Source organism: Enterobacter sp. 22466 (assembly GCF_052044775.1).
Taxonomy (GTDB): domain Bacteria; phylum Pseudomonadota; class Gammaproteobacteria; order Enterobacterales; family Enterobacteriaceae; genus Enterobacter; species Enterobacter dissolvens.
This window is the reverse complement of record NZ_JBQENX010000002.1, coordinates 574,774-631,725: the sequence shown is the minus strand read 5'-3', so window position 1 is coordinate 631,725 and position 56,952 is coordinate 574,774. Positions and strand designations below refer to the sequence as shown.

At 56.3% G+C, this 56,952-nt stretch carries 57 protein-coding genes and 1 pseudogene (1 of these 58 only partly in view); 26 read left to right on the top strand and 32 right to left on the bottom strand.

Annotated elements, in window-relative coordinates; genetic code table 11:
- Nucleotides 1-241, top strand: the 3' end of a protein-coding gene (locus ACTJJI_RS09610) for a tyrosine-type recombinase/integrase (RefSeq protein ID WP_440653803.1). It extends 1,055 nt beyond the left edge of the window; 241 of the gene's 1,296 nt are visible here — the last part of the coding sequence; the start codon falls outside the window, past its left edge; it ends in the stop codon at nt 239-241.
- A 26-nt stretch (nt 242-267) separates the two neighbouring features.
- Here ACTJJI_RS09610 and fliE read toward each other — a convergent pair whose 3' ends face one another.
- The gene (fliE, locus tag ACTJJI_RS09605; RefSeq protein ID WP_014832474.1) at nt 268-582 is read right to left on the bottom strand and encodes a flagellar hook-basal body complex protein FliE; all 315 of its coding nucleotides are present in this window, start codon (nt 580-582) and stop codon (nt 268-270) included.
- Nucleotides 583-810: 228 nt separating this feature from the next.
- On the opposite strand from fliE, the gene fliF reads away from it, so the two are divergent.
- The 14 genes and pseudogenes from fliF to rcsA all read left to right on the top strand — a co-directional run bounded on the left by fliF (nt 811) and on the right by rcsA (nt 12,353).
- Nucleotides 811-2,490 (top strand): flagellar basal-body MS-ring/collar protein FliF, encoded by a 1,680-nt coding sequence (fliF, locus tag ACTJJI_RS09600; RefSeq protein ID WP_046888997.1) that lies wholly within the window; start codon nt 811-813, stop codon nt 2,488-2,490.
- A complete protein-coding gene (fliG, locus tag ACTJJI_RS09595) occupies nt 2,483-3,481 on the top strand; it encodes a flagellar motor switch protein FliG (protein ID WP_014832476.1) in 999 nt (332 codons plus the stop codon). The genes fliF and fliG overlap by 8 nt, the downstream gene beginning before the upstream one ends.
- Complete coding sequence (gene fliH, locus ACTJJI_RS09590; protein ID WP_440653800.1) at nt 3,474-4,184, top strand: flagellar assembly protein FliH; 711 nt, start codon at nt 3,474-3,476, stop codon at nt 4,182-4,184. The genes fliG and fliH overlap by 8 nt, the downstream gene beginning before the upstream one ends.
- On the top strand, nt 4,184-5,554 hold the full coding sequence (fliI, locus tag ACTJJI_RS09585; protein ID WP_014832478.1) for a flagellar protein export ATPase FliI: 1,371 nt from the start codon (nt 4,184-4,186) through the stop codon (nt 5,552-5,554). Before fliH ends, fliI begins: the two co-directional genes overlap by 1 nt.
- Nucleotides 5,555-5,575: 21 nt before the next feature.
- Nucleotides 5,576-6,019: a flagellar export protein FliJ gene (fliJ, locus tag ACTJJI_RS09580; RefSeq protein WP_013097733.1), complete on the top strand. Its 444-nt coding sequence runs from the start codon at nt 5,576-5,578 to the stop codon at nt 6,017-6,019.
- Nucleotides 6,016-7,251, top strand: coding sequence for a flagellar hook length control protein FliK (fliK, locus tag ACTJJI_RS09575; RefSeq protein WP_348566783.1), 1,236 nt, complete (start codon nt 6,016-6,018; stop codon nt 7,249-7,251). Before fliJ ends, fliK begins: the two co-directional genes overlap by 4 nt.
- Nucleotides 7,252-7,357: 106 nt before the next feature.
- The gene (fliL, locus tag ACTJJI_RS09570) at nt 7,358-7,828 is read left to right on the top strand and encodes a flagellar basal body-associated protein FliL (protein WP_014832480.1); all 471 of its coding nucleotides are present in this window, start codon (nt 7,358-7,360) and stop codon (nt 7,826-7,828) included.
- A 4-nt stretch (nt 7,829-7,832) separates the two neighbouring features.
- Nucleotides 7,833-8,837, top strand: a complete 1,005-nt coding sequence (gene fliM / locus ACTJJI_RS09565; protein ID WP_014832481.1) for a flagellar motor switch protein FliM — start codon at nt 7,833-7,835, stop codon at nt 8,835-8,837.
- Entirely contained in the window at nt 8,834-9,247 is a 414-nt protein-coding gene (fliN, locus tag ACTJJI_RS09560) for a flagellar motor switch protein FliN (RefSeq protein WP_008500318.1), read from the top strand. The genes fliM and fliN overlap by 4 nt, the downstream gene beginning before the upstream one ends.
- A gap of 2 nt (nt 9,248-9,249) precedes the next feature.
- Nucleotides 9,250-9,624: a flagellar biosynthetic protein FliO gene (gene fliO, locus ACTJJI_RS09555; protein WP_013097737.1), complete on the top strand. Its 375-nt coding sequence runs from the start codon at nt 9,250-9,252 to the stop codon at nt 9,622-9,624.
- Nucleotides 9,624-10,361, top strand: a complete 738-nt coding sequence (fliP, locus tag ACTJJI_RS09550) for a flagellar type III secretion system pore protein FliP (RefSeq protein WP_013097738.1) — start codon at nt 9,624-9,626, stop codon at nt 10,359-10,361. Before fliO ends, fliP begins: the two co-directional genes overlap by 1 nt.
- A 10-nt stretch (nt 10,362-10,371) precedes the next feature.
- A complete protein-coding gene (fliQ, locus tag ACTJJI_RS09545) occupies nt 10,372-10,641 on the top strand; it encodes a flagellar biosynthesis protein FliQ (protein ID WP_008500315.1) in 270 nt (89 codons plus the stop codon).
- Nucleotides 10,642-10,648: 7 nt separating this feature from the next.
- Nucleotides 10,649-11,450: pseudogene (fliR, locus tag ACTJJI_RS09540) on the top strand (flagellar biosynthetic protein FliR).
- Nucleotides 11,451-11,729: 279 nt separating this feature from the next.
- Nucleotides 11,730-12,353, top strand: coding sequence for a transcriptional regulator RcsA (rcsA, locus tag ACTJJI_RS09535; protein ID WP_013097740.1), 624 nt, complete (start codon nt 11,730-11,732; stop codon nt 12,351-12,353).
- A gap of 100 nt (nt 12,354-12,453) precedes the next feature.
- On the opposite strand, the gene dsrB is transcribed toward rcsA, so the two are convergent.
- Nucleotides 12,454-12,642 carry a protein DsrB gene (dsrB, locus tag ACTJJI_RS09530; protein WP_013097741.1) on the bottom strand — a complete coding sequence of 63 codons (189 nt, stop codon included), beginning with the start codon at nt 12,640-12,642 and terminating at the stop codon, nt 12,454-12,456.
- Nucleotides 12,643-12,893: 251 nt separating this feature from the next.
- Here dsrB and yodD point away from each other — a divergent pair, with 251 nt between their 5' ends.
- Together yodD and ACTJJI_RS09520 are read left to right on the top strand one after the other, a co-directional pair.
- A complete protein-coding gene (gene yodD / locus ACTJJI_RS09525; RefSeq protein ID WP_013097742.1) occupies nt 12,894-13,121 on the top strand; it encodes a YodD family peroxide/acid resistance protein in 228 nt (75 codons plus the stop codon).
- Between the two features lie 300 nt (nt 13,122-13,421).
- Nucleotides 13,422-14,222, top strand: coding sequence for a mannosyl-3-phosphoglycerate phosphatase-related protein (locus tag ACTJJI_RS09520; RefSeq protein WP_440653793.1), 801 nt, complete (start codon nt 13,422-13,424; stop codon nt 14,220-14,222).
- Here ACTJJI_RS09520 and dgcQ read toward each other — a convergent pair.
- The 3 genes from dgcQ to ACTJJI_RS09505 form a co-directional block, all read right to left on the bottom strand.
- Nucleotides 14,210-15,907, bottom strand: a complete 1,698-nt coding sequence (dgcQ, locus tag ACTJJI_RS09515; RefSeq protein ID WP_440653791.1) for a cellulose biosynthesis regulator diguanylate cyclase DgcQ — start codon at nt 15,905-15,907, stop codon at nt 14,210-14,212. The genes ACTJJI_RS09520 and dgcQ overlap by 13 nt on opposite strands.
- Before the next feature lie 73 nt (nt 15,908-15,980).
- Nucleotides 15,981-16,163, bottom strand: coding sequence for a YodC family protein (locus ACTJJI_RS09510; protein WP_014832486.1), 183 nt, complete (start codon nt 16,161-16,163; stop codon nt 15,981-15,983).
- A 78-nt stretch (nt 16,164-16,241) separates the two neighbouring features.
- Nucleotides 16,242-17,159, bottom strand: a complete 918-nt coding sequence (locus tag ACTJJI_RS09505) for a DUF808 domain-containing protein (protein WP_014832487.1) — start codon at nt 17,157-17,159, stop codon at nt 16,242-16,244.
- Nucleotides 17,160-17,331: 172 nt separating this feature from the next.
- Here ACTJJI_RS09505 and yedA point away from each other — a divergent pair, with 172 nt between their 5' ends.
- Nucleotides 17,332-18,246: a drug/metabolite exporter YedA gene (gene yedA / locus ACTJJI_RS09500; protein ID WP_014832488.1), complete on the top strand. Its 915-nt coding sequence runs from the start codon at nt 17,332-17,334 to the stop codon at nt 18,244-18,246.
- Here the strand turns inward: yedA and ACTJJI_RS09495 are convergent.
- From ACTJJI_RS09495 to drpB, 4 genes are all read right to left on the bottom strand, one after another.
- Nucleotides 18,206-18,709, bottom strand: coding sequence for a very short patch repair endonuclease (locus tag ACTJJI_RS09495; RefSeq protein WP_440653788.1), 504 nt, complete (start codon nt 18,707-18,709; stop codon nt 18,206-18,208). The two genes, yedA and ACTJJI_RS09495, sit on opposite strands and share 41 nt — an antisense overlap.
- A complete protein-coding gene (locus ACTJJI_RS09490; RefSeq protein ID WP_063425890.1) occupies nt 18,690-20,105 on the bottom strand; it encodes a DNA cytosine methyltransferase in 1,416 nt (471 codons plus the stop codon). The genes ACTJJI_RS09495 and ACTJJI_RS09490 overlap by 20 nt, the downstream gene beginning before the upstream one ends.
- Before the next feature lie 61 nt (nt 20,106-20,166).
- The gene (locus tag ACTJJI_RS09485; RefSeq protein WP_046888990.1) at nt 20,167-20,868 is read right to left on the bottom strand and encodes a phosphohydrolase; all 702 of its coding nucleotides are present in this window, start codon (nt 20,866-20,868) and stop codon (nt 20,167-20,169) included.
- Between the two features lie 51 nt (nt 20,869-20,919).
- The gene (gene drpB, locus ACTJJI_RS09480) at nt 20,920-21,189 is read right to left on the bottom strand and encodes a cell division protein DrpB (protein ID WP_014832492.1); all 270 of its coding nucleotides are present in this window, start codon (nt 21,187-21,189) and stop codon (nt 20,920-20,922) included.
- 432 nt (nt 21,190-21,621) lie between these two features.
- Between drpB and ACTJJI_RS09475 the strand changes: the two genes are divergently transcribed.
- Nucleotides 21,622-22,698 (top strand): porin, encoded by a 1,077-nt coding sequence (locus ACTJJI_RS09475; RefSeq protein ID WP_440653786.1) that lies wholly within the window; start codon nt 21,622-21,624, stop codon nt 22,696-22,698.
- Nucleotides 22,699-22,754: 56 nt separating this feature from the next.
- On the opposite strand, the gene ACTJJI_RS09470 is transcribed toward ACTJJI_RS09475, so the two are convergent.
- The gene (locus ACTJJI_RS09470; RefSeq protein ID WP_248062334.1) at nt 22,755-23,618 is read right to left on the bottom strand and encodes an N-acetylmuramic acid 6-phosphate etherase; all 864 of its coding nucleotides are present in this window, start codon (nt 23,616-23,618) and stop codon (nt 22,755-22,757) included.
- Between the two features lie 163 nt (nt 23,619-23,781).
- Here ACTJJI_RS09470 and ACTJJI_RS09465 point away from each other — a divergent pair, with 163 nt between their 5' ends.
- Complete coding sequence (locus ACTJJI_RS09465) at nt 23,782-25,398, top strand: sensor histidine kinase (RefSeq protein ID WP_046888988.1); 1,617 nt, start codon at nt 23,782-23,784, stop codon at nt 25,396-25,398.
- On the top strand, nt 25,395-26,114 hold the full coding sequence (gene dcuR / locus ACTJJI_RS09460) for a two-component system response regulator DcuR (protein ID WP_046888987.1): 720 nt from the start codon (nt 25,395-25,397) through the stop codon (nt 26,112-26,114). The genes ACTJJI_RS09465 and dcuR overlap by 4 nt, the downstream gene beginning before the upstream one ends.
- On the opposite strand, the gene ACTJJI_RS09455 is transcribed toward dcuR, so the two are convergent.
- Nucleotides 26,095-27,057 (bottom strand): FAD:protein FMN transferase, encoded by a 963-nt coding sequence (locus ACTJJI_RS09455; protein ID WP_248059777.1) that lies wholly within the window; start codon nt 27,055-27,057, stop codon nt 26,095-26,097. The genes dcuR and ACTJJI_RS09455 overlap by 20 nt on opposite strands.
- Nucleotides 27,058-27,151: 94 nt before the next feature.
- A complete protein-coding gene (locus ACTJJI_RS09450) occupies nt 27,152-29,932 on the bottom strand; it encodes a flavocytochrome c (protein WP_440653782.1) in 2,781 nt (926 codons plus the stop codon).
- Nucleotides 29,933-30,540: 608 nt separating this feature from the next.
- Between ACTJJI_RS09450 and ACTJJI_RS09445 the strand changes: the two genes are divergently transcribed.
- Both ACTJJI_RS09445 and fumA read left to right on the top strand, forming a co-directional pair.
- On the top strand, nt 30,541-32,049 hold the full coding sequence (locus ACTJJI_RS09445; protein WP_440653780.1) for an anion permease: 1,509 nt from the start codon (nt 30,541-30,543) through the stop codon (nt 32,047-32,049).
- Between the two features lie 55 nt (nt 32,050-32,104).
- Nucleotides 32,105-33,754 (top strand): class I fumarate hydratase FumA, encoded by a 1,650-nt coding sequence (gene fumA / locus ACTJJI_RS09440; RefSeq protein WP_014832500.1) that lies wholly within the window; start codon nt 32,105-32,107, stop codon nt 33,752-33,754.
- Here the strand turns inward: fumA and ACTJJI_RS09435 are convergent.
- The gene (locus ACTJJI_RS09435) at nt 33,743-34,651 is read right to left on the bottom strand and encodes a LysR family transcriptional regulator (protein ID WP_440653778.1); all 909 of its coding nucleotides are present in this window, start codon (nt 34,649-34,651) and stop codon (nt 33,743-33,745) included. The two genes, fumA and ACTJJI_RS09435, sit on opposite strands and share 12 nt — an antisense overlap.
- A gap of 88 nt (nt 34,652-34,739) precedes the next feature.
- On the opposite strand from ACTJJI_RS09435, the gene ACTJJI_RS09430 reads away from it, so the two are divergent.
- The 3 genes from ACTJJI_RS09430 (at nt 34,740) to ACTJJI_RS09420 (ending at nt 38,470) form a co-directional block, all read left to right on the top strand.
- Nucleotides 34,740-36,038: a serine hydrolase domain-containing protein gene (locus tag ACTJJI_RS09430; RefSeq protein WP_440653776.1), complete on the top strand. Its 1,299-nt coding sequence runs from the start codon at nt 34,740-34,742 to the stop codon at nt 36,036-36,038.
- Nucleotides 36,039-36,378: 340 nt separating this feature from the next.
- Complete coding sequence (locus tag ACTJJI_RS09425; protein ID WP_440653774.1) at nt 36,379-37,677, top strand: MFS transporter; 1,299 nt, start codon at nt 36,379-36,381, stop codon at nt 37,675-37,677.
- A gap of 1 nt (nt 37,678) precedes the next feature.
- Nucleotides 37,679-38,470 (top strand): substrate-binding domain-containing protein, encoded by a 792-nt coding sequence (locus ACTJJI_RS09420; protein WP_440653772.1) that lies wholly within the window; start codon nt 37,679-37,681, stop codon nt 38,468-38,470.
- Here ACTJJI_RS09420 and ACTJJI_RS09415 read toward each other — a convergent pair.
- The 19 genes from ACTJJI_RS09415 to flgC form a co-directional block, all read right to left on the bottom strand.
- Entirely contained in the window at nt 38,442-39,344 is a 903-nt protein-coding gene (locus tag ACTJJI_RS09415; protein ID WP_014832505.1) for a LysR family transcriptional regulator, read from the bottom strand. The genes ACTJJI_RS09420 and ACTJJI_RS09415 overlap by 29 nt on opposite strands.
- 101 nt (nt 39,345-39,445) lie before the next feature.
- Nucleotides 39,446-39,967: a chemotaxis protein CheW gene (locus ACTJJI_RS09410; RefSeq protein ID WP_014832506.1), complete on the bottom strand. Its 522-nt coding sequence runs from the start codon at nt 39,965-39,967 to the stop codon at nt 39,446-39,448.
- A complete protein-coding gene (gene cheA, locus ACTJJI_RS09405) occupies nt 39,964-41,901 on the bottom strand; it encodes a chemotaxis protein CheA (RefSeq protein ID WP_440653769.1) in 1,938 nt (645 codons plus the stop codon). Before cheA ends, ACTJJI_RS09410 begins: the two co-directional genes overlap by 4 nt.
- Nucleotides 41,888-42,793 carry a flagellar motor protein MotB gene (gene motB / locus ACTJJI_RS09400; protein ID WP_440653767.1) on the bottom strand — a complete coding sequence of 302 codons (906 nt, stop codon included), beginning with the start codon at nt 42,791-42,793 and terminating at the stop codon, nt 41,888-41,890. Before motB ends, cheA begins: the two co-directional genes overlap by 14 nt.
- Nucleotides 42,790-43,686 (bottom strand): flagellar motor stator protein MotA, encoded by an 897-nt coding sequence (gene motA / locus ACTJJI_RS09395; RefSeq protein WP_262782598.1) that lies wholly within the window; start codon nt 43,684-43,686, stop codon nt 42,790-42,792. The genes motB and motA overlap by 4 nt, the downstream gene beginning before the upstream one ends.
- 80 nt (nt 43,687-43,766) lie before the next feature.
- Entirely contained in the window at nt 43,767-44,342 is a 576-nt protein-coding gene (gene flhC, locus ACTJJI_RS09390; protein ID WP_050860204.1) for a flagellar transcriptional regulator FlhC, read from the bottom strand.
- A gap of 2 nt (nt 44,343-44,344) precedes the next feature.
- Nucleotides 44,345-44,695 carry a flagellar transcriptional regulator FlhD gene (gene flhD / locus ACTJJI_RS09385; protein ID WP_050860205.1) on the bottom strand — a complete coding sequence of 117 codons (351 nt, stop codon included), beginning with the start codon at nt 44,693-44,695 and terminating at the stop codon, nt 44,345-44,347.
- Nucleotides 44,696-45,051: 356 nt separating this feature from the next.
- Complete coding sequence (fliA, locus tag ACTJJI_RS09380; RefSeq protein WP_029882543.1) at nt 45,052-45,771, bottom strand: RNA polymerase sigma factor FliA; 720 nt, start codon at nt 45,769-45,771, stop codon at nt 45,052-45,054.
- A gap of 158 nt (nt 45,772-45,929) precedes the next feature.
- Nucleotides 45,930-47,555 (bottom strand): methyl-accepting chemotaxis protein, encoded by a 1,626-nt coding sequence (locus tag ACTJJI_RS09375; RefSeq protein WP_440653764.1) that lies wholly within the window; start codon nt 47,553-47,555, stop codon nt 45,930-45,932.
- Between the two features lie 75 nt (nt 47,556-47,630).
- A complete protein-coding gene (gene flgL / locus ACTJJI_RS09370) occupies nt 47,631-48,524 on the bottom strand; it encodes a flagellar hook-associated protein FlgL (RefSeq protein WP_440653879.1) in 894 nt (297 codons plus the stop codon).
- Nucleotides 48,525-48,534: 10 nt separating this feature from the next.
- The gene (gene flgK / locus ACTJJI_RS09365) at nt 48,535-50,178 is read right to left on the bottom strand and encodes a flagellar hook-associated protein FlgK (protein WP_440653762.1); all 1,644 of its coding nucleotides are present in this window, start codon (nt 50,176-50,178) and stop codon (nt 48,535-48,537) included.
- Nucleotides 50,179-50,272: 94 nt separating this feature from the next.
- A complete protein-coding gene (flgJ, locus tag ACTJJI_RS09360; RefSeq protein WP_440653760.1) occupies nt 50,273-51,193 on the bottom strand; it encodes a flagellar assembly peptidoglycan hydrolase FlgJ in 921 nt (306 codons plus the stop codon).
- Nucleotides 51,193-52,320, bottom strand: a complete 1,128-nt coding sequence (locus tag ACTJJI_RS09355; protein ID WP_440653758.1) for a flagellar basal body P-ring protein FlgI — start codon at nt 52,318-52,320, stop codon at nt 51,193-51,195. The genes flgJ and ACTJJI_RS09355 overlap by 1 nt, the downstream gene beginning before the upstream one ends.
- Before the next feature lies 1 nt (nt 52,321).
- Nucleotides 52,322-53,008, bottom strand: a complete 687-nt coding sequence (locus tag ACTJJI_RS09350; protein ID WP_440653877.1) for a flagellar basal body L-ring protein FlgH — start codon at nt 53,006-53,008, stop codon at nt 52,322-52,324.
- A gap of 60 nt (nt 53,009-53,068) precedes the next feature.
- Entirely contained in the window at nt 53,069-53,851 is a 783-nt protein-coding gene (flgG, locus tag ACTJJI_RS09345) for a flagellar basal-body rod protein FlgG (RefSeq protein ID WP_013097778.1), read from the bottom strand.
- 19 nt (nt 53,852-53,870) lie between these two features.
- Complete coding sequence (locus tag ACTJJI_RS09340; RefSeq protein WP_029882536.1) at nt 53,871-54,608, bottom strand: flagellar basal body rod protein FlgF; 738 nt, start codon at nt 54,606-54,608, stop codon at nt 53,871-53,873.
- A 9-nt stretch (nt 54,609-54,617) separates the two neighbouring features.
- Complete coding sequence (gene flgE, locus ACTJJI_RS09335) at nt 54,618-55,820, bottom strand: flagellar hook protein FlgE (protein ID WP_440653755.1); 1,203 nt, start codon at nt 55,818-55,820, stop codon at nt 54,618-54,620.
- A gap of 14 nt (nt 55,821-55,834) precedes the next feature.
- Entirely contained in the window at nt 55,835-56,539 is a 705-nt protein-coding gene (locus ACTJJI_RS09330) for a flagellar hook assembly protein FlgD (protein ID WP_440653753.1), read from the bottom strand.
- A gap of 8 nt (nt 56,540-56,547) precedes the next feature.
- Nucleotides 56,548-56,952 carry a flagellar basal body rod protein FlgC gene (flgC, locus tag ACTJJI_RS09325; RefSeq protein WP_029882533.1) on the bottom strand — a complete coding sequence of 135 codons (405 nt, stop codon included), beginning with the start codon at nt 56,950-56,952 and terminating at the stop codon, nt 56,548-56,550.

Here is a 56,952-nt window from a genome sequence, read left to right as displayed (position 1 = left end):
CGGGATTCGCTATCGCAGAGCATACCAGTCCCGACATACGTATGCATGCTGGTCGTTAGCTGCAGGTGCTAACCCGAACTTCATCGCGAAGCAAATGGGCCACACCGACGCGCAAATGGTTTACCGGGTGTACGGATCCTGGATGGCTGAAAATAACCAGGACCAGGTACTCATCCTCAATCAGAAATTGAGTGAGTTTGCCCCATCCATGCCCCACGCTGTGGGATCGGATGATTATTAATAATAAATATCATTAGGTTAGATAACCTAAACCTGCATGCCCATCACTTCCTGATACGCAGACACCAACTTATTACGCACCTGGATCCCCATCTGCAGAGACACTGAAGCTTTTTGCAAATCGGTCATCACATCGTTCAGCGCCACACCCGGTTCACCAAGGGTGAACTTCTCGGCCTGGGTACGCGCGGCGGTCTGGGTATCGCTGATACGGTCAAGCGCGGCATGCAATTGCCCGGCAAAACTGATGGTCGGCTGTTGATCTGCCACATTCTGATTACGGGCCGTCATTGCCGTTGCCTGCAACTGACTGATAACCCCTTCAATGCCCTGTATAGCCATGACTCTCCCCTGGATGGTTTTTTACGCGGTCAAGACTAACAGCTTGTCAATAAGATAATGGCGGTAAATAGCGATAAAAAACCAGGTTATTTGACCCATAGAAAATCACGAATCATCAAATAATGGCTGGGCCATCAATATGGAACTTTTGTCGTGTTTGCCGACCCGGGAGTCAGTTTTGTTTCTCTACACGAATAACGTAAACCACCAGGATTTAAGAGGTGCGCAATGACTGCAACAGCATCGACAGCGCCACAAAATAAATCACTCGAGTGGATGAACCGCCTTCGCGCGAATCCTAAAATCCCGTTGATCGTGGCAGGCGCTGCCGCAATTGCGATCCTTGTAGCGATGGTCTTGTGGGCGAAAAGCCCTGATTACCGCACGCTTTACAGTAACCTTTCCGATCAGGATGGCGGTGCCATCGTCACCCAGCTTACCCAGATGAACATCCCTTATCGCTTTGCCGATAACGGGGGGGCGCTTGAGGTTCCGGCGGATAAGGTCCATGAACTCCGTCTGCGCCTGGCGCAGCAGGGTCTGCCGAAAGGCGGCGCGGTGGGTTTTGAACTGCTGGATCAGGAAAAATTCGGTATCAGCCAGTTCAGCGAGCAGGTGAACTACCAGCGTGCGCTGGAAGGTGAACTGGCCCGTACCATTGAAACATTAGGTCCGGTGAAGAGCGCCCGCGTGCATCTGGCCATGCCTAAGCCGTCGCTGTTTGTGCGCGAACAGAAATCCCCGTCTGCCTCCGTCACCGTCAACCTTGAGCCAGGCCGTGCGCTGGACGAAGGGCAGATCAGCGCGGTCACACATTTAGTCTCCAGCGCCGTCGCCGGTTTACCGCCGGGTAATGTGACGCTGGTGGATCAGAGTGGTCATCTGCTGACCCAAAGCAATACCGCCGGTCGCGATCTGAATGACGCGCAGCTGAAATACGCCGCCGATGTGGAAGCGCGCCTCCAGCGCCGTATCGAAGCGATCCTCGGCCCGGTCGTGGGTAACAGCAACGTGCATGCGCAGGTCACCGCGCAGATCGACTTCTCTAATAAAGAACAGACCGAAGAGCAGTACAGCCCGAACGGCGATCCGGCTCAGGCGGTGATGCGTTCACGTCAGGTTAACGAAAACGAACAGGTTGGCGGTGCATACCCAGGCGGCGTGCCGGGCGCACTCTCTAACCAGCCTGCCCCGGCTAACGCGGCGCCTATTTCTACGCCGCCAGCCAACCAGCAGAACGGTCAGCAAAATCAGCAGACCACCACCTCGACGGCCAGCAATGCCGGTCCACGTACCAGCAGCCGTAACGAAACCACCAACTACGAAGTTGATCGGACTATCCGCCACACGAAACTGAACGTGGGTGATATTCAGCGTCTGTCGGTGGCCGTGGTGGTGAACTACAAAACGCTGCCCAATGGCAAACCGCTGCCGCTGACAGCTGAGCAGATGAAGCAGATCGAAGACCTGACCCGTGAAGCCATGGGTTACTCCGAGAAGCGTGGCGATAGCCTCAATGTGGTGAATTCACCGTTCAACGCGGTGGATGAGACCGGCGGTGAGCTGCCGTTCTGGCAACAGCAGGCGTTTATCGATCAGCTGATGTCCGCAGGTCGCTGGCTGCTGGTGCTGATTGTCGCCTGGCTGCTGTGGCGTAAGGGCGTCCGTCCTCAGCTGCAGCGTCGTGCAGAAGCCGAGAAAGCGGCTCGCGAACAGATTAACGCGCGTCAGGAAGTGGAAGAAGCGGTTGAAGTTCGCCTCAGTAAAGACGAACAGATGCAGCAGCGTCGTGCTAACCAGCGCATGGGCGCTGAGGTCATGAGCCAGCGCATTCGCGAAATGTCAGATAACGATCCGCGCGTCGTGGCGCTGGTCATCCGCCAGTGGATGGGTAACGAACATGAGTAATACGCTTACGGGCACCGATAAAAGCGTCATCCTGCTGATGACCATTGGCGAAGATCGTGCGGCAGAGGTGTTTAAACACCTCTCCCAGCGAGAAGTACAAATTCTGAGTGCGGCCATGGCCAACGTGCGTCAGATCTCCAACAAACAGCTGACCGAAGTGTTGTCGGAGTTTGAGCAGGAAGCCGAACAGTTTGCAGCGCTCAACGTCAACGCCAACGACTACCTGCGCTCCGTGCTGGTCAAGGCACTGGGCGAAGAGCGTGCCGCCAGCCTGCTGGAAGATATTCTCGAAACGCGCGATACCGCCAGCGGGATCGAAACGCTCAACTTTATGGAGCCGCAGAGTGCCGCCGACCTTATTCGCGACGAGCACCCGCAGATTATCGCCACCATTCTTGTCCACCTCAAACGGGGTCAGGCGGCCGATATTCTGGCCCTGTTCGAAGAGCGCCTGCGTCACGATGTGATGCTGCGTATCGCCACCTTCGGCGGTGTTCAGCCAGCGGCGCTGGCGGAGCTGACCGAGGTGCTGAACAACCTGCTCGACGGTCAGAACCTCAAGCGCAGCAAAATGGGCGGCGTGAGAACGGCGGCGGAAATCATCAACCTGATGAAAACCCAGCAGGAAGAGGCGGTTATTTCGGCGGTTCGCGAATTCGACGGCGAACTGGCGCAGAAAATTATCGACGAGATGTTCCTGTTCGAAAACCTGGTCGAAGTGGACGATCGCAGTATCCAGCGCCTGCTCCAGGAAGTGGACTCCGAGTCGCTGCTTATCGCCCTCAAGGGTGCCGAACAGCCGCTGCGCGAGAAGTTCCTGCGCAACATGTCGCAGCGTGCGGCAGATATCCTGCGCGACGACCTTGCCAACCGTGGCCCGGTGCGTCTGTCTCAGGTGGAAAACGAACAGAAAGCGATCCTGCTCATCGTTCGTCGTCTGGCAGAAACCGGCGAGATGGTAATTGGCAGCGGAGACGACACCTATGTCTAATGAGCTGCCGTGGAAGCGCTGGACGCCTGACGATCTGGCCCCTGCCCTCTCTGAATTCACCCCGGCTGTCGTCGTGTCGCCCGAGGAGGGCGACACCGACATCGAGGTGCCTGAACTGAGCGAAGAAGAACAGCGCACGCAGATGCTGGCGCAGTTACAAATGCAGGCGCATGAGCAGGGTTTTAATGCAGGTCTGAACGAAGGCCGACAGAAAGGCCATGACCAGGGTTATCAGGAAGGTCTGGCGAAAGGGTTAGAACAGGGTATTGAGCAGGCGCGCCAGCAACAGGCGCCTCTCCATGCCCGTATGCAGCAGCTGGTCAGCGAGTTCCAGCACACCCTGGATGCGCTGGACAGCGTGATTGCTTCCCGGTTGATGCAGATGGCGCTGGAAGCAGCCCGTCAGGTGATCGGTCAGACGCCGGTGGTCGATAATTCGGCGCTGATCAAACAAATTCAGGGCCTGTTGCAGCAAGAGCCGTTGTTCAGCGGGAAACCGCAGCTGCGGGTTCACCCGGACGATCTTCAGCGCGTGGAAGAGAGCCTGGGTGCCACCCTGAGCCTGCACGGCTGGCGTCTGCGCGGTGACCCGTCGCTACATCACGGTGGATGCAAAGTCTCCGCCGATGAAGGCGATCTGGATGCCAGCGTCGCCACCCGCTGGCAGGAACTGTGCCGCCTGGCGGCACCGGGAGTCGTCTGATGACCGCACGCCTCACTCGCTGGCTCAACACGCTCGATAACTTTGAAACGAAGATGGCGCAACTGCCATCTGTTCGTCGTTATGGGCGCCTGACCCGTGCCACCGGTCTGGTGCTGGAAGCCACCGGCCTGCAGCTGCCTCTGGGGGCCACCTGCGTAATCGAGCGCCAGGATGGGCAGGAAACGCGGGAAGTGGAAAGCGAAGTGGTGGGCTTTAACGGCCAGCGTCTTTTCCTGATGCCGCTTGAAGAGGTGGAAGGCATTCTGCCCGGCGCGCGCGTCTATGCGAAAAACATCATCGGCGATGGTCTGCAAAGCGGTAAGCAGCTCCCGCTCGGCCCCGCCCTGCTGGGCCGCGTGCTGGACGGCAGCGGTAAACCGCTCGACGGCCTGCCCGCTCCGGACACCACCGAAACCGGCGCACTGATCACTCAGCCGTTTAACCCCCTGCAGCGTACCCCGATCGAGCATGTTCTTGATACCGGCGTGCGCCCGATCAACGCCCTGCTGACCGTCGGTCGCGGCCAGCGTATGGGGCTGTTCGCCGGCTCAGGGGTCGGTAAATCGGTCCTGCTCGGCATGATGGCCCGTTACACCCAGGCCGATGTGATCGTCGTGGGGCTGATCGGTGAACGTGGTCGTGAAGTTAAAGACTTCATTGAAAACATTCTGGGTGCGGAAGGCCGCGCCCGCTCGGTGGTCATCGCCGCCCCGGCGGATGTCTCGCCGTTGCTGCGTATGCAGGGGGCAGCCTATGCCACCCGTATCGCCGAAGATTTCCGTGACCGTGGTCAGCACGTGCTGCTGATCATGGACTCCCTGACCCGTTACGCGATGGCGCAGCGTGAAATTGCCCTCGCCATCGGTGAGCCACCGGCCACCAAAGGCTATCCGCCGTCGGTCTTTGCCAAACTCCCGGCGCTGGTTGAACGCGCAGGAAACGGCATCAGCGGCGGTGGCTCCATCACCGCGTTTTATACGGTGCTGACCGAAGGCGACGACCAGCAGGACCCGATTGCCGACTCCGCGCGTGCGATCCTCGACGGTCATATCGTGTTATCCCGCCGGCTGGCGGAAGCCGGACACTATCCGGCGATTGATATTGAAGCATCCATCAGCCGCGCAATGACGGCGCTGATAACCGAGAAGCACTACGCCCGCGTGCGTAACTTCAAACAACTGCTCTCCAGCTTCCAGCGCAACCGCGATCTGGTGAGCGTGGGGGCGTATGCCAAAGGCAGCGATCCCATGCTCGACAAAGCGATTACCCTGTGGCCGCAGCTGGAGGCATTTTTGCAACAAGGCATTTTTGAACGCGCCGACTGGGAAGATTCAATTCAGGCTCTGGAGCTGATTTTCCCGCAGGTGTAACACAGGTGGAGGGCGAAGGTCATGGCGCAAAACAGCGCGTTATCAACGCTGAAAGATCTGGCTGAAAAAGAAGTTGATGATGCCGCATTGCAGCTTGGCGCAATGCGACGCGGGTGCCAGCAGGCTGAAGAACAGTTGAAGATGTTAATCGACTATCAGCATGAGTATCGCACCAACCTCAATACTGACATGACACAGGGCATTGGAAGCCAGCGCTGGATTAACTATCAGCAGTTTATTCAGACGCTGGAGAAGGCGATTGAACAGCATCGCCAGCAGCTTCAGCAATGGACCCAAAAAGTCGACACCGCGCTGAATTTCTGGCGCGAGAAGAAGCAGCGACTGCAGGCCTGGCAGACCTTACAGGACCGGCAGATTGCCGCAGCGACGCTGGCGGAAAACCGCCAGGATCAGAAAAAAATGGATGAGTTTGCCCAGCGCGCATCAATGAGGAAACCGGAATGATCACACTGCAACAACTGCTGATGACCGACAGCGACCTGTCAGGCGGCATGCAAACGGGGAAAGGCACCGACGGTGCGCAAGACTTTCTTTCTCTGCTGGCGGGCGCCTTAACGGACGCCAGCGGTCAGGGCAAAGATGCGCCGCTGACATTGGCCGACCTGAAGGCGGCGGGCAGCAAGCTGTCAAAGGTCGCGAAGGACGCCGGGGAAGAGTCTACCCTGCAGGCGAAAATTGCCGATCTGCTTGCGCGTCAATCCACGCTGACGGGCGATGAAACAGCGCAGACGACGCCGCTACAGACGCTGGTCTCCGGGCTGATGCCTGCGTCAAAGGGCGATGCCCTGAAGACGTTGACCACGGCAAATAGCGGGGATGACAGCAAAACCGAGCTGAGCGAAGAAGAGCTGGCGGGCTTAAGTGCGCTGATGGCCATGCTGCCACACCAGCAAACGCCAACGGCAGTGACCGCACCGGCGACCGGCAGTGTGGGGATCACGGCGAAATCTGCCCTGACCTCCGCAACGCTTTCGCAAAATGGTGCACACGCGTTGAGCAGCGCGCTGACGGGCCAGGAAAAAGCACAGCCCGCTTCCGCGTATCAGGCTCAGGCGGCAAACGTCGATCCTTCCCTGCCAGCCAGCGCACCGGCCACGCCAGCCCTCGCCGTCGCGGCCGAGAAACAGGATCTCGCCAGCGTGTCGTCATCCTCAACGCCGACCGCCACCCTGGCCCCGATCGTTACCAGCCATGCGTCCGCGCAGCCTGCCGCAACCGTTGCCACCGCTCCGGTGCTGAGTCAGCCGCTCGGCACCCACGAATGGCAACAGAACCTGAGCCAGCACATCACGCTGTTTGCGAAGCAAGGACAGCAAACCGCAGAGTTGCGCCTGAACCCGGAAGATCTGGGCCAGGTGCACATTTCGCTGAAGCTGGATAATGACCAGGCGCAGCTGCAGATGGTGTCTGCGCACAGCCACGTGCGTGCCGCACTGGAAGCCGCCCTGCCGGTACTGCGTACCTCACTGGCGGAAAACGGCATTCAGCTTACGCAGAGTAGCGTCAGCAGCGAGAGCTTTGCCGGGCAGCAGCAGTCTTCGTCCCAGCAGCAACAGCAGGCGTCGCGTTCCGGCCAACATGGCGGATTTACTGAAGAGAGCGAGGAGTTACTGCCGACCCCGGCAGCCCTGCAATCCGCTGCGAGCGGCAACCGCGCCGTAGACATCTTCGCCTAAACGCCAGAGGTAGCGTGATTATCCCCGTCTTTTCCACGCTTTGACGTCAGCCGGACACGGGATAATCACCATATTAAGCTGTACCGAAACAGGAAGCTCGTATCAGATGACTGACTCCGCGATCACCAAAAAAAGTAAGCGTTCCATCTGGATCCCGCTGCTGGTGTTAATCACGCTCGCCGCCTGCGCTACCGCGGGCTATAGTTACTGGCGCATGCAGCAGAAACCTTCTACTGCTGCGGCCAAAGCCGAACTGCCACCTCCGCCGGCACCGGTGTTCTTCCCGCTGGATACCTTCACCGTCAACCTCGGTGATGCGGATCGTGTGCTGTATGTCGGCATCACGCTGCGCCTGAAAGATGAAGCCACCCGTTCCCGACTGAACGATTACCTTCCGGAAGTGCGCAGCCGTCTGCTGCTGCTGTTCTCTCGTCAGGACGCTTCGACGCTTGCCACCGATGAAGGTAAGCAAAAGCTGGTCGACGCTATTAAGCAAACGCTGGCAACCCCGCTGGTGAACGGCCAACCTAAGCAGGAAGTCACTGACGTTCTGTATACAGCCTTTATTCTGCGGTAACGACATGGGCGACAGTATTCTTTCTCAGGCAGAAATCGATGCGCTGCTCAACGGCGACAGCGATAAGAGTGATGATCCACAACCGGGTATTGGCGGCGATAACGATATTCGTCCCTATGACCCGAATACCCAGCGTCGCGTGGTACGTGAACGTCTGCAGGCGCTGGAGATCATTAACGAACGTTTTGCACGTCAGTTCCGTATGGGGCTGTTTAACCTGCTGCGTCGTAGCCCGGATATCACCGTGGGTGCGATCCGCATTCAGCCGTATCATGAGTTTGCCCGCAACCTGCCGGTGCCAACCAACCTTAACCTGATCCATCTGAAACCGCTGCGCGGCACAGGGCTGGTGGTATTTTCCCCAAGCCTGGTGTTCATTGCGGTGGATAACCTGTTCGGCGGCGACGGGCGTTTCCCGACCAAAGTAGAAGGTCGTGAATTCACCCACACCGAACAGCGCGTCATTAACCGCATGCTGAAGCTGGCGCTGGAGTCTTACAGCGACGCGTGGAAGGCGATTAACCCGCTGGAAGTGGAGTACGTACGTTCTGAGATGCAGGTGAAATTTACCAACATCACCACCTCTCCGAACGACATCGTCGTCAACACCCCGTTCCACGTGGAGATCGGTAACCTGACCGGCGAGTTTAATATTTGCCTGCCGTTCAGCATGATCGAACCGCTGCGCGAGCTGCTGGTCAACCCGCCGCTGGAGAACTCACGTCATGAAGATCAGAACTGGCGTGAAAACCTGGTGCGCCAGGTTCAGCACTCTCAGCTTGAGCTGGTGGCGAGCTTCGCCGATATCCCGCTGCGGTTATCCCAGATCCTGAAATTACAACCCGGCGACGTTTTGCCGATAGAAAAACCCGACCGCATTATTGCCCATGTGGATGGTGTCCCCGTGCTGACAAGTCAGTACGGCACAATTAACGGCCAGTATGCGTTACGCGTTGAGCACTTGATCAACCCGATTTTGAATTCGCTGAATGAGGAACAGCCCAAATGAGTGACATGAACAATCCGTCCGATGAAAACAGCGGAGCACTGGACGATCTGTGGGCTGACGCGTTAAACGAGCAAAAAGCGACCCCGGCCAAAAGTGCAGCGGATGCCGTCTTCCAGCAGTTAGGCGGCGGCGATGTCAGCGGTACGCTGCAGGATATCGACCTGATTATGGATATCCCGGTTAAATTGACCGTTGAACTGGGCCGCACCCGCATGACCATTAAAGAGCTGCTGCGTCTGACGCAGGGTTCCGTCGTGGCCCTCGACGGTCTGGCCGGTGAGCCGCTGGATATCCTGATCAACGGGTATCTGATTGCTCAGGGTGAAGTGGTGGTCGTGGCCGATAAATACGGTGTGCGTATCACCGACATCATTACCCCGTCTGAGCGCATGCGTCGTCTGAGCCGTTAAGAATGAAAACCCAGGCAACAGTATCACAACCTTCTGCCGTTCCCGGCTCACCGCTGCTCCAGGTGAGCGGCGCGTTGCTCGGTATTATTGCCTTTATTCTTATCGCCGCCTGGCTGGCGAAGCGTTTTGGCCTGGCGGGTAAAACCGCCGGGACGCGCGGTCTGAAGGTGAGCGCCAGTACAACACTGGGGCCACGCGAGCGCGTGGTCATCGTAGATGTTGAGGACGCGCGGCTGGTGCTGGGCGTCACCGCGTCTAACGTCAACGTTTTACATAAACTGCCGCCCGCCCCTGCTATCAGTGACGAGCGCGCAGAAGCCCCTGCGGATTTCCAGTCCGTCATGAAGAGTTTGCTTAAGCGTTCCGGGAGATCCTGATGCGCCGTTTGTTATCCCTGACGCTCGCGGGCGTTGGCCTGTTTGCTCCTGCGGTTTATGCGCAACTGCCCGGTCTGGTTTCAACCCCTCTGGCGGGCGGCGGACAAAGCTGGTCGCTCCCGGTTCAGACGCTGGTCTTCATCACCTCGCTGACCTTTATTCCGGCGATCCTGCTGATGATGACCAGCTTTACCCGCATCATCATTGTCTTTGGCCTGCTGCGAAATGCGCTGGGTACCCCTTCCGCCCCGCCGAACCAGGTGCTGCTGGGCCTGGCCCTGTTTTTGACCTTTTTTATCATGTCGCCGGTCATCGATAAGATTTATACCGACGCCTACCAGCCGTTCAGTGAAGATAAAATCTCCATGCAGGAGGCGCTGGAGAAAGGCGCGCAGCCGCTGCGTGAATTCATGCTGCGCCAGACGCGCGAAGCGGATCTGGCTCTCTTTGCCCGCCTTTCCAATACCGGGGAATTGCAGGGTCCGGAGGCCGTTCCTATGCGCATACTGCTGCCTGCCTACGTCACCAGCGAGCTGAAAACCGCGTTTCAGATTGGCTTTACCATCTTTATCCCGTTCCTGATTATCGACCTGGTGATCGCCAGCGTGCTGATGGCGCTCGGTATGATGATGGTACCGCCGGCCACCATTGCCCTGCCCTTTAAGATCATGCTCTTTGTGCTGGTCGACGGCTGGCAGCTGCTGGTCAGTTCGCTGGCGCAGAGTTTCTACAGTTGAGGAGCGCGCAATGACGCCAGAATCGGTCATGATGATGGGCACGGAAGCGATGAAAATCGCGATTGCCGTTGCCGCGCCGCTGCTGCTTGTTGCCCTGGTGACCGGTCTGATTATCAGTATCCTGCAGGCCGCCACGCAGATTAACGAAATGACGCTCTCGTTCATCCCGAAAATCATCGCCGTTTTCGTGGCAATCATTGTTGCCGGGCCGTGGATGCTGAATCTGCTGCTGGACTACATGCGCAACCTGTTTACCAATCTGCCGTACATCATCGGCTGACGCGACGATGCTCCATTTTACCAGCGACCAGTGGGTTCAGTGGCTTGGGGTCTATTTCTGGCCCATGCTGCGCATTCTGGCACTGATCACCACCGCCCCGATTCTGAGCGAAAAAGCGATTCCCAAGCGGGTCAAGGTGGGGCTGGGCATCATTATCACCATCATCGTTGCGCCTTCCCTGCCGCCGGTGAATATTCCAATCTTCTCAGCCAATGCGGTATGGGTGGCGTTGCAACAGGTGATGATTGGCGTCGCGGTTGGCTTTACCATGCAGCTGGCCTTCGCCGCCGTGCGCACCGCCGGGGAACTGATCGGCCTGCAGATGGGGTTATCGTTCGCCACGTTTGTCGACCCCGGTAGCCACCTCAACATGCCGGTGCTGGCGCGCATTATCGATATGCTGGCGATGCTGCTTTTCCTGTCGTTCAACGGCCATCTGTGGCTTATCTCCCTGCTGGTGGATACCTTCCACACGCTGCCGATTGGCGAAAATCCGGTGAACAGCAACGCGTTTCTGGCGCTGACCCGTGCCGCCGGGCTGGTGTTCCTTAACGGGCTGATGCTGGCGCTGCCGATCATCACCCTGCTCCTGACCGTTAACCTGGCGTTGGGGTTACTCAACCGTATGGCACCGCAGCTGTCGGTGTTCGTCATTGGTTTTCCGCTGACGCTAACGGTCGGAATTTTATTAATGTCATTGCTGATGCCCCTTATCGCTCCCTTCTGTGAACATTTATTCGGCGAGATATTCAACCTGTTAGCGGATATTGTCAGCGAGCTACCGCGTAAATAATAGCCCCCACAGTTGATATTGTCTTTCTGAGGATATTCCTAAAATAAAACATGAAAAACATCTTCCAGGATATATCTGACGCGGTTTAATTGTTTCTAACCACCTCACAATACTTAATATTTACTTTACTTTAAGATGATTCCTGGCAAATTATACGTAACTTTACGGGATAGTGAGTCCGCCTGAAAGTCTTTGTCATGCTCACAGGTTTATTAATTTTTTCCATCCCGTATGGCTGTTTATGAGCTCTCAGGCAGATGGTGAATTATCGTTACGCATTGAGTGAGGGTATGCCATGTCAACGATCATTATGGATTTATGCAGCTACACCCGGCTAGGGTTAACCGGGTACCTGGCAAGCAGAGGGGTAAGAAAAAGAGACATCAACGACGCACACACCGTTGAGGAGCTCGCAGCCGCTTGTGATGAACTCAAACCAGGCGTGGTGTTTATTAATGAGGACTGTTTCATACACGATCCAGCCAACAGTCAGCACATTAAGCAAATCATTAATCAGCATCCTAAGACCCTGTTTATTGTCTTTATGGCGATCGCAAATATCCATTTCGATGAGTATTTGTTGGTTCGTAAAAATTTATTGATCAGTTCTAAATCGATAAAACCAGAGTCGCTGGATGACATCCTGGGGGATTATTTGAATAAGGAAGTTAAGAATGTAGGCGCGGTTAACTTACCCACCCTATCATTAAGCAGAACTGAATCAAGTATGCTGCGAATGTGGATGGCAGGGCAAGGAACTATTCAAATCTCAGACCAGATGAATATTAAAGCTAAAACCGTTTCGTCACATAAAGGAAATATTAAAAGGAAAATTAAAACCCATAATAAGCAAGTGATCTACCACGTTGTTCGCCTGACCGATAATGTGACGAACGGGATTTTCGTCAATATGCGTTAGTTGCATGAGACCTTGAGTACCCTACACGATCTCTGGCCTGGCCAGAGATTTTTGCTTTTACGGGCGCTGTCGGGCACGCAAGCGGCCACCCGACGCCTTGTTACTCTGCTTTTTCCACAAAGATGCCATCCGGATGTCCCAGTTCATTAAAGAACCAGATGCCGAGCGGGTAGTCTTCCAGTGATACCAGGTACATTGTGCCTTCACTAAACTCTTCAATTGCCAGCACCACCCCCGGGCGGCGTGGCCCACCATCCGTTTTGACAGTGACCCGATCGTTGACCTTCATACGTTCCTCCTGTGGTTTTGAGCCAGTGTAGAACAAAACGTAAAAACACACATCGCCACCGGATGCGAATGGCGTTTTTATACACTAAATCATTCAAGTTGCATCAAGGCGGCAAGTCTGAGAATCCCCAGGAGCTTACTCAAGTAAGTGACTGGGGTGAGCAGACGCAGCCAACGCAGAAGCAGCTTGAAGGATGACGTGTATGTACAGTCTATACTTACCGTTGGACACGGTTGAATGAGGACCCCGTAATGAAGACCGACAAAGAGTACAGCGACACCATCAAACGCGAGGTCGAGGTGGATGTTGATGCCCTGCTGGCCGCCATCAATGAGATCAGTGAGTCAGAAGTTCGTCGTACGGATGATAATTCTGACCGGGTCATTGTTAACGGCAGGGATTATCACACCTACCGTGAACTGGCCGAGGCCTTCGAGCTTGATATCCATGACTTTAGCGTGTCTGAAGCGAATCGTTAGGGCGAAAAAAATCCCGGTCATGGGGATGGCCGGGATGAAACTTGCTTATGCAAGAAGCACTTGAAAATTCGTTACACCAGGAAATCTGATGTATTCAACACACTATCCCCAACGATTTTCGCTGACAAGCATATATTCTCATGGCGAATATACTGTTTTTTAAACCTGAATTTTTGTTATGAGCAGCGAGGTGCGCTGAATGCGGGTTTGGCGGGATCGGTTCCGACTTCGTCCCTTCCGGAAATCCTAATTTTTTAGGAATATTCTTAGAAAATGAGTTATCTGCGATAAGGAGCCGTTATGCCTTCACTGCAGGAGACGCTGCTGGTTTTTTCCGACCTTGATGGCTCGTTGCTGGATATTCATACCTACGCGTGGCAACCGGCGATGCCCTGGCTGGATAAACTGGTGGATTTTCAGGTACCGCTCATCCTGTGCAGCAGCAAAACCGCGGCGGAGATGCTGGATCTCCAGCAGGAGCTGGGGCTGGAAGGTTTACCTTTCATTGCCGAGAACGGCGCGGTTATCCAACCCGATGTGCGATGGGAAAAGACTCAGCGCCAGATCAGGGGAATGACCCACCGTGACATTCGCCCGTTCATCGAACAGATCCGCCTGCAGGCAGGGTATAAATTCACTACTTTTGACGATGTGGATGACCGGGTTATCAGCGAGTGGACGGGGCTGAGCCGCTATCGTTCGACGCTTGCGCGTAAACATGAAGCCTCGGTCACGCTCATCTGGCGCGACACCGATGAGAAAATGGCGCAGTTTGAAGAGGAGCTGGCGCAGCGCGGTCTGAAATGCCTGCAGGGTGCCCGCTTCTGGCACATTCTGGACGCCCGCTGCGGTAAGGACGTGGCGGTGAACTGGCTGATTGCACAGTATCGCGAACAGGAAGGCATGATGCCCACAACGCTTGGGCTGGGCGATGGCCCGAATGATGCGCCCCTGCTCGACAGCGTCGACTTCGCGGTGGTGATCAAAGGCATTAACCGCCAGGGCATCACGCTGCGCGACGATAACCCTGCCCGGGTGTATCACACGCAGCAAGCAGGACCGGCGGGCTGGCATGAAGGGCTGGATCACTACCTGTCCTGATCGTCCCACACCACCTGGTTGCGGCCGCGCTGTTTGGCCAGATACAGCCGGGCATCCGCAATCGACTGCAGTTGTTCGAAGTCGTAATTTCCCTTCTCCTGCGCGCAGCTGACCCCCATCGACGCGCTGATACGCAACGTCGTGCTCTTTTTCACCAGGATCTCTTTGCTGTCGATGCGTGAGCGAATGCGTTCCGCCACCGCTCTCGCCTCCGCCAGCCCGATACCCGGCAGGACCACGCAAAACTCTTCCCCGCCCACGCGCCCGGCAACGTCGTTCTTACGCAGGGCGCTGGCAATCAGCCCCGCCGCATGGGACAGCACCTTATCTCCGGCCTGATGGCCGAAACGGTCGTTGATGCTTTTAAAATAATCGAGATCGATCTGGATAACCGATAACGGCAGCGACTGTGCCTGACATTGCTTCGCCAGCACTTTTGCCCGCTCAAACAGCGCCCCACGGTTATTCAGACGGGTGAGCGGATCGTGCCAGGCCTGCCACTGCAACGAATGCTGGAGCGTGTACATGTTGCTGACCATCCGGCGAATCACCAGCCAGGAGATCAGCAGCATGGCGGTGAAGAGCGCCCACAGGAGCGCCAGCACGATACTGATGCTGCCGAAGTCGCCTTTTACGCCTTCATGCAGGGTATGGACCCGCAGGACAACCCCGTCAAAATGATCGAGCCGCTCCCAGCTGACAAAACGGCTGCCAAGCCGGATCCCGCCGCCGGTATCGCTCTCAATGGCATGGGCAATCTGCGCCGTTTCACGCTCATCAAAATGGTTGGCCTCGCTCGTGGATGCTTCAGAAGAGGCGATCATATTGAGCCGGGTATCGTACAGCTGATACTCCCCTTCCGCGTGGTCATCCGTCGCATCGGCCAGCAGACGTTTCATGGTATTGAGAGAAAAATCCATCGCCACCACGCCGTACCAGTAATGGTCAAAATAGATGGGTACGCTGGCGGTGATCATGCGTTCGTTGCCGGTCCAGGTTGACGGCGTGGAGATAAACCACAGCACCGCGCGCGCACGGTTGTTACGTTCCGTTTGCTGCGTAAACCAGGGCTGGGTCACCAGATGGTAATAGCGCGGGATGATATCGGCGCTCTGTGCAGGCGTATCCGTGGAGAGGTAAAACCCGGCCCGGGAGACATAGACTACCCGCTCTTCGCTGCGCATGACCGGCGAGGCCAGCCTGAGCAAATACCCCACTTCAAGCGCAGCAGACACTTCATTATCGAGAAGTTCATTGTCGCGATTGAGGAGCGTGGTTTTTTCAACAAAAGCATCCGAAACGCCGTTGATGGGCAGCGTGCGTTTTGTATCCACGGCAAGCTGCCAGAAAGGACGCGTCCGATCTGCATTGAAGCGTGTCACCGCAGCACGCAGAACATCAAACGCCAGCGGTGTCTGGAGCGCATCGCGCATGCTCTGGCGGAAAAACAGCAGCTTATCCACGCTGAACTGGAGCTGTCTGTCCAGCGACGTGGCCACCGTCTCCAGATGGTTGCGCTGGCTTGAGATATAGGCATCTTCCAGCACCACCACTTCTCGCCAGGTGAGGAGAGTCGAAAAAACCAGTACCACCAGAAAACAGAGATTAACAATCGCACCCGGATTGCTACGCTTATGCAGCCATTGCAGAAAAGACCGTCTTACAACAAAGGTATCACGCTGCACACATACTCCCTGATCGCTTCCTTACACCTGATACTTGATATAAAAACGCCCGGCAAGGCCGGGCGTTAAGTGATTAAGCCTTATCACGCTGTTGCCGCCCGTCACCTGGTTGAAGCTCATCTTCACGAAACGCTTCCCGCTTGATGCTGTAACCGTCATGCCACCGGCATTCCACCATTCCGCTGGAATACCCGGTGACAATCATACGTGGGCCGCCCTTCTTAGGCTTAACTTCATCACTGACCAAAAAGACCATACCTGCCTCCTGTATCAGGGTGAAACTGTTTCAATTTAGACGAGGAATGACCTTTTTGCATCCTGGCGCAGGTAACAATTAGTGCGCCGTTCCGCGCATTTTTTCAACCAGCTTCACGGCAGCTACCACAATAGCCCCCACAATAAAGCCCAGCACCAGATTAAGCAGCGTGGGCAGAATGGCCGCCACCACGGCACCCTGCTCTGCCGCAAAATGTTCTATCGCATGGTGCAGCGGCGCAATACCGTGTACCACAATCCCACCGCCGACAAGGAACATCGCCAGCGTCCCCACGACAGACAGACTCTTCATCAACCATGGCGCAAGCACCAGCAGGCTTTTACCGATACCTTTAGCTATCGCGCTCGATTTCGCCTCCAGCCAGAAGCCGATATCATCCAGTTTGACGATAAGCCCTACCAGACCGTAAACCCCTACCGTCACCAGAATGGCGATCCCGGAGAGGATCAGCACCTGATTCAGCAGCGGCGAGTCAGACACGATCCCCAGGGTAATGGCCACGATCTCCGCCGACAGAATAAAGTCGGTACGAATGGCGCCCTTGATTTTATCGCGTTCGAAGGTTTTTGGATCCTGTGCAGCCAGCGCTTCCAGACGCTGCTGACGCACTTCTGGCGTGTCATTCTTCTTACTCGCCGCGAAGGAGTGCAGCACTTTCTCTACCCCTTCGAAGCATAAAAATGCGCCACCAATCATCAGCAACGGCGTAATCGCCCAGGGAATAAAGGCGCTGATCAACAGCGCCAGCGGTACCAGAATCACCTTGTTGAGGAATGAGCCTTTCGCCACGCCCCATACCACCGGTAACTCGCGGTTAGCCCGTACGCCACTCACCTGCTGGGCATTCAGCGATAAATCATCCCCCAGAACCCCTGCTGTTTTCTTCGCCGCCAGTTTTCCCATTACGGAAATGTCGTCCAGCAACGTGGCAATATCATCCAGCAATGTTAATAAGCTACTTCCCGCCAAAATCACTATCCTTCTTTTTTTGCTAATTAAGTGAATAGTATGGAACAAAACCGAACACCCGGAAACAGGTACATCACGTCAACAAAAATTTCACAGCAACTACACAATTAAAGGGCTCGCCAGCCTGGTAGTTTTGGCGTTTACTATGAGCGAACTTTTTATTTCGTCGTGAGGGACTATGCGTTTTCGGCAACTACTACCGCTCATCGGAGCGCTCTTTTCGCTGTATATCATCTGGGGATCAACTTACTTTGTCATTCGCATCGGGGTGGAAAGCTGGCCCCCGCTGATGATGGCGGGGGTTCGTTTTCTCTCGGCAGGCATCCTGCTGATGGCCTTCCTGCTGTTACGCGGGCATAAGCTCCCTCCGCTGCGCCCGCTGCTTAATGCCGCCCTGATTGGCCTGCTGCTGCTGGCCGTCGGCAACGGCTTTGTCACCGTCGCAGAGCACCAGAACGTGCCCTCCGGGATCGCCGCAGTGGTGGTTGCCACCGTCCCACTGTTTACGCTCTGCTTTAGTCGTCTTTTCGGCATCCGCACCCGCAAGCTGGAATGGCTGGGGATTGGGATTGGACTTGCCGGCATCATTCTGCTCAACAGCGGCGGCAACCTGAGCGGTAACCCGTGGGGCGCCGTGATTATTCTCATCGGCTCCATCAGTTGGGCGTTTGGCTCGGTGTACGGGTCACGTATTGAGCTGCCGTCCGGCATGATGGCGGGTGCCATTGAGATGCTTGCCGCAGGCATTGTGCTGCTGATTGCCTCCACGCTGACGGGGGAAACACTGACGGCCATGCCGGATCTGTCCGGCTTCCTGGCCGTGGGTTACCTGGCGCTGTTTGGCTCCATCATCGCGATTAATGCGTACATGTTCCTGATCCGCAACGTCTCTCCGGCGGTCGCCACCAGCTATGCCTACGTTAACCCGGTTGTGGCGGTACTGCTTGGCACGGGTCTGGGCGGTGAAGTGCTTTCGCCGGTTGAATGGCTGGCGTTGGGCGTGATTGTGTTTGCCGTGGTGCTGGTAACGCTGGGGAAATACCTGCTGCCCGCTAAGCCTGAGGGGGTGCCGTGTCAGGTGGAGAAACCGTAAACGGATGAATGCCCTGAGTGTCGATCTGCGCGGTCTGACCGCCGCCGCAGATCCACTCTTCCAGCCGGTCGCTCAGATCCCGATCGTTCAGTTTCAGTCTGCCGCGTAGCGCACATTCCCACACCACCAGCACCCGCCATCCCTGTTCGACCAGCGTGGTGATATCGCGCTGGTCACGCAGGACGTTCTTGCCAATCTTCTCCAGCCAGAAATCGGTGCGCGTGGCCGGGACTTTGAACAGGTAACAATTGTGCCGGTGCCAGAAGCAGCCGTGGGTAAAGATAATGCACCCATAGGCGTCGATAACGAAATCAGGACGCCCGGCAAGTGAGGCATCCTGCACCCGAAAGTCAAAACCCGCTTCGGTCAGTAACGCGGCCAGGCGTTTCTCAATCACCGTATCACGCGTGCCGATGGCACGCATGTTTTTACTGCGCGTCGCCCTATTGTGCACATCCGTCATTGACGGCCTCACTCTGGCGCAGGGCAACCGCCTGTTGAATGCGTGAAGCCAACAGTTTTGCCACTGCCGCAAAGGCGGGAACCACCACGGAGTTGCCAAACTGTCGGTACGCCTGGGTATCAGAGACCGGAATGCGGAAGCTGTAACCCTGCGGCGTCTCAAACCCCATTAACCGCGCGCATTCGCGTGGGGTTAAGCGACGTGGACGATGGCGCTGGTTTTCAGGGTTGTCGAAATCTTTCTCACCTAACGCCTTATCCCAGCCCCGGTCGATCAGGATCTCTGCACCGTCTTTGTAATAGCGCGCGGACAGGGTGCGGGTCACACAGTGCGGATCGTTCGGGTTGACCATGCCAAAACCAAAACCGTTGCCTTTTGCCTGATGTTTTTTGGCATAGCGATAGAGGTACTTCCAGAGCACTGGCGTCAGGATAAATTTCGCGTCCACCGCGGGCTCAAGAAGATCGGCCACGGACGGACGGCGCGCCGGATACAACGACGGAATATCGCGCAGGGTAAAATCGCCTTTCAGATTGAGATCGCGGCGGAACCCGACCAGCACAATACGTTCCCGGTGCTGGGGCAGGAAGTGTTTACCATCAATGATTTTCGGATCATCGGCGCCCGTGTCCTCTGAATCCGCCACGTCGTAGCCCAGCTCATCCAGTGTCTGCATGATAATGCGGAAGGTTTTGCCGCCGTCATGGCTCTTTAAATTTTTGACGTTTTCCAGCACAAAAATGGCCGGACGGCGGGCATCGATAATGCGGACCACATCAAAAAACAGCGTTCCCTGGGTATCGCAGGCAAAACCGTGCGCGCGTCCGAGGGCATTTTTCTTCGATACGCCAGCGAGGGAAAATGGCTGACACGGAAAGCCCGCCAGCAGCACGTCATGTGCCGGAATGTTCTGGCGAATATGTTCTGCGGCCTCTTCATCGCTCACGCCGCTTTTGTGGCTCAGCGTAACATCGCGGATATCGGCGTTGAACCGATGCGCATCGGGGTCACAATACCAGTTGGCTTTATAGGTGCGGACCGCATGTTTGTTCCACTCGCTGGTAAACACGCACTGACCGCCGATGGCTTCAAACCCGTGTCGAATCCCTCCGATACCGGCAAACAGATCGATAAAGCGGAAGGCATAATGGGGATGCGCGGCGGAAGGACGCGGAAGCAACGTTTGCAGATAACGAAACTCGCCGTCGCTCAGGCGATGCCCTGCCCGCTCGCTGGTGATAAGTCTCTTAATGATTGCCGGACTCCAGTGGCCCTCACCGTGCGCCACCAGCTGGTTTGCCAGGGTTTTAGCATCGTAGATATCCAGCAACTGGCGCAGCAGCGCCTGCACCGAAGCCGTTGATTTCACAGCCTGCTCTGGCGCGGGCTCACTCACAGATCGATTTTCCTGCATTCTTTTAACCGGACAATAAAGACTGGAAACAGATTACCACAGTTCATTCGTGCAAACTGCGACGGAAGCGGCTCAGTACCTGGCTATCCAGCCCCAGGCAGTCACCCTGTAGTTCGGCACTCAGTTTTGCCATAAACTGGATGAGAAAATCGGCGTTGTGGCGTGCCAGCTCGCGCCCCATCTCTGTTTGCATTGTATCAGGCAAGCGCAGCAGCTTGGTCTGAAAATGGTCGAGGGCAAACGCCCGGTCATCAAGGGTTCGCGTGTCGGCAAAGGGATCAACTGCGTCAAAAAGCGGCACGCCCAGCGCCCCCGAAACGGCAAACACCCGCGCCAGGCCAATCGCCCCTAACGCTTCAAGCCGGTCAGCGTCCTGCACAATTTTGGCTTCCAGACTCTGCGGCGCAATACTGGCGCTGAAGCTGTGCGCCTCAATGGCATGCGCCACGGCGGCATAATGCGCTGCGGGGAAGTCCGGGAAATCGCGGTGCAAAATGTCACGCGTTTTACGCGCCGCCAGCTGCGATGACTGGCTGCGCTCAGGATGGTTTTTCGGCAGGCTGACAATATCGTGGAAATAGCATGCGGCCAGGATCACCAGTGGCTCCACCGCCTGGTTGGCCATGATTTTTTGTGCCGTCATCCAGACACGACGAAAGTGCGAAATATCATGCGCGGTGTCGTCGGTTGTGTGGTTTTCCCCGAGCCAGCGCTCAAATCGATGCTGCCACTGCGTAAGTTCCATCATCACGTCCTGTCGTCAAAATGGCTACGATAGCAACTTTCCCCGCCGCTATCACGGGTTGTCCTGACGGGGACGGGTGTACCACGCAATCGCGCCCAGGATCAGGCCGACCGTGCCCAGCACCAGAAACCCCAGCAATGCCCCAAGCCATTTGCCGCTGGTTGACCCCAAATCCCCTTCCACTGCCGTATTCGGCAGCGACGGTATCTTACTGATAACCCAAACGTACCGCGCCATCGCCCAGACAAAGTAACCGCAAAAAGCGTAGAACACCCACAGGGCCAGTTTGCCTCCCAGGCTGCGTTCGATTTTTCGTTCCATCTTTGACTCCACGGTCACCGCAGTACCGTTTGCACATGCTTACACTGATTTTGTGATAATTGTCACATTTTGGCATTAAACCCTGTGCTGTGTGAAGGTTTCTGACACGCAGTTTGCGTTAAGTTGATCTTGTGCAAGTTTGCAGAAGAAGATAACTGGCGAGTGTTTAGTACGCAGAAATATAATTAAGGTTAATAATAGAACTTATAAAATAATCACGAAAAATACTTAACAATAATTAACCAATATATATTTCAAATTATAATTCACAAGAAAAATAAAGCGACATTTAGAAATATTTGGTAATATTTTTACCTATTTAATTACATTTATTATTGAACTTAAATCCCCTCTCTTGGAATAGTATCGACGCTGTAGTTACGGAGCGTGATTACATATATTCATATAAATTATCTCTAAAGGGAATATATAATGAAAAGAAAAGTATTGGCTATTCTTGTACCCGCGTTATTAATGGCTGGCGTAGCAAATGCCGCTGAGATTTACAATAAAGGCGGTAATAAAGTCGATTTCTACGGAAAGATGGTTGGCGAACGCATCTGGTCCAACACTGATGAAAGCAACAGTGAAAATGAAGATACGTCATATGCCCGTTTTGGCGTAAAAGGCGAAACGCAAATTAATAGCCAACTGACCGGTTATGGCCAGTTTGAATACAATATTGATGCAAGCCAGCCTGAAGGTAAACAGGATGAGAGCACGCGTCTGGCTTTCTCTGGTCTGAAATATGCGGATTACGGTTCATTCGATTATGGCCGAAACTATGGCGTAGCTTATGACGGCGCGGCGTACACCGATATGCTGGTTGAATGGGGTGGTGATTCCTGGGCTGCCACGGATAACTTTATGACTCAGCGTACCAATGGCGTTGCGACCTACCGTAACACCGATTTCTTCGGTATGCTTGAAGGTCTTAACTTTGCTGTTCAGTATCAGGGTAAAAATGACGACCGTGATCTTTTCAAAGCAAACGGCGATGGTTACAGCATGTCTGTAAATTATAACCTTGATGGCTTTGGTTTCGTGGGTGTCTACGGTAAATCCGATCGTACCGATGAACAAACAGCTGATCATTATGGCGACAATGCTGAAGTATGGGCACTGTCTGCAAAATATGATGCAAATAGCGTTTACGCCGCTGTAATGTATGGCGAAACACGTAATATGACTAAAGCAGGTTCCAACCACGGCTTTGCTAATAAAACCCAGAACGTTGAAGCTGTAGTTCAATATCAATTTGATTTTGGCCTGCGTCCATCCCTTGGCTATGTTTATTCTCAAGCCAAAGACTTCGGTGCACGAGATGGTTACGAAGGTGTCAACGCTGATCGTGTAAATTACATCGAACTTGGTACCTGGTACTACTTCAATAAAAACATGAACGTTTATACTGCCTATAAATTTAACCTGCTGGACGAAGAAGACGGTGCCATCACTGGCAACGCAACTGACGATCAGTTCGCGATGGGTATTGTTTACCAGTTCTAATCCCCCAAAACACCAAAGGCCGCTATCGCGGCCTTTTTTTATTCCTGCGCGCTGTATTACGGCGCTTCCTGCAACGCCACCCGAATAAACCCGTTATTCTGCGCAAGCAATTCATGCGCTTTCCAGGCATCCAGCCCGGTCAGCACCATCAGCACCGCCGTTTTGCAGTTATGGTTACAGCTCGCCAGCGCGGCTTTCGCCACCGCGCGGGTGCATCCCCCCGCTTCCATCACAATCGCGATTTGCCGTTCGGTCCACTGGGTGCTGCTCGCCTCCAGATCCACGCGCAGGTTGCTGTAAACCCGCCCGGTGCGGACGGCCAGCCCGGTGGTCACCATAGAGAGGATCATCTTTTGCGCGATGGCCGCTTTGGTATTCAGATAGCCGGCCACCACATCCGGTCCCAGCTCTGGCGCAATCACCATACTCGCCAGCTGCGCCGCTTCGCTTTGCGCATTATCGGTAATCACCGCCACCGGTGAACCGAGCGACCACGCATGCCGCATGGCCCCCCACACCCACGGCGTTTTTCCGCTGACGGTGACCGCCAGCATCATATCGTGCTCGCCAAAGTTAATCGCCTGCAGGTCGGCAACGCCGCGCTCGTAGCTTGTCGCCTCGTCGCCCGCCGTGATGGCAATCACCGGGGTTTTACCCGGGGCATACTCATCCGCCGCCTGTTTTGCCACACAGCCGGACGGCCCCGCGCCAACCATGACCAGACGCCCCCCGTGGCTCAGGGTCGCGGCGGCGTTATCCACCACACGGGCAATAATGGGTAAAAAAGGGGTGATTGCAGCGGAGATAAGTGCATCATCCTGGTGAATGACTTTCAGCATGTCCAGCGTGGACAATCTATCGATATTCATCGTGCTGGCGTGCCGTCTTTCCTTGACCGAACCGGTAAGCATAATGCTCATAAACAGCCTCCTTATTATGAGTACCCACACACTATAAAGTGTTTTATATGGATGACATGCGAGGAGGGTCACGAAAAGCGGACCAAATGCATGCTTTTACATAGCTTTAAGAAAAGCGCGTCATCGGCGATAATTACCCTTTCTTCTTCATCGCGGAGTGTTGATGAGCGATTTGCAGCCTTTCCCCCAGACGCGCAAGCGCCCCATGAAACTGAACACGCTGGTCACGTTGATGGTGTGCGCGATCATCGGTTCAGTGCTCCTGGTGGTCTTTGCGCTCTATTCGGTGCAGATCACCCGGGCAACCCGCGATGATGTCAAAGACACCGCACTCGGCATTGCCCGCACCCTCGCCGACAGCCCCGAGATACAGCGCGGCCTGATGCAGGCACCGCAGGAAAATATTATTCAGCCTATCGCCCAGGCAGTGACGAAACGAAACGATCTGCTGTTCACCGTGGTGACCGATATGCGCGGGATCCGCTATTCTCACCCGAACGAGGCGCTGCTGGGGCTGCATTTTATCGGCGACGATCTGAACCCGGCGCTGGAAGGTAAGGAGAACGTCTCCGTTAACCGGGGCGCGCTCGCGGAAGCCCTTCGCGTATTTACGCCCGTGTATGACAGCCAGCACGAGCAGATCGGCGTGGTGGTGGTCGGCATCTCGCTTAAAAAAGTGGAAGACCAGATCGCCCGCGGGCGACTGAACGCCGTCTGGACCATTTTGTTCAGTATCTTTATGAGCTCTATGGCGATCTGGGGGCTGGTTCGCGTTCTGAAACGCATCCTGTTCGGGCTGGAGCCGTACGAAATCTCCGCGCTGTTCGAACAGCGTCAGGCGATGCTGCAGTCGCTGCGTGAAGGGGTGTTAGCGGTCGATATTCATGGCCGCGTGACGATGATTAACCACACCGCCAGAGAGATACTGCTCCTGCCCTCCGGCAAGCAGACCGAAAACGCCAGTGCGCCCCTGCTGGCCAGCCTGCGCGAGGTGTCGAAGACGGGCATCGCACGCCAGGATCAGGAGATCAGCTGCAACGGGCGGCTGCTGCTGTGCAACATGGTGCCGGTGAAAAGCCAGGAGCGGGTGATCGGGGCTATCACCACCTTCCGCGACAAAACCGAAATCAGCCAGCTGATGCAGCGTATCGACGGCATGGTGAATTACGTCGACGCCCTGCGCGCCCACACGCACGAGTTTATGAACAAACTGCACGTGATCCTGGGCCTGCTGCATATCAAGCGCTACGACAAGCTGGAAGAGTACATTCTGCAGACGGCACATAATTATCAGACGGACATCGGCGCTATCCAGAGCAAGGTGAAATCCCCGGTAATTGCCGGGTTCCTGCTGGGTAAAATCAACCGGGCGAAAGAAGCGGGGATCACCCTCACCCTGGCGGATGAGTGCCAGATACCGGATACCGCCAACGAAGAGCAGGTCGCGGTGCTGGTCACCGTACTCGGTAACTTAATTGAAAACGCACTGGACGCGATGGAAGGCCAGCCGGAAGGCGAAATCAGCCTGCTGCTGCACTATCAGAATGGCTGGCTCAGCTGTGAAGTCAGCGATGACGGCCCGGGAATTGATCCCGCGCAGCTGGAGACTATTTTTACTAAAGGCTTCTCAACAAAAGGTGAAAACCGGGGCGTTGGGCTGTTCCTTGCCCGCCAGCAAATTCAGAACCTGGGCGGTGACATCACCGTCGAATCTGAACCTGGCGTATTTACCCAATTTTTTGTTCACATCCCCTGGGATAGCGAGAGGAATATCGCGTGATAAATGTATTAATTGTCGATGATGACGCCATGGTAGCCGACCTCAACCGTCTGTACGTCAACCGTGTTGATGGCTTTAGCTGCTGCGGCGTCGCCTCCACGCTGAACCAGGCCGAGGCCATTATTAACAACCCTGCCCAGCCGGTCGATCTGGTGCTGCTGGATGTCTACATGCAGCAGGATAACGGGCTGGATCTGCTGCCGGTGATCCGAGCCTCTGGTCGCCCAATCGATGTCATCATGATCTCTTCGGCCGCCGACGCCGCAACCATCCAGACCTCTATCCATTACGGCGTGGTGGATTATCTGATTAAACCGTTCCAGTTCCCGCGCTTTGAAGAGGCCCTGAACGGCTGGAAGGCAAAGCACAACCTGATGGGGTCGCACCAGTATTATGAGCAGGCGGACGTCGACAGGCTGATCCACGGCGGGGCGCCGGAGCTGGCAGACAGCAAAAAGCTACCAAAGGGGTTAACGCCGCAGACGCTGCGCACCATCTGCCAGTGGATTGACGCCCACCCGGAGACCGAGTTTTCCACCGATGACCTCGCCAGTGCAGTCAATATCTCGCGCGTCTCCTGCCGCAAGTATCTGATCTGGCTGGCGCAAATCAATATCCTGTTCACCAGCATTCATTACGGTGCCACCGGGCGTCCGGTGTATCGTTACCGTCTCCAGCCCGAGCAGACAGGCCTGCTCAAACAGTACTGTCAGTAACGCGATAGCTGTTATCCAACAAGGTAAAGCGGAAGTGGTGCGCTGAAGAGAGCACCACTTCTTTTGTTTTGGTCACGAAGATCGCTTCAATATCAGGGCGCGAGCGCAGCACCGCGCAGCCCTTCTCCACGCCCATACCGTACATCAGCGTGGTCCAGATATCCCCGTCGATAGAATCGTTTGAAATGATGGTCACGCTGTCCAGTTCGTTATCCAGAGGATACCCGGTGCGCGGGTCCAGGATATGGTGATAGCGTTTGCCGTTTTGTTCAAAGTAGCGCTCATAGGTTCCCGACGTCACCACGGAGCGATTCTCTACCGTCATTGCGCCGATCAGCGCATCACCGGCAAACGGCTTTTTCAGCCCCACGCTCCAGCCCCCTTCCGGCGAGCCCAGCGTCTGGATATTGCCGCCGAGGTTGATCAGCCCGAGTTCAGCACCCTCTTTACGCAGGTAATCCCGCACCCTGTCGGCGATATAGCCTTTGGCGATGGCCCCTAGGTCAATCTCCATCCCTTTTCGGGTTAAAAACACGCTACTGCTGGCCTCGTCCAGCACCACATCCTCAGGACGGGTAATCGCCAGCAACGCGGCGATCTCATCCGCTGGCGGCACGCTGTCGCCGCGAAAGCCAATTTTCCAGCGTTTCACCAGCGGGCCGATGGCCAGGTTAAACGCGCTGTCTTTAAGCACGCTTGCCGCTTTCGCGCAGCGAATCAGCTCAAACACCGGACGGCTGACGGCAACCGGATGCTGACCGGCCGCATGGTTGATATCCATCACCTGCGAATGCGCACGGTTAACGGTAAGCAGGTCTTCGTACTGTTTGATCAGGCGAAATACGCGGGACGCGAGGGCTTCGTCATGGGAAAAGAGTTTGAGGAGGATGGGCGATCCCATCAGGACGGCGGAATAACTGTAAACGCGATGGTCATCAGGCATAGCATGAGTCCTCAGATGTAGCCCCGGCAAGCACCGCGCCGCCGGGGAAAATGCCGGATAACGCTGCGCGTCTCCGGCATACAACACAGGGGTCTTACTGCTTTTTCGAACGCATAGCCGCCTGATGTCCTGCAAGCGTACCAAAAATAATGATATCTGCCACCGCGTTACCGCCGATACGGTTACCGCCGTGGATCCCACCGACCACTTCACCGGCCGCAAACGCCCCAGCCAGCACGTTGTGGTTGCTGTCCAGCACGCAGGTTTCGGTGTTGATGGTCACACCGCCCATGGTGTGGTGTACGCCCGGCGCAATCTGAATGGCGTAGAACGGCCCTTCGTTGATAGGCGCACGCAGCGCGGTGGTACGGCCAAAATCGTCATCGTGCTGTTTTTCAACGAAACCGTTGTAGCGTTCCAGGGTCGCCAGGAAAGCGTGGTAATCCATGCCCAGCGCTTCGGCCAGGGCTTTTGGCGAGCTGGCGCTGGTCACAAAGCCTTTGGCGATGTACTCATCCGCGGCTTTGTTTTTGGCACGAACATGCTCGTCAAAGACGATATACGCGTATTTCTCCGGCAACGCGATGATTGACGCCGAGACTTTATCGCGGGTTTCCATCTCATTGAAGAAACGGTTCCCCTGCTGGTTGACCAGAATCGCCCCGCCCCCACGAATGGATTCAGAAATCAGGTACGAGGTTTTCTGCTCAACGGTTGGGTGGATCTGGATCTCACCCATATCAACCGTACCGGCACCGATGCGTTCCAGCAGCGCGATACCGCCGCCTGTTGCCCCTTTGTGGTTGGTGGTGACAAAACCTTCCAGGTCAGGGCGGTATTTCACCACCATCTGGCTGTTGGCACTGAAACCACCGGTGGCGACAATCACGCTTTTGGTGGTCACGGTGAGGGTTTCGTTCTCTTCTGTGGTCAGACGCACGCCGGTCACTTCGCCGTTTTCGAACAGAATGTCGCTGACGGACGTATCGAGCATCACCTCAATGTTGCGTTTGTTGACGTTACGCACCAGGCCGCTGATCAGATAGCCGCCTACCGCGGAACCGTCTTTTGGACGGTGCGTACGGTCAATGCTCATCCCACCGGTGGTGGTGATGTCATTCAGCATAATGCCGCGAGTTGCCAGCCATTCAATCGCCTGTGGCGCATTCTCCACGAAGCGGCGCAGCAGTTCCGGGTTGTTCTTGTTACCGCCCCCTTTCAGGCTCTCCTGGTAGAACAGCTCTTTGCTGTCCTGGATCCCTTTCACCCGCTGGAAGCGCGTCTCGGCGGCATTCATCCCGGCAGAAGCTTTGATGGTGTTACCGCCGATGGTTGGCATCTTCTCAACGATCAGCACGCTCGCGCCTTCATCGTGGGCCTGAATGGCTGCGGCCAGACCGGCACCGCCGCTACCAACGACCACCACATCCACACTGCGGGTCGCGTTCGGGTCAGCGCCCTCTTCTGCCGCCAGCGCTTTACTGGATTTGAGCATCGCTTTAGAGACGGCTTTTTTCACCGCTTCACTCTGGCTGGTTGCACCCGTGATGGCATCCACGTGCGGGGTGTTGGCATCCAGAATACGGGTACGGATCTCTTCAAAGCTGGTGACAAACTCAACGTCTTCGCTCGGGCCAGACGCCAGCGCAATATCGGCGATGCGATCGGTTTCCAGGCTGACGTTGATCACCAGCTCGTTAACATCGTCCTGCACCTTTTCAGTGAACATGCCCGGTTTGAATTTTGATTCGCCCATGCTCATGTCGCGGATCATCGCTTCCACCAGCGAGAAGCGCCACAGCGGTTCAGGAATGCTCAGTTCTTCGCGTTTGGTGCTGTCCATAAACAGCTCCAGGTTTTCACCTGCCGCGATCCGGTCGGTCCAGTCCGGGTAAGCGATAGTCGCGCGACCCACGGCGATCAGGTCATAACCATGATCCAGCGCCTCATTGACGTCCGCGGCATTCACCACGCCGCCGACCCCCATCACCGGAACCTGAGCCAGGGTATCAGAACGCATGGCGCAATATTTTTCGATGAGCGGGGTTGGGTCCTGCGTATCAACAATCGAAGGACGCAGGGTCGCCCCCACGGAGAAATGCAGATAATCCACACCGCGCGCCGCCAGTTTTTCCAGCAGGTACATGGTGTCTTCAAAGCGGATGCCCGGGACTTCCAGCTCTTCAGGGGAGAAACGGTAGCCAATAATGAACGCGTCGTCCGCGTACTGACGCACCATTTTGTGCGTGATATCCAGCACCGCCAGCGGGAATTTAGCCCGGTTATCGCGGCTGCCGCCCCACTCGTCGTCGCGCTGGTTTGAGTTCGGGGAGTAGAACTGCTGAATCAGGTAAGTGTTGGCCCCGTGAATTTCAACCCCGTCGAAACCGGCCTGGATGGCACGGCGAACGGCTTCACCAAACTTGCCGATCATGCCTTCCACTTCTTCGCCGGTCAGGGCAACCGGCGTAGCAGCCCCGTCGCGCGGCGCGGCAACGGCGCTTGGGCCAACCGGCGTGCGGCCACCGATCAGTTTCGGATCGACCATACGGCCGCCGTGGTAGATCTGCAGCAGGGCTTTCGAGCCTTTGGATTTAATGGCGTCCGCGATTTTCGCCAGTCCGGCGATTTTCTCGTCGTTGTCGATACCAATCGCGCCGGGGAACGCAAGGCCGAGGTCATCGATAAAGCAGCATTCAACGATAATGGTACCAATGCTGCCGGAACGGGCCCGATAGTACTCCACCAGCTCGCTGGTGACCGTGCCGTCGTAATAGCCGGTACAGGTGGTCATGGGGGCCATTAACAAACGGTTTTTCAGTTCAGTGCCATTCGGTAATGTGAAGGGGCTCAGAATACGTTCGTTAGTGCTCATAATTGAAACTCCAAACTTTAAAAATTAAGAATTCGGTATCGGATTGATTTTTTATTTCGTCGTTATTTGCCGATGTCATGATATTAATATAATGATTTTTTTAGTTTCTAAAGTTATTACGTTAGTTAAAAAACTATTTAATCCCTGCGATAACACAAATAACACATTGGTGTTAGCGATTGTAATTCAGCTATTCACAATAATTTAAACTTCGTTAAATTAGGAATGGTAAAACCACTTCACCATTAGGAGGTGTAGTCATTATAAATCAACAACATAAAAAACAGCAAAATACTGAATTGTTAAAAAATTGATAAATTCAATCCATAATATACGTAATACCCACATACGCCAGAGTGGTTATTAATAAAAGCACAAAAATAACGCTGCAATTCTCTTTTTTTGATCCCGATCAATAGTTATGGCATCCAAAAGCGCAATATAAAAACATCATCAATTTTTAATTTAGCGCAAACAAAAATGCGTTAAATCGCTATTACTGAAAATACAAAACAGCACCTTAAATAACTAAAAAAAGCAAAGAAACTTAAGAAAGCAATTTTGTTTTTCAGTGCGACCGAATTTTTGACAACTTAAGACGTGAAACTATGAATACAAAAACTGCTGTAACGCCCCCTGTGGCGAACCAGGCATCAAATGGGAAAGCAAAACGACTGCTGATGATGGCATTGCCCGTCATCGTCGCCGTCCTGCTGCTGTTTGTTCCGGTACCGGAAGGACTGCCGCCTTACGCGTGGCACTACTTCGCTATCTTTGTCGGCGTGATCTTCGGCTTAATCTTTGAACCGCTGCCGGGTGCGGTGATCGGTTTGACCGGCGTGGTGGCGATTGCGCTGTGCAGTCAGTGGGTGCTGTTCAGCCCTGAACAGCTGGCCGACCCGAAATTCAAGCTGGCGGGTGCCTCGTTTAAATGGGCGGTCAGCGGGTTTGGTAACTCGACCGTGTGGCTGATCTTCGGTGCCTTCATGTTCGCCGCTGGCTATGACAAAACCCGCTTCGGCCGCCGTCTGGCGCTGATTCTGGTGAAATATCTCGGCCGTCGCAGCCTGACGCTCGGTTACGCCATCACCTTCGCGGACCTGCTGCTGGCACCGTTTACGCCGTCCAACACCGCACGTAGCGGCGGGACCATCTACCCGATCATCGCTAACCTGCCGCCGCTGTATGGTTCAAAACCAAACGACCCCAGCGCGCGTAAAATTGGTTCGTACCTGATGTGGGTGGCGATCACCGCGGCCTGTATCACCAGTTCGATGTTCCTCTCCGCCCTTGCGCCGAACCTGCTGGCACTGGCGCTGGTGAAAAGCACGGTAGGGATTGATATCTCCTGGGGTACCTGGTTCCTCGCCTTCCTGCCGCTGGGCATCCTGCTGATTCTGACCATGCCGCTGCTGGCCTACTGGTTCTACCCACCAGAAGTCAAAGTGAATAATGAAGTACCGCTGTGGGCAACCCGTGAGCTGGAAAAACTGGGCAAACTGTCCCGCAATGAAATTCTGCTGCTGGTGTTCGTGTGCTGTGCGCTGCTGATGTGGATCTTCGCCGCCGCGTGGATTGAACCGGCGATGGCAGCCCTGCTGATTGTGGGTCTGATGCTGTGGACAGGCGTGCTGGAGTGGAACGATATCACCGGCAATAAAGCCGCGTGGAACACCTTCGTCTGGTTCGCCACCCTGGTTGCGCTGGCGGATGGCCTCTCCTCTACCGGCTTTATCAGCTGGCTGGGTAAAGAAGGCGGCCTGTTAATGAGCGGTATCTCTCCGGGCGTCGCCACCATCGTGCTGCTGCTGGCGTTCTATCTGCTGCACTACCTGTTTGCCAGCACCACCGCGCACACCACCGCGCTGCTGCCGGCGATGCTGACCATCGCCTCCACCATTCCGGGCATGAATATGGAAGTGTTCGTCCTGCTGATGGTGACCTCGCTGGGTGTGATGGGGATCATCACCCCGTACGGTACTGGCCCAAGCCCGATTTACTACGGTAGTGGCTACCTGCCAACCAAAGACTACTGGCGCCTGGGCACTATCTTCGGTGCCATCTTCCTGGCGGCCCTGCTGCTGATTGGTTATCCGTGGATGTCCATGATGTTCTGATTCCTGACCGCCGGACTTCTCCTCCGGCGGTTTTATTTTTGTGGAGCAATACGCTATGTCAAACAAACCGTTTTACTACCAGAACCCCTTCCCGCTTTCCCATGACGACACCGAATACTATCTGCTGACCAAAGAGCACGTCTCCGTTGCTGAGTTCGACGGTCAGGAAGTCCTGAAAGTCGAGCCAGAGGCGCTGACGCTGCTGGCGCAGCAGGCGTTCCACGATGCTGCGTTTATGCTGCGTCCTTCCCATCAGAAACAGGTCGCCGCCATTCTTAACGATCCGGAAGCGAGCCAGAACGATAAGTACGTTGCCCTGCAGTTCCTGCGTAACTCTGAAATCGCCGCTAAAGGCGTGCTGCCAACCTGCCAGGATACCGGTACAGCGATCATCATGGGTAAAAAAGGCCAGCGCGTCTGGACCGGCGGTGGCGATGAAGCAGCGCTGAGTCAGGGGGTGTACAACACTTACATCGAAGACAACCTGCGCTACTCCCAGAACGCTGCGCTGGATATGTATAAAGAGGTGAACACCGGCACCAACCTGCCTGCGCAGATCGACCTCTACAGCGTCGACGGCGACGAGTACAAATTCCTCTGCATGGCGAAAGGCGGCGGTTCAGCCAACAAAACCTACCTCTATCAGGAAACCAAAGCGCTGATCACCCCGGCGAAGCTGAAAAACTATCTGGTGGAGAAAATGCGTACCCTGGGTACCGCGGCCTGTCCGCCTTACCATATTGCCTTCGTGATTGGCGGAACCTCCGCAGAAGCGACGCTGAAAACGGTGAAGCTGGCCTCCACCCGCTACTACGACGCCTTGCCCACCGAGGGGAACGAACATGGCCAGGCGTTCCGCGATGTTCAGCTCGAACAGGAACTGCTCCAGGAAGCGCAGAACCTGGGTCTGGGTGCGCAGTTTGGTGGTAAATACTTCGCTCACGATATCCGCGTGATCCGCCTGCCGCGCCACGGTGCCTCCTGCCCAATCGGCATGGGTGTCTCCTGTTCCGCCGACCGTAACATCAAGGCGAAAATCAACCGCGACGGGATCTGGATTGAAAAACTGGAACACAATCCGGGCCAGTACATTCCTGAATCGCTGCGCCAGCAGGGCGAAGGCGACGTGGTCAGCATCAACCTCAACAAGCCGATGAACGAGATCCTGGCGCAGCTCTCCGCGCACCCGGTCTCTACCCGTCTGTCGCTGAACGGTACCATCATTGTGGCGCGTGATATCGCCCACGCGAAGCTGAAAGAGCTGCTCGATAACGGCGAGGAACTGCCGCAGTACGTTAAAGATCATCCGATTTACTACGCGGGCCCGGCAAAAACCCCGGAAGGCTATGCCTCCGGCTCCCTCGGCCCAACTACTGCAGGCCGCATGGACTCGTATGTGGATTTACTGCAATCCCACGGTGCGAGCATGATCATGCTGGCCAAAGGCAACCGCAGCCAGCAGGTGACGGATGCCTGCCACAAACACGGCGGTTTCTACCTGGGCAGCATCGGTGGCCCGGCGGCGGTGCTGGCGCAAAACAGCATCAAGAGCCTGGAGTGCGTGGCGTACCCGGAACTGGGAATGGAAGCCATCTGGAAAATCGAAGTGGAGAACTTCCCGGCGTTTATCCTGGTGGATGACAAAGGTAACGACTTCTTCCAGCAGATCCAGAACAAACAGTGCCAGGGGTGTTCACAGCGCTGAGTGTTTCCAGAGTGCCGGCAGCCGCGACAACATGTGATTGATCCGCTCACGCTTGTCGCTGCCCGGCTTCCAGATAGTGACCATCGTCTGACTAATCCCCTGGCTGCCCACTTCGGTGGGCAGCCTTTTTACGTTCTTCCACTGCGTCGCATGAAGGTGGGTCGGCAAAAAGCCCCAGCCACAACCCTGCTCCAGCAGGCCGCGCAGCATCTCAATTTCATTAGTAAAAAGGGTATGCCCGGCAATTTGCAGACGACGGGCAACCGGTTCATCTGACGCGGCATGCATAACCACCTGCGGAACCAGAGAGAGATCGAGCAGCGAAACCGGCGTGGCAACCTTCGCAAAAAGCACGTCTGCGGCGTAAAAATCCATGTCGATGGCTCCTAAAGCCCGCCACTCCATCTCATTACCCACGCTGCGGTTGCGCGCCTGGCAGATACCTAAATCCGCCTCTCCGCTCGCCAGCAGGGCTTCCGCCTCGTCACGCGACGCGCTGGTCAGGCTCAGGCGTATTTTTTGTGCCGCCATCTCTGCAATCAGCGCCTGCAGAAAAGCCCGGGGAGTGAACGGATCATAAGCAAGGGCAATGTCCTGCGTCGCGCTTTCCGGTACCGCTGTGGCAAAGGCCTCAAAGGCTTTCACCTGGCGCATCAGCAGGTGCGCCTGTCGCTGGAGCTGTTCCCCTTCAGGCGTTAAGCGCACGCTGCGTCCCTCGCGCAGGAACAGGGCATACCCCAGCCCGTCCTCAAGAAAATCGATCAGATCGCGCAGGGTCGTACGGTCTTTACCGAGCTTAATGGCCGCCTTCATCAGGCTGCCGTGCTCTGCCACCGCGGTAAACGCCTCCAGCTGGGCAAATGAATAGACTATCGCCACCTCTCCCTCCTGTGCCATTTCCGGGGGATTTTCCCCCATAACCCGTTTTTTATTATAGGTCGCGGCTTCTTAAACTGAAGCCCTTCCTGAACCAAACGAGATAAACATGAAAAACAAAACGTTAAACCGCACCCTGCTCGCCGCGCTGGTGGTCAGCAGTCTTTTATCCCCTGCCGTTATGGCTGCCTGTCACGGCACCGATCTCAACCCCTGCCCTGCGCCGTTTGACGCAACCCTTCCCGACACGCACAGCATGCTGACCTGGAGTCAGGCGGATCGTGTGGTGGGTTTTCGTAACGACTATCGCAACTACGCAGGCGATGTTTTCCGCCACGGTAACGCCACGCCGCTGCTGGCAGCAGAGAAACCGCTTACCGACGCCCGCTATCAGGTCGATGGCAAGACGTATAACCTGCAGGACTACCTGAAACGCCAGAACGTCAGCGGCATGCTGGTGCTGAAGGACGGCAAAATTGCGTGGAAGTATCTGGGTGAAGGCAATACCGATTCCACGCTCTGGACATCCCGTTCGGTGGGGAAATCCGTGGTCTCTGCGCTGGTCGGAGTTGCCCTTAAAGAGGGTAAAATTCACTCCCTCGACGACCTAATCACCCGTTACGAACCCGATTTAAAAGGCACGGCGTGGGATGGCGTGACGCTGAGACAGCTGATCACTCACACCTCTGGCGTGGCGTGGAACGAAGACTACACCAACCCACAGTCTGATTTCGCGCAGCTTACCGAATGCGAAGCGAAGCCGGGCACCTACGACTGCGTGCGTAAGCTGGTGAAGGGGTTACACCGGGAACACCCGGCCGGAGAGAACTGGTCCTATTCATCGGGTGGCGCGTGGCTGCTGGGTGACGTGCTGGAGCGTGCCACCGGTATGACGCTGGCGGCGTACCTGGAGAAAAGCATCTGGCAACCGTACGGGATGGCGAGCGACGGCGTATGGCATGCCTACCGTAAAGGCCAGCACGATGTCGGGGCGCACGGCTTTAACGCCACGCTGGAAGACTGGGGCCGCTTCGGCGAGTTTATCCTGCATAACGGAACGCTCCCTTCGGGCAAACAGATCCTGCTTGACGGCTGGGTGAAGGCGTCGTCAGAGTGGACGCAGGCGAAAGGATCGGTGTCTGACGCGCATCCGAAAGGGTTGTACGGCTATCAGTGGTGGAATAACGAGGTGCCCGCCACGGCCACAGACGTTAAGCCCGCGCCAGAGGATTCCCTGAAAGATTCACTCTGGGCGCTGGGGATTTTTGGCCAGATGATTATGGTGAATCAAAAGGAAAACCTGGTGATTGTCCAGTGGTCCACCTGGCCGCAGGCGGAGCCGTCATTCAGCGCCCAGCCGCTGGAAGCGTCGCTGATGTTTAGCGCAATTGCACAGGCGCTGCGCTGAATAGAGTACTCTGCCAGTTTCGCCCGGCGGCGCTACGCTTGCCCAGGCCTACAAAATTCACAGGTCGGGTAAGCGAAGCGCCACCCGACAAGAGCAGCGGCTATTCTGCCCTTCTGCGCGATATCACAAAATAGCGATATCAGCCACTTAGCAAATTATGGTGAATGAAAAATCAATCAATTGTTAAGTTATTGTTGGATAGGTAAATCCTGGTCAACGCCCTGTCATTGATGCGCAGCACGCATCAGTTCATGCGTGATTTGCGCTTATTAATTTCCGTTTAATGCGCCAGTTTTCAAAAACAGACGGACAACACGTCAATAATAAACTGGAGACGACCATGATTTCCTCAACCCCACCTGCAACCGTTCGCGCAAGAGCGGGCGCGATACTTCGCGTCACCTCGGGCAATTTCCTTGAGCAATTCGACTTCTTCCTGTTCGGGTTCTATGCCACCTACATCGCGCATACCTTCTTCCCGGCGAGCAGTGAATTTGCGTCGCTGATGATGACCTTCGCCGTCTTTGGCGCAGGCTTCCTGATGCGCCCCATCGGCGCAATTGTCCTCGGGGCTTACATCGACAAGGTCGGTCGTCGTAAAGGGTTGATCACCACCCTGTCGATTATGGCGGCCGGCACCTTCCTGATTGTGCTGATCCCCTCTTATGAGAGCATCGGCCTGTGGGCACCGCTGCTGGTGCTGGTGGGACGCTTGCTGCAGGGCTTTTCCGCCGGGGCGGAGCTTGGCGGCGTGTCGGTCTATCTGGCTGAAATTGCCACGCCGGGCCGCAAAGGCTTCTTTACCAGTTGGCAATCCGGCAGTCAGCAGGTGGCGATTATGGTGGCCGCCGCAATGGGCTTTGCGCTGAACGCGATGCTGGAAGAGAGCGCTATCCGTGAATGGGGCTGGCGGATCCCGTTCCTGTTCGGCTGCCTGATTGTGCCGTTTATCTTCTTCCTGCGCCGCAAGCTGGAAGAGACCGAGGAGTTCCGCACCCGCCGTCACACGCTGGCGATGCGTCAGGTCTTTACCACCCTGCTGGCGAACTGGCCGGTTGTGGTCGCGGGCATGCTGATGGTGGCCATGACCACCACCGCGTTCTACCTGATCACCGTCTACGCGCCTACCTTCGGTAAAAAAGTGTTAATGCTCAGCGCCTCCGACAGCCTGCTGGTGACGCTGCTGGTGGCTATCTCTAACTTTATCTGTCTGCCGGTGGGCGGTGCCCTGTCGGACCGCTTTGGCCGTAAACCGGTGCTGATTGCCATGACGCTGCTGGCGCTGGCGACCAGCTATCCGGCCCTGACGCTGCTGGCACAGGCGCCGAGCTTCTCCATGATGCTGAGCGTATTGCTGTGGCTCTCCTTCCTCTATGGCCTCTACAACGGCGCGATGATCCCGGCGCTGACGGAGATCATGCCGGTTGAGGTGCGTGTCGCCGGTTTCTCACTGGCGTACAGCCTTGCCACCGCGATCTTCGGCGGGTTTACGCCGGTCATTTCAACGGCCCTGATTGAGTACACCGGCGATAAAGCCTCGCCGGGTTACTGGATGAGCTTCGCGGCGGTCTGCGCGTTGCTGGCAACGCTTTATCTTTATCGTCGCAGCACGATGAATCTGCAGGTACAGAGAGGATAATATGCACACATTTGTACGTTCAGGACTGACCGGGCTGGTAATACTGACGACCAGCACAGGCGCGCTGGCCCAGGAGGTGACGGTTATGATTTCAGGCGGTTTTAAGGCCGCGCTGGAAAAACTCGCCCCCGAGTATGAAGCCCGGACGGGCGACCATATCGTGCTGATCCCGGGGCCGTCGATGGGACAGACGCCGCAGGCGATCCCCAACCGGCTGGCACGCGGTGAAAAAGCGGACGTGGTGATTATGGTCGGTGATGCGCTGGCGCACCTGGCGAAGGACAAGATGGTCAAAGAAGGTTCGCGCGTTGAGCTGGCGGATTCCCCCATCGGCGTGGTGGTGAAAGCCGGCTCGCCGGTGCCGGATATCGCCACGGATAGCGCGCTAAAACAGACCCTGCTTAAGGCGAGCACCATCGCCTACTCCGACAGCGCCAGCGGCCGGTATGTGCAAACGGAGCTGTTCAAAAAGCTGGGGATTGAAGCGCAGGTAGAGGGGAAAGCGCACAAGGTGGAGCGGATCCCGGTCGCCTCTGAGGTGGCGAAAGGGAAATACGCCGTGGGTTTCCAGCAGGTCAGCGAGTTGTTACCCGTGCCCGGCGTAACCTTTGTCGGCAAACTGCCGGATAACCTGCAGTACATCACCCGTTTTGCCGGGGCGGTCACCGCCCACGCGGAGCACCCTGCCGAGGGGAAAGCCCTGCTGGATTATCTCGCTTCAGCAAACGCGCAGGAGACCATTACCGCCACCGGGATGATGCCCGTCACTCCGCGGCGCGATAACGCGCAGTAATGAGGGTTTCCAGCTCAGCGGCGATCCACGACTGAATACGCCCGCTGCGCCGGATCAGCCCGACAGTGCGTTTGACCTCGGGCTCGGTCAGCGGAATATGCGTCAGGAAGGAGTGCTCAGAGTGCGGCATTGACATGGCGGGGACGGCAGCAATGCCTATCCCCGCCTCGACCATTCCCAGCATCGTGGTGACGTGGCGCGTCTCGCAGATCCCCGGACGCTCCGGCTTAATGTGGCCGAGCATCTGATCGAGCAGATTCCGGTTCCCCGACGTAATGTCCAGGCTGATGTAATCCTGCTGATAAAAGGTCTGCCAGGTCAGACTCTTGCGTCCCGCCAGCGGGTGATCGCGACGACACGCGGCGACATACACATCCTCCACCAGCGGAATAAAGGTGAGATCCGGCTGAAGGCTTCTGGCAAAACAGATGCCAAAATCCGCCTGCCCGCTGGCTACCGCGTCAATGACGTTGCCCGCACTGCTGTCGATAAGCTTGATGCGCACGCGCGGATAGCGGCGATGAAACTGGCGGATCACCTCCGGCATAAAATGGCAGGCCGCCGACGGCACGGTGGCGACGGTAATCAACCCGGTGCGCTCCTCGCTCACCTTGTCGATATCCGCCAGCATCGATTCCACGTTTTCCAGAAGCTGCCCGCAGCGGTCGGCAAAGGTTTGCCCGAAGAGCGTCAGCGTCACGCGCCGGGTGGTTCTGTCGAACAGTTTCGCGCCGACGGCGGTTTCCAGCTTTTCAATACGGCGGCTTAAGGCGGACTGGGAGATACAAATGGATTCTGCGGCGATACGGAAGTTACCGTACTCCACCAGCGCTCTGAAGGCATAAAGATCGTTGAGGTCGAAATTGACGGGCATATTTTCTGGCAATCCTTAGCGCTTTCTGGAAACTCGGACATTCATAATAGCGACTTATGAATCAGCGGCAACCTCTGCCGCTGATGTGTGTCCGGAAAGCGCTACACTGCTCCGTGGGAGTCGCTGTGCGACGCCGCCACGGCATCCACCAGCGCCAGTTCCTCACGGCTCAGCAGCATCTCAATATTCACCAGAATAATCATTCGACTGTCGAGCACCCCCAGCCCAAGCAGGTAACGGCCAGAGAGCACCGAAGCCACGTCCGGGGTCGGCTTGATGTTATCCACGTCAATCGACAGCACGTCCGCCACGCCGTCAACCACGATACCCACCACGCGATCGTTCAGATTGAGCACGATGACCACCGTTTTATCGTCCTGTGACGGGTCGGGCAGATCGAAGCGCACGCGCAGATCGACAATTGGCACAATCACGCCGCGCAGGTTGGTCACGCCGGTAATAAAATTCGGCGCGTTCGGGATCCGCGTCAGGCGATCGCAGCCGCGGATCTCCTGCACTTTGAGAATATCAATGCCGTACTCTTCATCGCCCAGGCGGAATACCAGGTACTCCTGGGCGATGGCGTCGGTTGCGGCGGGTTTACTGGCGGTTGCTACAGTCATGCGTTTACCCCCTCCCTCTGGGGTTGTGGCGCGTTGAGCGTTGAGAGCTCAACCACGTCAAGGATCAGCGCCACGCTGCCATCGCCGAGGATGGTGGCAGCGGAGACGCCAGGCACTTTGCGATAGTTATGTTCAAGGTTCTTCACCACCACCTGCTGCTGGCCGATAAGCTGATCGACCCACAGCGCATAGCGGCAGCCCGCGCTTTGCACGATAACCACAATGCCGTCGTCGGCAGGGGCTTCACCCGCCACCGAGAGACGCTGGCGCAGCAGCACCAGCGGCAGATATTCGCCGCGCACCTGCAACAGGCGCTCTTCGCCGACAAAGCGGCACAGCATGTCGTCGGTCGGTCGCAGCGACTCCATCACCGCGCCCAGCGGCAGAACGTAAATCTCGTCCCCCACCTTCACCAGCATGCCGTCGAGGATCGCCAGCGTCAGCGGCAGAATAATGCGGATGGTGGTCCCGGCCCCTGGCGTCGAGAGCACGTCCACGTGGCCGCCCATCGCCAGAATGTTGCGTCGCACCACGTCCATGCCAACGCCACGTCCGGAGACGTCCGTTACGCTCTCGGCGGTGGAGAAACCGGCGGCGAAGATCAGCATCCACACATCGTCGTCACTCATGGTGTCGCTGATGGTCATCCCCTGAGAGCGGGCTTTGGCGAGGATCTTCTCCCGGTTCAGCCCCGCCCCATCGTCGCTGACCTCAATCACGATATTGCCGCCGTGGTGTTCGGCAGAGAGCGTCAGGTTCCCGGTTACCGGTTTGCCTTTTGCGGCACGCACCTCTTTCTCTTCAATACCGTGGTCAAGGCTGTTACGCACCAGGTGGGTCAGCGGGTCGATAATGCGCTCGATCAGGCTCTTATCCAGCTCGGCGGAACCGCCTTTCAGGGTCAGTTCGACCTCTTTATTCAGGCGAGCGCCCAGGTCATGCACCAGACGCGGGAAGCGGCTGAAGACGTAGTCCATCGGCATCATACGAATGGACATTACCGACTCCTGCAGCTCGCGGGTGTTGCGCTCCATCTGCGCCACGCAGCCGGACAGCAGATCGTAACTGGCCGGATCGAGGGTTTTCGACAGCTGTGAAAGCATTGCCTGGGTGATAATCAGCTCCCCGACCTGGTTGATGATCTGGTCGACTTTACTCACCGCCACGCGAATGCTGCCGGACTCCTGGCTGGCCGGACGAGGCGCAGGCGGCGCTTTTTTGACAGCAGTCTCTGGCACCGCAACTGGCGTCTGTACCGGCGGTGTGGCTTGTGCAGGGCGGACGTCGATCTGCTTGCTGTCGAGCACAAAGCAGAGCACGGCAGTGATGTCATCCGCCGAGGCGGTGGTCCGCAGCGTGACCGTCATGCTGTCTGTCGTCGCCTTAACGTCTGTCACCTCACCCATGTTGGTCAGCTCGTCGCGCAGCGTCGTCTGCTCGCGCGCCCCGACGTTACGCAGGGTCACCACCAGCGAGGTTTCCGTTTCCTGCGCCGTGCTGGCTGGCGCGGGCGCGGGGGCCGGTGTCACCGCTGGCGTCGTTGGCTGCTGACCTTCAAGGGCAATCTCCCTCAGGGCTTCACAGATATAGCGATAACGTGCTTCATCAGGCTCCTGCGAAGACTGATAGGCTTCCAGCTGCGCTTGCATAATGTCCTTACATTCCAGAAAAAGGTTGATGATTGAGCGACTGAGCGTTCTCTCCCCTGCCCGCGCCTGGTCAAGGAGGTTCTCCAGCAGGTGGGTCGTCTCCTGTAATGCGGTAAAGCCAAAGGTGGCCGCGCCCCCTTTCAGCGAGTGGGCGGCACGAAAGATGGCGTTCAGTTGCTCCTGATCCGGCGCCGCCACGTCAAGCTGCAGCAACTGCTGTTCCATTTCGGCCAGCAGCTCTTCTGCCTCGGTAAAGAAGATCTGCGAAAAATCATTCATGTCCATCGGTATAGCCCTGCACGTTTTGCAGATTGATATCGCTCAGCACGCTCTCAGCACGCTGAGCCTGCGTATCTTCCAGACGGATCTCCTGCTCTTTCGAGCGGCTGAGGACCAGAATGCTGATGCGGCGGTTCACCGCGCTTTCCGGCGGCGTGTTCTCCAGCGGCATCCGGCTGGCGGTGCCGATCACGCGTAGGAAACGCTCATCGTTAAGGCCGCCCCGGACTAATACCCGGCGGGCGGCATTCGCGCGCCCGGCAGAAAGCTCCCAGTTGCTGTAGCCGCCATCGCCACCGGCATACGGCAGCGAGTCGGTGTGCCCTGTCAGGCTCAGCGCGTGTGGCAGCTCCTGCAGCAGCGGCACCAGCGCCTGCAGAATGCCGTTCATATAAGATTCAGGCAGTTCACTGCCGACGCGGAACATCGGGCGATCCTGCGAGTCGGTGATCTGGATCAGCAGACCGTCATTGGTGAGGTTCAGCAGGATGTTTGACTTGAAGCTGTTCAGCCGCGGATCGGTTTCGATCATCTTCTGCAGCTTCTGTTTTGCCTGTTTCAGGCTCTCCGCGCGCTTAAGCTTATCAATGCGGCTGAGCTGCCCTTTTAACACTTCGCCCTCCTGCTTGATCACATCGTCCCCGCCGCCGGGGATGACGCTGTCGCTCAGGCTGGTTTTATTGCCGTTGGCCATCGAGGGTTTCAGCGGCATGCGGAAGTAATCGGCAATCAACTCCCTTTCCATGTCGGTCGACTGCGACAGCAGCCACATCACCAGAAAGAAGGCCATCATTGCCGTCATAAAATCGGCATAGGCAATCTTCCATGTGCCGCCGTGATGCGCATGCTTCTTCTTTTTGCGCTTGCGCGAAATGATGACCGGCGTTACGTTCTTCATGCTGCGTTGTCCGCCGATTTGGTTTTCAGCGAGGCGTTGGATTTGACCTCACGCACGTGCTCTTCCAGCTCTTCAAACGACGGGCGTTCGCTGGTAAAAATCGTTTTGCGGCCAAACTCAACCGCAATCTGCGGCGCATACCCGTTGAGGCTGGAGAGCAGCGTCACTTTGATACACTGCAACACTTTAACCTGGTCTGAACTCTTCTGACGCAGCAGCGTCGCCAGCGGTAACACGAAACCATACGCGATCAGGATCCCGAGGAAGGTACCCACCAGCGCGTGACCAATTAGCATCCCCAACTCCGCCGCCGGGCGATCCGCCGACCCCAGGGCATTCACGACGCCCATCACCGCGGCCACAATACCGAACGCCGGAAACGCGTCGCCCACGGTGTTCAGGCTGTGAGCAGGCACTTCCAGTTCCTCTTCGCAGGTTTCGATCTCTTCGTCCATCAGGGCTTCGATTTCATGGGAATTCATGCTGCCGCCAATCATCAGGCGGAAGTAGTCGAGGATAAAGTTGGCGAGCATCGGGTCGCTCATGAGGCGGGGATAGGCGCTAAAAATATCGCTGTTTTGCGGGTCTTCAATGTCTTTTTCCAGCGACATCAGCCCGTGAACGCGGCTCTGGGAGAGCAGCAGGAACATCAGCGCCATCAAATCCATATACACCTCTTTGTTGTAGCGCTTGCCGACAAAGACCTTAACCAGCGCCTTCCCCGTTGCCTTCAGGGATTTGACGTTGTTGCCGACAATAAAGGCCCCGACCCCGGCACCGCCGATGATCAGCAGCTCCAGTGGCTGAAACAGCGCCATCAGATTACCGCCAGACAGAATAAAACCACCAAAAACGGTCAGTATGACAACAAGATAGCCAACAATAACTAACACACTCTCTCCTTTAACTTTTTTGACCGATGCCGGTTTTTCCGGCATCAGGTAAACGCCATCTTGCGCACAGCCGTCCGGGGTTACGCCGTCATGATTTCCGGCGCGGCAAACGTGCCCAGAAGCCCGGTATTGCTCACCTGGGATTTTTTAAGCGCGCGCGACGGCGGACTGCACAAGCTGCAGGTAAATGGGTTTTTAATAAATTCGGTGGTGACGACAAACCCGCCGCCACAGACGCTGCAGGCTTTACGCGAAATAATGCCGCAGTCGATAAAACGTAATAATGTCCAGGCACGCGTCAGACCCAGCACCGGCTTCTCATCGGAACAGGTGCTGCACTGCTCAAGATAAAGACGGTAGGTCTTCATCAGCATTTCAATGGAGCGCCCCTGTTCGGTCTTTTGCAAATACAGATAGATGTTGTAGAACATGGAAGAGTGAATATTCTGCTCCCATGACATAAACCAGTCTTCTGAAAACGGCAGCATGCCTTTTGGCGGCGGACAGCCGCGTAATTCTTTATATAAACGCAGCAGGCGACGGCGACTGAGCGATGTTTCAGATTCCAGCACCTGCATTCTCGCCCCCAGAGAAATTAATCCCATGGCGATATTTACTTCATCAATTTCCTGCAGCAGACTTTTTTCACCACACATAATTATGCCTCCTCCGCGGTAATGGCATCTTCTTCGCTTAAGGCGTTAAGAAGATTGGTCGACAAAATAATGCCGGTGTGAATTTGCTGCAGCGCTTCAATACGCGAATCTTTGGTCAGATTTTCAATCACCACTTCATCATCAACGCGTAAACGACAAATCAGTTGATTAGTGGTCGCCAGCTTCATTAACTGCGGCAACGACAGATCTTTCAGGTTATTAATCGTTCCTTCAGACAACCCAAGGCGAAAACCCGCCGCAAACTTATCCTGACGAATAAGCTGCTGCGCCAGCAGAAGATAAGACAGATTAATATCATGAATATTTTGCAGGTACTCGTCGAAATTAGACACAGGCGAAAACTCCCAATGTTATTCAGCCAACAACTGGCATGTCAGTTAAGATAGATAACGTTTCCGAACTGATGCAGAGAGTCTTTTGGTATTGATATTCACTGAGGTAAGTCACTCTTCCTCAGTAAATGAGTCAATGCCAAAGGAGGCTGCATCTCAAAACTGGCAAAATCATAAACACTAAGTATTTTCCGAACAAGCGACAGAAATTTCCTCAAATCCACAAATTGATGTTAACTCGTTGATTTTATAAGTTAATAAAGCATTATTAAACGTTATTAAACCTTGATTTTAATGATTAATCCTGCAGAGAAACCCGTATTAACAATATAAATGTTAATATCCTGTAATTCACGTTAAGCTGATTCCATACGGCTTCTTAACCTTTTCACGGCCAGACTATGTAACTGACTCACGCGTGTTTCCGTAATCCCCAGCACCAGCCCAATTTCTTTCATATTCAAATCCTGCAGATAATAGAGCTGTAAAAGCACTTGTTCCCTTTCGGGTATATACTGAATATGCTCAGCGATCCGTTCTATCAAATTTTCTTTGATAGCGTCATTCAGTGGATTAAGCTGTTCATTCTCATCGCCGTTTGTCTCCCAGCTGTCGGCATAATTCTCCTGCAGCTCATCAACCGAGTACATCTGGCTGGCGTTATTATCTGCCAGCATCTGCTGAAATTCCTGCAACGAGACGCCCATGCGTTCGGCGATTTCAGCTTCCGTAGCTTCGCCCCCTTTTTCCTGCTCGATTTGCTGAATAAGCGCGACAATTTCACGCGTATGGGTGCGTACCCGACGTGGAACCCAGTCACTTTCTCTCAGCTCATCTAATAATGCCCATTTCACCCGCTGGGCGATCCACGCCGTAAGCGTTACCCCTTTTTTGGGGTCAAAACTCTCGACTGCACTTAAAAAACCGATTGAGCCCGCCTGAATTAAATCATCCAGTTCTACGCTGGCAGGAAGTCGCTTATGTAAACGCAATGCTTCCTGCCGCACCAGATAGTGATATTTAGACCAGACTACCGATTTATTTTCCAGCCCTTCGGCCGTGTAAATACCATCCACGATTGCATTCCACCTGCTATTCTCTTTAAGAATTATCCGGTGAAATGGCGCATTCAAATAGTGCGATAAGCCTTTATAAAAATGCGCATTCTGTCACTTCGCCTGTATTAACAGGCTATTTTATAAAATAGCGAGATTAATGGCGGTATTTAATAAGATTAAAAGGTTTCCCACTGGGCCAGGTCGGGCTCTTTTTGACGCTGCGGTTTATTCACTTCCACCGGCACCTTCGCCATCGCGCTCTCATGGTTCAACCTGAATTGCGCTACCAGTTTCTCCAGCGCATCGGACTGCGCTTCCAGTTCGCCCGCCGCCATTGCCGCCTCTTCCACCATCGCCGCATTCTGCTGGGTCACCAGATCCATTTCATTGACCGCCTGCGAAATCTGGTTGATACCCGCGCTCTGCTCGTCAGACGCGGAGGTGATTTCGCCCATGATCTGCGTCACCTGTGCAACAGAGGTCACAATTTCCTGCATCACCGTGCTGGCCTGTCCGACCTGACGTGAACCGGTATCAATATTACTCACGCTGGTGTTGATCAGCTGGTTGATCTCTTTGGCCGCATCGGCGCTGCGTTTTGCCAGGTTACGCACTTCTTCTGCCACCACCGCAAAACCACGCCCCTGCTCACCTGCTCGCGCCGCTTCCACTGCCGCGTTCAGGGCCAGAATGTTCGTCTGGTTGGCAATGCTATCGATCACGCCGTTGATATCGGCAATCTGGCGCGAGCTGGTCGTTATTTGCGCCATGATCTGCTCAAGGCTCTGCATCACCTCTCCGCCGTTATGGGCATTGGCGCTGGCGCTTTCCGCCAGTTCACGCGCCGCATGGGCATTATCGGCATTCTGACGCACGGTGGTTTTAATCTGCTCCATGCTGGCCGCCGTCTCCTGCAGCGCTGCCGCCTGCTCTTCGGTGCGGGAGGAGAGATCGTTATTGCCGTGAGCAATCTCCTGGGCGTTGGTATGAATACGCTGCACGCTGTCGCGGATGCCGAGGATCGTACTGGTCAGGGAAGTACGCATGGTCTCCAGCTCGGTCAACATGTGGCCAATTTCATTCTGGCTGCCAGTGTCAATGGGCTGACTCAGATCGCCCGCCGCCACGCGACGCAGCATTTCAACCGTGGTCTCCATACGACGCACCAGGGTATGACGCAGCCAGTAACGCACGGCAAACAGCAACCCGACGGCCAGAATGAGTACGACAATCCCCACGCCCAGCATAATCCGGTAGCCGCGCTCGGAAGCATGAATATAGCTTTCGCTCATGCGGGCGCTGGCATCGGTATACTGATCGACCTTATTACGCAGCGCGGTGCGCAGCTCCATATCGTGTTCCAGCGACCCGGAATACCCTGCCGGGTTATGCAGGTAGCCCAGCTTAATTTCGGCAACCTTGTACACTTCGTTGAACGCCGCATTGACCTCAGCCGCCAGACGACTCTCCTCCGGGGTGTTAAACGGCGAGGCCATAAACGCATCCATATTACGACGCGCAAGTTTCACCACATTCACCGTATGTTTGGCAACATTCTCAGAAACCGGGTTACCCAGCGCTGCCTGCAGCATCAGGCCGTTGGTATTGGCCATTACCGCGCTGATGTTATAAGCGGCATCGCGCATCTGATCGTTATTTTCAGAGGCCACGACAATACGTTTGAAATTTGTATTATTTGAGACTGTGTCATAGACAGAATAGGCGGTTACGCCGAACAGCATCACCGCAAACAGGCCAATAATAAGGCTGATTGCGCTATAAATTTTGAGTTTCGTTAACATAGTTTCTCACCCGCCGCGCACGGCTTAACCGTACGCGGTGGCGCCTGTAAAAGGGAATTAAAACGGTGTTGGACGTCACATATTAAACAGATTCATCTTCTGCATATTTTTGTAGACGTACATGGAGGCATTGAACGCCAGCTCGGACATTTGCGATTCCGACACCAGCGTCACCAGCATGCTGGTATCAGCACCAATGGCATCCTGCACTTTGACAATGGTGTCGTTAATCAACACATCGCCAGTGAGATCCAGGGCGTCAAGCTGCTGCATGTTGGTACCGAGTTCGGCCTGGGCTTTCCCGAGGCGGTCGATGCCCACATCGATACCTTTGCTGGCGGCTTCAAGCGCGGCGCGCATATCATCGTAATTAATCGGGTCCCGGGATAATTCCGTAACGGCATTATCAAGAAGCACGAAAATATCATTGAAGATCTCATCCCCAAGATGCCCGGTTTGCATCTCGGTCCCGTCTGCCACCGTTTGCCTGCGCGCTTCATCGCCGCCCTGATACACGCCATTCTCGTCAAACGCTGGGGTATCGGTATCAAAGCCGCTAAAAATATAGCGGCCGGACGCGTCACGGCTGTTGGCTAAATCCAGCAGATTCTCGCGGATCCCCTCAATCTCTTTTCCCAGCGCCCGGCGATCGTCGTCGGAATAGGCATCCGATCCCGCCGCCACCATTTTTTCCTTCAGGGTGGTGGTCATCAGATTCCCCACACCGTTCAGAATATGGTCCTGAAACTCAAGCGCACTGCGCGTGCGGGAACGCACGTTGCTGTACATCTCCAGCTTCGCCAGCGCATCCTGATGTTTTACCGCATCGGTGGCGGCGGTCGGGTCGTCCGACGCTTTGAGCAGCGTTTTGCCCGCCGACATCCGCAGATACGCCTCGTTACTCTGGCTCATGCGCTTTGTCATCGCCTCCGAGCTTTGCTTATACATATAAAGCGTACTTAATCGCATCATTTTCTCCTTATCGGATGGCCAGCAAGGCGTCAAACATGGCGGTTGCCGTTTTCAGCAGTTGTGCGCTGCCGTTGTAGTACTGACGGAACATATCGAGGTTGATATATTCCTCGTCCATGTTGACGCCAGAGAGCGCCTGTTTGGTGTCAAATTTGGTACGTAAATCGCTTTCGGCGCTGGTAGCGTAGGATTGCACCTCGCGTGCGCTTTCACCGATCTTGCCCGCCAGACTGGCGTAGGCTGCACTCAGCGTGTCGTTGCCGATCAGCGGCTTGTCCTGGATCTTCAGCATCTCTTCGAGGTTTTTGTTATTTCCCGGGCCGCCCGTCGCACTGTCAGAGGCTGCAAATTCCTGCGCGCTGGTTATCTTACGGCTGATGCCTTCGGCTGCGCCTGCCATCGGGTTCAGGGTGAATTTATCCCCGGCGACGGCTGTTGATGGATTGGGAAGGGTTATTTCAATCCCATCAAATTTGAGCGCGCCTGGCAGTGCTGCAGGGTCAAGAGGAACGTTACGACCATCCGCCCCGGTGACCACCCAGTCAGTACCATTAAAGCTAATGTCATAGTTTTCCGACTTCACCGCGGTGAAATCGGTCACGTTGATCTTGTCCAGCGCATCACCGCCCTTGTTTTTGGCATTCGCAATGGCCTTGATATCCGGCAAAGAGAAGAGATCGCCCCCAGGAGTACCATCTGGCGTGAACCCTTTACCGTGCTGTTCGTTCATGCTGTGCGCCATCATAAAGGCGATCTGGTCGAGATCCTGGCGTGCGACGACGAGATCTTCGTTGCGGAATTTGAACAGCCCGCCCAGACGCCCTTTGGTGATGGCGTTTTCATCCAGCGGTGACGCTTTGCCGTTCGCATCCACGTAGGAGACAATGATCTTGTTGGGATCGGCATCCGACGGCGAGGTTTCCAGCTTATACGCGGTGTCGCCCGAGACCAACGGACGTCCATCGGAGAGCGTAACGCTCACGCGCCCGGAAATCTGATCCTCGGTGACGGTAATCCCCAGTTGCTCGCTCAGCCCTTCCAGCAGCGCATCACGCTGGTCGAGCAGATCGGCTGGCGGCACGCCATTTCCCTGCAGGCGTTCCAGCTGCTTGTTCAGCTGTGCCAGCTGTTCGGTGTAGCTGTTAATCTCTTTGGCGCTGCGCTCAATCTGGGTATTGGTGCTTTTTTCAAGGCCAGAGAGACGTTTGGCGCTGGCGTTATAGCGGTTCGCCAGCACGTCCAGGGAGGTAAACACCGCCGCACGCGCCGGACCGTCTGCCGGGTCGCCGCTCAGCGTTGCCATATCGTTAAACAGCTTGCTCAGCGAAACCGAGACGTTATCCGCTTCGTCCGCCAGCATGTTGTCGATATCCGCCAGTTGCTCCATTCGACCAGTGAGGGAGGCATAGCCGGAGAGCGAGTCCCGCAGCTGGTTATTGGCAAAGGCATCATAGGCACGCTCGACGCCGCTGGCGCGGGCACCGTAGCCAAAAAATCCCTGCGCGGTCGACATGCCGCCAAGCTCGCCAATAATCAGATTGCGTCGGCTGTAGTTGGCAGACATGCCGTTCGTCAGGTTATCGCCGGTCACCGCGATCGCGGCCTGCGCCACGCTGATGCCGTTTCTTGCTAGGTTAAAAAGGTTGTTCATTGGTTCTGGATATTCCCTGATTGCGGGCCCGGGGTTCGCATCCGGGCCAGAAAGTTCATGGCTCTGTCTATTTCATCGGTGATTCAAAAAATCACTAAAAAATTTTGTCGATATCGTTTTTGTAAGCGTTCACGCCCTGCTGAATATCGCCTTTCACTTTCTGAATAATGGTGATGAGCTTTTTGGCGTAGGCCGGGTCGGTCGCATAGCCGCCCGCCTGCAGTGCCTTCGCCCCCTGCTCTGGCGAGCCGGATTGCACCACCCCACGATAGCGCGGATTTTTGGTCAGCAGCTTTGCGTAGTCAGAAAGGGCATGTTCGTACGAGTCGTAAACGCGGAACGCCGCTTTCACCTTCTGCTTCACGCCGTTGATATATTCGGTGGTGGTGATTTCGGTGGTTTTACCGCGCCAGTCTCCCGTCGCTTTAATGCCGAACAGGTTGTGGCTCGGGCGGCCGTCCGCCGCCGGGATTTCGCGTTTCCCCCAGCCGGACTCCAGCGCCGCCTGGGCGAGGATCAGATGCGGATGCAGCCCGCTCTGCTGTGCGGCCGCATGGGCCGGGCGCAACAGACGGGCAATAAACGGATGCGCCCCTTCCGCCGGTTTGGCGAACGACACGGGTGCAGGCAGGCGCAGTGGGCCGGTGGCGGGAGCCGAAGAAAGGCCCGGGCGCAGGAAGTCACGTCCTGGCGCGCTCACCACGGGTTCATCAGCCTCCCCGCCCAGCTGGCGGACGATAAGATCGGCAAAGCCGAGCTGACCACTCCCGGCAATGTTTTGTGCGACCTGCTGATCGTGCATCGCGGTGTACATCTCTGAAGACTGGCTGCTCAGCAGATCGCTCTTAAAGGTGGCATCGCGCATGCTTTTCATCATCATCTGCACGAAAATCCCCTCCATCTGCTTTGCCGCCGCTTTCAGCGCGCCGGGCGACTGCCGCCCGGCCTCCCGTTTCAGCGTATCCAGCGAACGAACGTCAAACGCTGGCTGGTCGAATTTATCGAAGGCGTTCATCAGTTCACCTCCAGCTTCGCTCGCAGACAGCCGGCGTTTTTCATCGCCTGCAGGACCGACATCAGCTCGTTTGGCGTGGCGCCCAGGCTGTTGAGGGCGCGGATCACCGCGTTCAGATCGGTGCTGCTACGCACGTGCTGCAGCGAGCCGCCGCTGTCGCGCACCGAGATATCGGTCTGCGGCACCACCACCGTTTCGCCGCCGCCAAACGGCGTATCCGGCTGGCTGATGATATTGTTCTGCATCACCTCCACCGTCAGCGAGCCGTGCGCCACCGCGCAGGCGTCGAGCGAGACGTGGCGGTTCATCACCACCGAGCCGGTACGCGAGTTCACAATCACCTTCGCGTCCTGCACGTTCACCCGTAGCGGAATGTCCTGAATGTCGGCCAGAAAACGCACGCGGGACGGACCGTCCGGCGGCGCGAACAGGCGCACGGTGCGGGCATCTTCCGGCAACGCCGCCCCGCCGCTGTAGCGCTGGTTAATGGCATCGCTGATCTGCTGCGCCAGCGAGAAATCGGTCTCGTTCAATTGCAGGCGCACAATGCTCTGGGTGGCAAAATCGTTCGGCACTTCCCGCTCCACGGTCGCCCCGCCGCTGATACGTCCGCCGTTAAGCTGGTTCACCTGCACGCGGCTGCCGCCCGCCTGCGCGCCTGCGCCGGAGATCAAAATGTTGCCCTGGGCGATGGCGTAGATCTGGTTATCCGCCCCTTTCAGGGGGGTCATCAGCAGCGTGCCACCGCGCAGGCTTTTGGCGTTACCGACCGAGGAGACCACGATGTCCAGCTTGTCGCCGGGACGGGCAAACGGCGGCAGCTCGGCGGTGACCATCACCGCCGCAATGTTTTTCAGCTGCATATTAGTGCCCGGCGGGACGGTGATCCCCAGCTGCGAGAGCATGTTGTTCAGGCTCTGGCCGGTGAACGGGGCCTGCATGGTCTGGTCGCCGGTACCGTCAAGGCCGACAATCAGGCCGTAGCCCATCAGGGAGTTGGAACGCACACCCTGTACCGTCGCCAGATCGCGGATACGTTCCGCATGGACTACTTTGGGTACCGCCAGCGTCATGCCATAGAGCAGGATGCTGAGAAAAAACAGGACAGATTCTTTTTTCATGGTCATATCAGAAAGGAGAGAGGTTCAGGAACAGGCGTTGCAGCCAGCCCATGTTCTGCGCTTCGTTGATGTAGCCGTTGCCGACGTACTCGATGCGGGCGTCCGCCACCTGGGTGGACGGCACGGTGTTGCTGCCGCTAATGGTGCGCGGGTTCACCACGCCGGAGAAGCGGATAAATTCGGTGCCCTGGTTGATGGCGATCTGCTTCTCGCCCACCACGCCGAGGTTGCCGTTCGGCAGCAGCTCTTTTACGGTGACGGTAATGGTCCCGGTAAAGGTGTTGCGCGCCGCCGCGCCGCCCTTCCCCGCGAAATCGCTTTTACCTTCGGCTTCGAAATCCGCTTTGCCGTCGCCCAGCCAGCCGTTGAGTTTGGTCGGTACCGCAATCAGCCCCATCCCGGCCGATCCATTACGGTTGGCACTGGCGGAAGAACTTTTGCTGGCGCTGACGTTCTCCTGCAGCAGGATGGTCAGCGTATCGCCCACGTTACGCGGGCGGCGGTCTTCGAACATGGGCTGATAGCCGTAGTTCATGGCCTGCCCGGCCTGAAACAGTGAGCCGCCGGTGGCCGCCGGTGCCATCGGTAATGGTGTTGCCGTGGTAGGACCCTCAACGAGGGGCTTTTGCATGATGTGCGCGCAGCCGCTGAGCAGCAGCGTGCTTGCCAGCAGCGCAGCCGCCGGAATGTGCATAGACAGTATTTTCATTTCAGTGTCGATAAAATGTCTGGCCGCACGCGCGGCCAGAGAGGATTAAAGCTGGGAAAGACGCTGCAGCATCTGGTCCGATGCCGACACCGCCTTACTGTTGATTTCGTAGGCGCGCTGCACCTGAATCATGGTTACCAGCTCTTCCGCCACGTTGACGTTGGAGATTTCCACATAACTCTGCTTCAGCGTGCCCGCGCTCTCCATGCCGGGGTTCAGCTCGTTCGGCGCGCCGGACGACTGGGTCTCTTTGTAGAGATTGCCGCCGATGCTTTCGAGCCCCGCGTTGTTGACGAAGGTAGTCAGCGTCAGCTGGCCGATCTGCTGCTCTTCCGCCTGACCAGGCACCTTCACGCTGACAATACCGTCGCTGCCGATGTTCAGTTTGGTGGCATCCTGCGGGATGACGATCCCCGGCTGAATCGGATAGCCTTCGGCATTCACCAACTGCCCGTCCGGGCTTTTGGAGAAGTGGCCGTCGCGGGTGTAGGCGGTGCTGCCGTCCGGCATCTGCACCTGGAAGAACCCTTCCCCTTCGATAGCCACGTCGTACTCGTCGCCGGTCTGGTTCATGCCGCCCTGGGTATGCACGCGTTGAGTGGAAACAGGACGCACGCCGGTACCCAGCTGCAGGCCGCTCGGCAGCGTATTCTGCTCGGTCGACTGGGCGCCAGGCTGGCGCATGTTCTGATAGAGCAGATCCTGAAACACGGCGCGCTGACGCTTAAAGCCGTTAGTGTTGACGTTCGCCAGGTTGTTGGAGATAACGTCCATATTGAGCTGCTGTGCTTCCAGCCCGGTTTTTGCGATCCATAAAGAACGAATCATAGTGACTCCTTGCGCGGGCTTAGCTCACGCTTAATAGCTGATTGGCTTTCTGGGCGTTCTCGTCGGCGGTACGGATCACCTTCATGTTCATGTCGAACCCGCGGGAGTTGGCGATCATCTGCGTCATGGCCTGTACCGGGCTGACGTTGCTGCCTTCGATGGCCTCTGGCGTCAGACGCAGGGTTTCATCCTGGGCGAGCATCTCGCCGCCTGCCGTGCGGAACAGGCCGTCGTCGCCGTGAACCAGGCTGTTCATGTCGGCGTTGACCAGCTTCAGACGGCCAACGGGCACCAGCATCGTCGGGTCATCGCCCATGCCGAGTGCCGAGACGGTGCCATCGCTACCGATGGTAACGTGGGACTGCGGCGGTACTTCCAGCGGTCCGCCATCGCCCATCAGCGGACGGCCGTTAACGCTGAGCGCCCCGTCCTGATCCACTTCAATAGCGCCGTTGCGGGTATAGCCTTCGCTGCCGTCGTCCAGCGCCACTGCCAGCCAGCCGTCCTGCGGCAGCGCCACGTCCAGGCTGCGCCCGGTATGGGTAATCGGCCCCATGGTGGTGTCGTGAAACGGGGTGGACTCCGCCACCAGCGCGCGGGTGCGCAGGGTTTCCCCTTCGATGGGCACCGAGCGGAAGGCCGCCAGTTGGGCGCGAAAGCCCGCGGTGGAGCTGTTCGCCAGATTGTTTGAGGTGACCGCCTGGCGGTTGAGCGCCGCGTTAGCGGCACTCATGGCGGTATAAATAGCGCGATCCATCACTCAGCCTTAACGCAGGTTAACCAGCGTCTGCAGAACTTCAGACTGGGTTTTGATGGTTTGTGAGTTGGACTGATAGTTGCGCTGGTAGACGATCATGTTGACCATCTCATCGCCCAGATTGACGTTGGAGGATTCAAGCATATTGCCGCTAATATCACCGAAGCTACCCGAACCAGAGGTGCCGAGGAACGGCTGGCCAGACTGCGAAGTCTCCGCCCACAGGTTGTTGCCCTGCTGCTCAAGACCGCCCGCGTTGGCGAAATCAGCCAGCACCACCTGCGCCACGGTTTGACGTTTGCCGTTGCTGTAGATGGCGATCACTTCGCCAGTGTCACTGACCTGATAGCTGTTAAATTTACCCGGTGCCTGGCCGTCAATCTCGTCGAGCTTGACCTGAGTATCGCTGGCGTTTTGGGTGATATTCAGATCGAGATTCAAATCCAGCGCAGCTGAGCCGTTGTAAGCCGCACCCTTGATATTCAATGTCACCGGCGCGGTAAGCTTGCCGTCGGTGCCAAACTTAAGCGTTGCCGTGGACCACTCCGCAGCCCCTGCGCCTGGTGCGGTGGAATCCTGGGCGTGTACCTGCCACTCACCTTCTGCAGTATGTACGTAGTACACCTTAATGGCGTGCTTATTTCCCAGGCTGTCGGTGGCGGTCACTTCGCTGACGTAGTTGTAGGTGTCTGCGTTCTCTGGATCAAAGGCTGACGTCGCCGGGATAACTTTATCATCAGACTTCAGGTTGCCAGCTACCGAGCCTTTGGTGGACGCCGCCGGTGGCATATCGTCCGTTGGGATGCGAATCGGCCCTACCTGCGCACCAGGGTTAATTACCCCGTCCGTCGCCTGGTAGCCGGTTAAAAATAGTCCGTTGGTTTTATTAACGATAAAGCCGTTTTCATCCTGCTCAAACTGGCCGTTACGGCCGTAGAAAACGCTGCCCGCTTCGTCAACCATGCGGAAAAAGCCGCGACCAGAAATCCCCATATCCAGCGCGGAGGCACCGTTCATCAGCGCACCGTCACCAAAGTTCTGACTCACACCAGCAACCTGCACCCCCATTCCGGTCGAACCGGCGAAAATATCGGCAAAGGAAACGGAGCCTGCTTTAAACCCTACGGTCTGGGAGTTGGCGATATTGTTACCCACCACATCCAGCGCTTTTGCTGCGGCACTCAGGCCGCTAAGACCTTGTGAAAAACCCATAATTTATTTCCAGATTATTTTTGAATGACAAAGACTTTGTTCATGCCAATCGGATCGCTATTCAGCAAATGCAGAATTGGCCCGGTCGGATCCATCGTGACGCCCTGCACCTGCTCCTGAACCAGGCCAATCACGTCCGGGTTCTCCCCCTCTGGATTACTGGCCTCAAAGGAGAGGGTGTATTCTCTGTCGCGCGGCGGTCCCGGCTCCGGCTTGAAGTTTTCCAGGTCGTCGAGGTTGAAGGTATTCATCCCCTGCTTCACGTTCTTCAGCTCTGCGGTATAGGCCTTATCTCCGTCGTGCAGCGTGACGGTGACCGTTTCGGCATCGGCCGTCAGCGCGAAGTGGAAGTCGTCCGAATTGCCCGGGATCTCCACGCCCTCCTGCATGATGCCGATCCCCGGTTTGCCAAAGGAAACTTTGGCCTCCCCTTCAATCAGCACGCTACGCCCCACCCAGGCGGAGGCGCTCATGCTGCCGAGCTGGATCATCATCGCCTGAACCCCCGCCACCGAGCTGTTGAGCTTCTCAACCCCAGCAGCCATGTTGAACTGCGCCAGCTGCGAGGTAAGCTGGTTGTTATCCATCGGATTGGTGGGATCCTGGTTTTTCATCTGCGCGACCAGCAGTGTCATAAACTGGTTCGACAGATCCGCCGCGCTGTTGCCGGTACCGGTGCCACCTGCGCCGCTGTTGTTGTTAATCGAAGAGACCGCCATATGCGTCCTTACTGACCAAGCGTTAATGTTTTCAGCATCAGGCTTTTGGCGGAGTTCATCACTTCCACATTGGCCTGGTAGCTGCGGGAGGCTGAAATGGTATTCACCATCTCGTTCATGACGTTGACGTTGGGCATGCGCACGTAGCCCTGTTCATCCGCCAGCGGATTGCCCGGCTCATAGACCAGGCGGTCCGGCGCGCTGCTCTCCACCACGTCGCTAACCTGCACGCCACCGATCTCCTGACCGGCAGACGCGTCAACGGAAAACACCACCTGACGCGCGCGGTACGGCTGCCCGTCCGGGCCCGCCACGCTGTCGGCGTTGGCCATATTGCTGGCGCTGACGTTAAGGCGGCGAGACTGGGCGGCCATCGCCGAGCCCGAAATATCAAATACGCTAAAGAGCGACAT

Coding starts and splice junctions, on each gene's coding strand:
- fliE (WP_014832474.1), bottom strand. CDS start 582: ATGGCTATACAGGGCATTGAAGGGGTTATCAGTCAGTTGCAGGCAACG.
- fliF (WP_046888997.1), top strand. CDS start 811: ATGACTGCAACAGCATCGACAGCGCCACAAAATAAATCACTCGAGTGG.
- fliG (WP_014832476.1), top strand. CDS start 2,483: ATGAGTAATACGCTTACGGGCACCGATAAAAGCGTCATCCTGCTGATG.
- fliH (WP_440653800.1), top strand. CDS start 3,474: ATGTCTAATGAGCTGCCGTGGAAGCGCTGGACGCCTGACGATCTGGCC.
- fliI (WP_014832478.1), top strand. CDS start 4,184: ATGACCGCACGCCTCACTCGCTGGCTCAACACGCTCGATAACTTTGAA.
- fliJ (WP_013097733.1), top strand. CDS start 5,576: ATGGCGCAAAACAGCGCGTTATCAACGCTGAAAGATCTGGCTGAAAAA.
- fliK (WP_348566783.1), top strand. CDS start 6,016: ATGATCACACTGCAACAACTGCTGATGACCGACAGCGACCTGTCAGGC.
- fliL (WP_014832480.1), top strand. CDS start 7,358: ATGACTGACTCCGCGATCACCAAAAAAAGTAAGCGTTCCATCTGGATC.
- fliM (WP_014832481.1), top strand. CDS start 7,833: ATGGGCGACAGTATTCTTTCTCAGGCAGAAATCGATGCGCTGCTCAAC.
- fliN (WP_008500318.1), top strand. CDS start 8,834: ATGAGTGACATGAACAATCCGTCCGATGAAAACAGCGGAGCACTGGAC.
- fliO (WP_013097737.1), top strand. CDS start 9,250: ATGAAAACCCAGGCAACAGTATCACAACCTTCTGCCGTTCCCGGCTCA.
- fliP (WP_013097738.1), top strand. CDS start 9,624: ATGCGCCGTTTGTTATCCCTGACGCTCGCGGGCGTTGGCCTGTTTGCT.
- fliQ (WP_008500315.1), top strand. CDS start 10,372: ATGACGCCAGAATCGGTCATGATGATGGGCACGGAAGCGATGAAAATC.
- rcsA (WP_013097740.1), top strand. CDS start 11,730: ATGTCAACGATCATTATGGATTTATGCAGCTACACCCGGCTAGGGTTA.
- dsrB (WP_013097741.1), bottom strand. CDS start 12,642: ATGAAGGTCAACGATCGGGTCACTGTCAAAACGGATGGTGGGCCACGC.
- yodD (WP_013097742.1), top strand. CDS start 12,894: ATGAAGACCGACAAAGAGTACAGCGACACCATCAAACGCGAGGTCGAG.
- ACTJJI_RS09520 (WP_440653793.1), top strand. CDS start 13,422: ATGCCTTCACTGCAGGAGACGCTGCTGGTTTTTTCCGACCTTGATGGC.
- ACTJJI_RS09510 (WP_014832486.1), bottom strand. CDS start 16,163: ATGGTCTTTTTGGTCAGTGATGAAGTTAAGCCTAAGAAGGGCGGCCCA.
- yedA (WP_014832488.1), top strand. CDS start 17,332: ATGCGTTTTCGGCAACTACTACCGCTCATCGGAGCGCTCTTTTCGCTG.
- ACTJJI_RS09495 (WP_440653788.1), bottom strand. CDS start 18,709: ATGACGGATGTGCACAATAGGGCGACGCGCAGTAAAAACATGCGTGCC.
- ACTJJI_RS09485 (WP_046888990.1), bottom strand. CDS start 20,868: ATGGAACTTACGCAGTGGCAGCATCGATTTGAGCGCTGGCTCGGGGAA.
- drpB (WP_014832492.1), bottom strand. CDS start 21,189: ATGGAACGAAAAATCGAACGCAGCCTGGGAGGCAAACTGGCCCTGTGG.
- ACTJJI_RS09475 (WP_440653786.1), top strand. CDS start 21,622: ATGAAAAGAAAAGTATTGGCTATTCTTGTACCCGCGTTATTAATGGCT.
- ACTJJI_RS09470 (WP_248062334.1), bottom strand. CDS start 23,618: ATGAGCATTATGCTTACCGGTTCGGTCAAGGAAAGACGGCACGCCAGC.
- ACTJJI_RS09465 (WP_046888988.1), top strand. CDS start 23,782: ATGAGCGATTTGCAGCCTTTCCCCCAGACGCGCAAGCGCCCCATGAAA.
- ACTJJI_RS09455 (WP_248059777.1), bottom strand. CDS start 27,057: ATGCCTGATGACCATCGCGTTTACAGTTATTCCGCCGTCCTGATGGGA.
- ACTJJI_RS09450 (WP_440653782.1), bottom strand. CDS start 29,932: ATGAGCACTAACGAACGTATTCTGAGCCCCTTCACATTACCGAATGGC.
- ACTJJI_RS09445 (WP_440653780.1), top strand. CDS start 30,541: ATGAATACAAAAACTGCTGTAACGCCCCCTGTGGCGAACCAGGCATCA.
- fumA (WP_014832500.1), top strand. CDS start 32,105: ATGTCAAACAAACCGTTTTACTACCAGAACCCCTTCCCGCTTTCCCAT.
- ACTJJI_RS09435 (WP_440653778.1), bottom strand. CDS start 34,651: ATGGCACAGGAGGGAGAGGTGGCGATAGTCTATTCATTTGCCCAGCTG.
- ACTJJI_RS09430 (WP_440653776.1), top strand. CDS start 34,740: ATGAAAAACAAAACGTTAAACCGCACCCTGCTCGCCGCGCTGGTGGTC.
- ACTJJI_RS09425 (WP_440653774.1), top strand. CDS start 36,379: ATGATTTCCTCAACCCCACCTGCAACCGTTCGCGCAAGAGCGGGCGCG.
- ACTJJI_RS09420 (WP_440653772.1), top strand. CDS start 37,679: ATGCACACATTTGTACGTTCAGGACTGACCGGGCTGGTAATACTGACG.
- ACTJJI_RS09415 (WP_014832505.1), bottom strand. CDS start 39,344: ATGCCCGTCAATTTCGACCTCAACGATCTTTATGCCTTCAGAGCGCTG.
- ACTJJI_RS09410 (WP_014832506.1), bottom strand. CDS start 39,967: ATGACTGTAGCAACCGCCAGTAAACCCGCCGCAACCGACGCCATCGCC.
- cheA (WP_440653769.1), bottom strand. CDS start 41,901: ATGGACATGAATGATTTTTCGCAGATCTTCTTTACCGAGGCAGAAGAG.
- motB (WP_440653767.1), bottom strand. CDS start 42,793: ATGAAGAACGTAACGCCGGTCATCATTTCGCGCAAGCGCAAAAAGAAG.
- flhC (WP_050860204.1), bottom strand. CDS start 44,342: ATGTGTGGTGAAAAAAGTCTGCTGCAGGAAATTGATGAAGTAAATATC.
- ACTJJI_RS09375 (WP_440653764.1), bottom strand. CDS start 47,555: ATGTTAACGAAACTCAAAATTTATAGCGCAATCAGCCTTATTATTGGC.
- flgL (WP_440653879.1), bottom strand. CDS start 48,524: ATGCGATTAAGTACGCTTTATATGTATAAGCAAAGCTCGGAGGCGATG.
- flgK (WP_440653762.1), bottom strand. CDS start 50,178: ATGAACAACCTTTTTAACCTAGCAAGAAACGGCATCAGCGTGGCGCAG.
- flgJ (WP_440653760.1), bottom strand. CDS start 51,193: ATGAACGCCTTCGATAAATTCGACCAGCCAGCGTTTGACGTTCGTTCG.
- ACTJJI_RS09355 (WP_440653758.1), bottom strand. CDS start 52,320: ATGACCATGAAAAAAGAATCTGTCCTGTTTTTTCTCAGCATCCTGCTC.
- ACTJJI_RS09350 (WP_440653877.1), bottom strand. CDS start 53,008: ATGCACATTCCGGCGGCTGCGCTGCTGGCAAGCACGCTGCTGCTCAGC.
- flgG (WP_013097778.1), bottom strand. CDS start 53,851: ATGATTCGTTCTTTATGGATCGCAAAAACCGGGCTGGAAGCACAGCAG.
- ACTJJI_RS09340 (WP_029882536.1), bottom strand. CDS start 54,608: ATGGATCGCGCTATTTATACCGCCATGAGTGCCGCTAACGCGGCGCTC.
- flgE (WP_440653755.1), bottom strand. CDS start 55,820: ATGGGTTTTTCACAAGGTCTTAGCGGCCTGAGTGCCGCAGCAAAAGCG.
- ACTJJI_RS09330 (WP_440653753.1), bottom strand. CDS start 56,539: ATGGCGGTCTCTTCGATTAACAACAACAGCGGCGCAGGTGGCACCGGT.
- flgC (WP_029882533.1), bottom strand. CDS start 56,952: ATGTCGCTCTTTAGCGTATTTGATATTTCGGGCTCGGCGATGGCCGCC.